This is a genomic window from Photobacterium sp., from assembly GCF_033720175.1.
Classification (GTDB): Bacteria; Pseudomonadota; Gammaproteobacteria; order Enterobacterales; family Vibrionaceae; genus Photobacterium.
In genome coordinates, this window is sequence record NZ_JAWWDA010000013.1 from 1 (window position 1) to 57,671 (window position 57,671).

General features: G+C 44.5%; 55 protein-coding genes and 2 pseudogenes (1 of these 57 running past the window's edge). 22 read left to right on the forward strand and 35 right to left on the reverse strand.

Annotated elements, in window-relative coordinates; genetic code table 11:
• Positions 1–518 precede the first annotated feature (518 nt).
• Positions 519–1,010, reverse strand: a complete 492-nt coding sequence (locus R3289_RS14370) for an N-acetyltransferase (protein ID WP_318926381.1) — start codon at positions 1,008–1,010, stop codon at positions 519–521.
• 327 nt (positions 1,011–1,337) lie between these two features.
• Here R3289_RS14370 and R3289_RS14375 point away from each other — a divergent pair, with 327 nt between their 5' ends.
• The gene (locus R3289_RS14375; protein WP_318926382.1) at positions 1,338–2,318 is read left to right on the forward strand and encodes an integron integrase; all 981 of its coding nucleotides are present in this window, start codon (positions 1,338–1,340) and stop codon (positions 2,316–2,318) included.
• 386 nt (positions 2,319–2,704) lie between these two features.
• On the opposite strand, the gene R3289_RS14380 is transcribed toward R3289_RS14375, so the two are convergent.
• The 11 genes from R3289_RS14380 to R3289_RS14430 all read right to left on the reverse strand — a co-directional run bounded on the left by R3289_RS14380 (position 2,705) and on the right by R3289_RS14430 (position 10,571).
• Positions 2,705–2,968 (reverse strand): DUF3622 domain-containing protein, encoded by a 264-nt coding sequence (locus R3289_RS14380; protein ID WP_318926383.1) that lies wholly within the window; start codon positions 2,966–2,968, stop codon positions 2,705–2,707.
• A 182-nt stretch (positions 2,969–3,150) separates the two neighbouring features.
• Positions 3,151–4,038 (reverse strand): ABC transporter substrate-binding protein, encoded by an 888-nt coding sequence (locus R3289_RS14385; protein WP_413466710.1) that lies wholly within the window; start codon positions 4,036–4,038, stop codon positions 3,151–3,153.
• A gap of 16 nt (positions 4,039–4,054) precedes the next feature.
• Positions 4,055–4,930, reverse strand: a complete 876-nt coding sequence (locus R3289_RS14390; protein ID WP_318926384.1) for a metal ABC transporter permease — start codon at positions 4,928–4,930, stop codon at positions 4,055–4,057.
• A complete protein-coding gene (locus R3289_RS14395) occupies positions 4,930–5,673 on the reverse strand; it encodes a metal ABC transporter ATP-binding protein (protein WP_318926514.1) in 744 nt (247 codons plus the stop codon). Before R3289_RS14395 ends, R3289_RS14390 begins: the two co-directional genes overlap by 1 nt.
• Positions 5,673–6,542: a metal ABC transporter solute-binding protein, Zn/Mn family gene (locus R3289_RS14400; protein WP_318926515.1), complete on the reverse strand. Its 870-nt coding sequence runs from the start codon at positions 6,540–6,542 to the stop codon at positions 5,673–5,675. Before R3289_RS14400 ends, R3289_RS14395 begins: the two co-directional genes overlap by 1 nt.
• Before the next feature lie 151 nt (positions 6,543–6,693).
• The gene (locus R3289_RS14405) at positions 6,694–7,275 is read right to left on the reverse strand and encodes a DUF6162 family protein (RefSeq protein ID WP_318926385.1); all 582 of its coding nucleotides are present in this window, start codon (positions 7,273–7,275) and stop codon (positions 6,694–6,696) included.
• Positions 7,272–7,589, reverse strand: a complete 318-nt coding sequence (locus R3289_RS14410; protein ID WP_318926386.1) for a hypothetical protein — start codon at positions 7,587–7,589, stop codon at positions 7,272–7,274. The genes R3289_RS14405 and R3289_RS14410 overlap by 4 nt, the downstream gene beginning before the upstream one ends.
• 86 nt (positions 7,590–7,675) lie before the next feature.
• Positions 7,676–8,512: a DUF4198 domain-containing protein gene (locus R3289_RS14415; RefSeq protein WP_318926387.1), complete on the reverse strand. Its 837-nt coding sequence runs from the start codon at positions 8,510–8,512 to the stop codon at positions 7,676–7,678.
• Between the two features lie 17 nt (positions 8,513–8,529).
• Complete coding sequence (locus R3289_RS14420) at positions 8,530–9,045, reverse strand: DUF2271 domain-containing protein (RefSeq protein ID WP_318926388.1); 516 nt, start codon at positions 9,043–9,045, stop codon at positions 8,530–8,532.
• Positions 9,046–9,081: 36 nt separating this feature from the next.
• Positions 9,082–9,747, reverse strand: a complete 666-nt coding sequence (locus tag R3289_RS14425; RefSeq protein ID WP_318926389.1) for a PepSY-associated TM helix domain-containing protein — start codon at positions 9,745–9,747, stop codon at positions 9,082–9,084.
• A 338-nt stretch (positions 9,748–10,085) separates the two neighbouring features.
• Positions 10,086–10,571, reverse strand: a complete 486-nt coding sequence (locus R3289_RS14430; RefSeq protein WP_318926390.1) for a VOC family protein — start codon at positions 10,569–10,571, stop codon at positions 10,086–10,088.
• 129 nt (positions 10,572–10,700) lie between these two features.
• On the opposite strand from R3289_RS14430, the pseudogene R3289_RS14435 reads away from it, so the two are divergent.
• A pseudogene (locus tag R3289_RS14435) lies at positions 10,701–10,853 on the forward strand (alkene reductase); the annotation flags it as partial.
• A gap of 190 nt (positions 10,854–11,043) precedes the next feature.
• Here the strand turns inward: R3289_RS14435 and R3289_RS14440 are convergent.
• On the reverse strand, positions 11,044–13,818 hold the full coding sequence (locus tag R3289_RS14440) for a glycoside hydrolase family 3 protein (protein WP_318926391.1): 2,775 nt from the start codon (positions 13,816–13,818) through the stop codon (positions 11,044–11,046).
• Between the two features lie 200 nt (positions 13,819–14,018).
• On the opposite strand from R3289_RS14440, the gene R3289_RS14445 reads away from it, so the two are divergent.
• The gene (locus R3289_RS14445; RefSeq protein WP_318926392.1) at positions 14,019–14,885 is read left to right on the forward strand and encodes a helix-turn-helix domain-containing protein; all 867 of its coding nucleotides are present in this window, start codon (positions 14,019–14,021) and stop codon (positions 14,883–14,885) included.
• A gap of 130 nt (positions 14,886–15,015) precedes the next feature.
• On the opposite strand, the gene R3289_RS14450 is transcribed toward R3289_RS14445, so the two are convergent.
• The gene (locus tag R3289_RS14450) at positions 15,016–15,207 is read right to left on the reverse strand and encodes a hypothetical protein (protein ID WP_318926393.1); all 192 of its coding nucleotides are present in this window, start codon (positions 15,205–15,207) and stop codon (positions 15,016–15,018) included.
• Positions 15,208–15,509: 302 nt separating this feature from the next.
• Between R3289_RS14450 and R3289_RS14455 the strand changes: the two genes are divergently transcribed.
• From R3289_RS14455 to R3289_RS14465, 3 genes are read left to right on the forward strand one after another with little or no spacing between them, the layout of a single operon-like run.
• On the forward strand, positions 15,510–15,956 hold the full coding sequence (locus tag R3289_RS14455; protein WP_318926394.1) for a hemerythrin domain-containing protein: 447 nt from the start codon (positions 15,510–15,512) through the stop codon (positions 15,954–15,956).
• Between the two features lie 20 nt (positions 15,957–15,976).
• The gene (locus R3289_RS14460) at positions 15,977–16,255 is read left to right on the forward strand and encodes a DUF2249 domain-containing protein (protein ID WP_318926395.1); all 279 of its coding nucleotides are present in this window, start codon (positions 15,977–15,979) and stop codon (positions 16,253–16,255) included.
• The gene (locus R3289_RS14465) at positions 16,236–17,522 is read left to right on the forward strand and encodes a hypothetical protein (protein ID WP_318926396.1); all 1,287 of its coding nucleotides are present in this window, start codon (positions 16,236–16,238) and stop codon (positions 17,520–17,522) included. Before R3289_RS14460 ends, R3289_RS14465 begins: the two co-directional genes overlap by 20 nt.
• Before the next feature lie 138 nt (positions 17,523–17,660).
• Here the strand turns inward: R3289_RS14465 and R3289_RS14470 are convergent, their stop codons facing one another.
• The 7 genes from R3289_RS14470 to R3289_RS14500 form a co-directional block, all read right to left on the reverse strand.
• On the reverse strand, positions 17,661–18,833 hold the full coding sequence (locus tag R3289_RS14470) for a hypothetical protein (RefSeq protein ID WP_318926397.1): 1,173 nt from the start codon (positions 18,831–18,833) through the stop codon (positions 17,661–17,663).
• Complete coding sequence (locus R3289_RS14475; protein WP_318926398.1) at positions 18,830–19,456, reverse strand: energy transducer TonB; 627 nt, start codon at positions 19,454–19,456, stop codon at positions 18,830–18,832. Before R3289_RS14475 ends, R3289_RS14470 begins: the two co-directional genes overlap by 4 nt.
• Entirely contained in the window at positions 19,456–19,860 is a 405-nt protein-coding gene (locus R3289_RS14480) for a biopolymer transporter ExbD (protein ID WP_318926516.1), read from the reverse strand. Before R3289_RS14480 ends, R3289_RS14475 begins: the two co-directional genes overlap by 1 nt.
• Positions 19,860–20,390: a MotA/TolQ/ExbB proton channel family protein gene (locus R3289_RS14485; RefSeq protein WP_318926399.1), complete on the reverse strand. Its 531-nt coding sequence runs from the start codon at positions 20,388–20,390 to the stop codon at positions 19,860–19,862. The genes R3289_RS14480 and R3289_RS14485 overlap by 1 nt, the downstream gene beginning before the upstream one ends.
• Positions 20,390–21,736, reverse strand: a complete 1,347-nt coding sequence (locus tag R3289_RS14490) for a MotA/TolQ/ExbB proton channel family protein (RefSeq protein ID WP_318926400.1) — start codon at positions 21,734–21,736, stop codon at positions 20,390–20,392. Before R3289_RS14490 ends, R3289_RS14485 begins: the two co-directional genes overlap by 1 nt.
• A 1-nt stretch (position 21,737) precedes the next feature.
• On the reverse strand, positions 21,738–22,583 hold the full coding sequence (locus tag R3289_RS14495; protein WP_318926401.1) for a DUF3450 domain-containing protein: 846 nt from the start codon (positions 22,581–22,583) through the stop codon (positions 21,738–21,740).
• 235 nt (positions 22,584–22,818) lie between these two features.
• Positions 22,819–24,900, reverse strand: a complete 2,082-nt coding sequence (locus tag R3289_RS14500) for a TonB-dependent siderophore receptor (RefSeq protein ID WP_318926402.1) — start codon at positions 24,898–24,900, stop codon at positions 22,819–22,821.
• A gap of 337 nt (positions 24,901–25,237) precedes the next feature.
• On the opposite strand from R3289_RS14500, the gene R3289_RS14505 reads away from it, so the two are divergent.
• Together R3289_RS14505 and R3289_RS14510 are read left to right on the forward strand one after the other, a co-directional pair.
• The gene (locus R3289_RS14505) at positions 25,238–26,842 is read left to right on the forward strand and encodes an ABC-F family ATPase (RefSeq protein ID WP_318926403.1); all 1,605 of its coding nucleotides are present in this window, start codon (positions 25,238–25,240) and stop codon (positions 26,840–26,842) included.
• Between the two features lie 269 nt (positions 26,843–27,111).
• On the forward strand, positions 27,112–27,543 hold the full coding sequence (locus tag R3289_RS14510; protein ID WP_318926404.1) for a hypothetical protein: 432 nt from the start codon (positions 27,112–27,114) through the stop codon (positions 27,541–27,543).
• 96 nt (positions 27,544–27,639) lie between these two features.
• Here the strand turns inward: R3289_RS14510 and R3289_RS14515 are convergent, their stop codons facing one another.
• On the reverse strand, positions 27,640–29,034 hold the full coding sequence (locus R3289_RS14515; protein ID WP_318926405.1) for a histidine kinase sensor domain-containing protein: 1,395 nt from the start codon (positions 29,032–29,034) through the stop codon (positions 27,640–27,642).
• 261 nt (positions 29,035–29,295) lie between these two features.
• Here R3289_RS14515 and R3289_RS14520 point away from each other — a divergent pair, with 261 nt between their 5' ends.
• A complete protein-coding gene (locus R3289_RS14520; RefSeq protein WP_318926406.1) occupies positions 29,296–29,925 on the forward strand; it encodes a hypothetical protein in 630 nt (209 codons plus the stop codon).
• Between the two features lie 71 nt (positions 29,926–29,996).
• On the opposite strand, the gene R3289_RS14525 is transcribed toward R3289_RS14520, so the two are convergent.
• On the reverse strand, positions 29,997–30,665 hold the full coding sequence (locus R3289_RS14525) for a response regulator transcription factor (protein ID WP_318926407.1): 669 nt from the start codon (positions 30,663–30,665) through the stop codon (positions 29,997–29,999).
• 226 nt (positions 30,666–30,891) lie between these two features.
• Between R3289_RS14525 and R3289_RS14530 the strand changes: the two genes are divergently transcribed.
• The 4 genes from R3289_RS14530 to R3289_RS14545 all read left to right on the forward strand — a co-directional run bounded on the left by R3289_RS14530 (position 30,892) and on the right by R3289_RS14545 (position 34,412).
• Positions 30,892–31,887, forward strand: coding sequence for a lipoyl protein ligase domain-containing protein (locus tag R3289_RS14530; RefSeq protein WP_318926408.1), 996 nt, complete (start codon positions 30,892–30,894; stop codon positions 31,885–31,887).
• 112 nt (positions 31,888–31,999) lie between these two features.
• Entirely contained in the window at positions 32,000–32,290 is a 291-nt protein-coding gene (locus R3289_RS14535; protein WP_318926409.1) for a hypothetical protein, read from the forward strand.
• Between the two features lie 500 nt (positions 32,291–32,790).
• Entirely contained in the window at positions 32,791–33,747 is a 957-nt protein-coding gene (locus tag R3289_RS14540) for a trypsin-like peptidase domain-containing protein (protein WP_318926410.1), read from the forward strand.
• Positions 33,748–33,881: 134 nt separating this feature from the next.
• Positions 33,882–34,412: a hypothetical protein gene (locus tag R3289_RS14545; RefSeq protein ID WP_318926411.1), complete on the forward strand. Its 531-nt coding sequence runs from the start codon at positions 33,882–33,884 to the stop codon at positions 34,410–34,412.
• Between the two features lie 444 nt (positions 34,413–34,856).
• On the opposite strand, the gene R3289_RS20565 is transcribed toward R3289_RS14545, so the two are convergent.
• Positions 34,857–35,018, reverse strand: coding sequence for a phage virion morphogenesis protein (locus tag R3289_RS20565; protein ID WP_413466708.1), 162 nt, complete (start codon positions 35,016–35,018; stop codon positions 34,857–34,859).
• A 422-nt stretch (positions 35,019–35,440) separates the two neighbouring features.
• Between R3289_RS20565 and proV the strand changes: the two genes are divergently transcribed.
• From proV to proX, 3 genes are read left to right on the forward strand one after another with little or no spacing between them, the layout of a single operon-like run.
• On the forward strand, positions 35,441–36,628 hold the full coding sequence (gene proV / locus R3289_RS14550; RefSeq protein WP_318926412.1) for a glycine betaine/L-proline ABC transporter ATP-binding protein ProV: 1,188 nt from the start codon (positions 35,441–35,443) through the stop codon (positions 36,626–36,628).
• A complete protein-coding gene (gene proW / locus R3289_RS14555; RefSeq protein WP_318926413.1) occupies positions 36,629–37,720 on the forward strand; it encodes a glycine betaine/L-proline ABC transporter permease ProW in 1,092 nt (363 codons plus the stop codon).
• Entirely contained in the window at positions 37,713–38,720 is a 1,008-nt protein-coding gene (proX, locus tag R3289_RS14560; protein ID WP_318926414.1) for a glycine betaine/L-proline ABC transporter substrate-binding protein ProX, read from the forward strand. Before proW ends, proX begins: the two co-directional genes overlap by 8 nt.
• A 53-nt stretch (positions 38,721–38,773) precedes the next feature.
• Here the strand turns inward: proX and R3289_RS14565 are convergent, their stop codons facing one another.
• On the reverse strand, positions 38,774–38,932 hold the full coding sequence (locus R3289_RS14565) for a hypothetical protein (protein WP_318926415.1): 159 nt from the start codon (positions 38,930–38,932) through the stop codon (positions 38,774–38,776).
• Between the two features lie 589 nt (positions 38,933–39,521).
• Between R3289_RS14565 and R3289_RS14570 the strand changes: the two genes are divergently transcribed.
• Positions 39,522–40,667 (forward strand): dipeptidase, encoded by a 1,146-nt coding sequence (locus tag R3289_RS14570; RefSeq protein ID WP_318926416.1) that lies wholly within the window; start codon positions 39,522–39,524, stop codon positions 40,665–40,667.
• Between the two features lie 195 nt (positions 40,668–40,862).
• On the opposite strand, the pseudogene R3289_RS14575 reads toward R3289_RS14570, so the two are convergent.
• The 3 genes and pseudogenes from R3289_RS14575 to R3289_RS14585 all read right to left on the reverse strand — a co-directional run bounded on the left by R3289_RS14575 (position 40,863) and on the right by R3289_RS14585 (position 43,754).
• Positions 40,863–41,435 (reverse strand): annotated as a pseudogene (locus R3289_RS14575) (transposase).
• A gap of 324 nt (positions 41,436–41,759) precedes the next feature.
• Positions 41,760–42,983, reverse strand: coding sequence for a serine protease (locus tag R3289_RS14580; RefSeq protein ID WP_318926417.1), 1,224 nt, complete (start codon positions 42,981–42,983; stop codon positions 41,760–41,762).
• A 288-nt stretch (positions 42,984–43,271) separates the two neighbouring features.
• Positions 43,272–43,754: a hypothetical protein gene (locus tag R3289_RS14585; protein WP_318926418.1), complete on the reverse strand. Its 483-nt coding sequence runs from the start codon at positions 43,752–43,754 to the stop codon at positions 43,272–43,274.
• A gap of 364 nt (positions 43,755–44,118) precedes the next feature.
• Between R3289_RS14585 and R3289_RS14590 the strand changes: the two genes are divergently transcribed.
• Positions 44,119–44,691, forward strand: a complete 573-nt coding sequence (locus R3289_RS14590) for a PhnA domain-containing protein (RefSeq protein ID WP_318926419.1) — start codon at positions 44,119–44,121, stop codon at positions 44,689–44,691.
• Between the two features lie 83 nt (positions 44,692–44,774).
• Here the strand turns inward: R3289_RS14590 and R3289_RS14595 are convergent, their stop codons facing one another.
• Positions 44,775–45,455, reverse strand: a complete 681-nt coding sequence (locus R3289_RS14595; RefSeq protein WP_318926420.1) for an N-acyl amino acid synthase FeeM domain-containing protein — start codon at positions 45,453–45,455, stop codon at positions 44,775–44,777.
• Between the two features lie 297 nt (positions 45,456–45,752).
• On the opposite strand from R3289_RS14595, the gene R3289_RS14600 reads away from it, so the two are divergent.
• From R3289_RS14600 to cyaB, 3 genes are all read left to right on the forward strand, one after another.
• Positions 45,753–47,318, forward strand: a complete 1,566-nt coding sequence (locus R3289_RS14600; RefSeq protein ID WP_318926421.1) for an FAD-binding oxidoreductase — start codon at positions 45,753–45,755, stop codon at positions 47,316–47,318.
• Positions 47,319–47,804: 486 nt separating this feature from the next.
• The gene (locus R3289_RS14605) at positions 47,805–48,113 is read left to right on the forward strand and encodes a hypothetical protein (protein WP_318926422.1); all 309 of its coding nucleotides are present in this window, start codon (positions 47,805–47,807) and stop codon (positions 48,111–48,113) included.
• Between the two features lie 185 nt (positions 48,114–48,298).
• Positions 48,299–48,841 carry a class IV adenylate cyclase gene (gene cyaB / locus R3289_RS14610; protein WP_318926423.1) on the forward strand — a complete coding sequence of 181 codons (543 nt, stop codon included), beginning with the start codon at positions 48,299–48,301 and terminating at the stop codon, positions 48,839–48,841.
• Positions 48,842–48,892: 51 nt separating this feature from the next.
• Here the strand turns inward: cyaB and ptsG are convergent, their stop codons facing one another.
• A complete protein-coding gene (gene ptsG / locus R3289_RS14615; protein ID WP_318926424.1) occupies positions 48,893–50,281 on the reverse strand; it encodes a PTS glucose transporter subunit IIBC in 1,389 nt (462 codons plus the stop codon).
• Positions 50,282–50,910: 629 nt separating this feature from the next.
• Positions 50,911–51,135 (reverse strand): ribosome alternative rescue factor ArfA, encoded by a 225-nt coding sequence (locus tag R3289_RS14620; protein WP_318926425.1) that lies wholly within the window; start codon positions 51,133–51,135, stop codon positions 50,911–50,913.
• A 687-nt stretch (positions 51,136–51,822) separates the two neighbouring features.
• Between R3289_RS14620 and R3289_RS14625 the strand changes: the two genes are divergently transcribed.
• Positions 51,823–52,500, forward strand: coding sequence for a MaoC family dehydratase (locus R3289_RS14625; protein ID WP_318926426.1), 678 nt, complete (start codon positions 51,823–51,825; stop codon positions 52,498–52,500).
• Positions 52,501–52,611: 111 nt separating this feature from the next.
• Here the strand turns inward: R3289_RS14625 and R3289_RS14630 are convergent, their stop codons facing one another.
• From R3289_RS14630 to R3289_RS14645, 4 genes are all read right to left on the reverse strand, one after another.
• The gene (locus tag R3289_RS14630; RefSeq protein ID WP_318926427.1) at positions 52,612–53,997 is read right to left on the reverse strand and encodes an NCS2 family permease; all 1,386 of its coding nucleotides are present in this window, start codon (positions 53,995–53,997) and stop codon (positions 52,612–52,614) included.
• Between the two features lie 145 nt (positions 53,998–54,142).
• Positions 54,143–55,459, reverse strand: a complete 1,317-nt coding sequence (gene guaD, locus R3289_RS14635; protein ID WP_318926428.1) for a guanine deaminase — start codon at positions 55,457–55,459, stop codon at positions 54,143–54,145.
• Between the two features lie 179 nt (positions 55,460–55,638).
• A complete protein-coding gene (locus R3289_RS14640) occupies positions 55,639–57,051 on the reverse strand; it encodes a nucleobase:cation symporter-2 family protein (protein ID WP_318926429.1) in 1,413 nt (470 codons plus the stop codon).
• Positions 57,052–57,337: 286 nt separating this feature from the next.
• Positions 57,338–57,671 carry the end of a molybdopterin-dependent oxidoreductase Mo/Fe-S-binding subunit gene (locus R3289_RS14645; protein WP_318926430.1) on the reverse strand. 2,543 nt of this gene lie beyond the right edge of the window, so 334 of the gene's 2,877 nt are visible here — the last part of the coding sequence; its start codon lies beyond the right edge, outside the window; it ends in the stop codon at positions 57,338–57,340.

Consider the following 57,671-nt stretch of genomic DNA (forward strand, 5'->3'; position numbering starts at 1 on the left):
GCACGAACTCCAAACCAAAAATGCCGAGTGTAAGGCATCACCTTGATGGCATTGTTAAGTGTGGGCTTCACAACACGCTGCCAACTCAATAACTTAGACCAAATTTCAGCGACATGCACCGAAGCCAAAGGCACCGGTTCGCAAAACTATCCTTTGCCGAACTTCAATGCCGCAATTTATACGGATTAAATTCTCCACCGTGAAAATTTCGATTGCGGCAAGCCGTTGAGACCAATTTGCTGACTTAATGGCGGTGATTGCGGTAAACCAAAAAGCCGAAAGATCACTGAACTTCTGGTATACGACACTGAAGTTTATTTTCATGCGCGAAAGCATCACCGCAATTTGCGAGAAAATATCCACAACCAACAATGTCAAAATTGCGGCTCACGGAACCGACAAAATACTACGCGCCCACATTTAACGCCCGCAATAAGGTGTGCCAACTCTGAACCAGCCAAGCACACTGAACTCCAAACCAAAAATGCCGAGTGTAACGGGTCACCTTGATTGCTTTGTTATGTGCTTGTGTATGAGAGCACATGATTTTCATGTAACTCACCCTCAAGGTCAAAATTTAATTCACCAACAAGTTTAAAGCCTAAGTTTCGATAAAAATCGATAGCTTTGTGATTGTTTACCCAAGTAGATAACCAAAATGAAGCACCATATTGAACTTTAATTTCATCAAGCAATTTTCTACCAACACCCTGTCCCTGAAAATGCTCAGACACATATAATTTTGTGACTTCATATCCATGATTTTCATTATTAAAGTTTGAGTCCAAATCAACAGCGATAAAGCCAACAAGATGATCTTCTCGTATGTAAACCCATATTTGCCATGCAGGGTTGTTTAAAAGTTGCTGGAAGTGATGCTCTGTAAACGTCGACAGAGCATAATGCGAAATCTTTGCACGCAGCCCGTGGGTTGCATATGTGTGCAGCCAAACCTGTAGTGACAAAGCTGCTAAATCAAGGCAATCACTTAGCCTTGCTTTCCTAATCATGTGAAACCTCCATTTTGCACATAACATTTTATTCAACGAACCAAGATCGTATATTCTGCTCGTTTATCTCATTACGCTCAATTCTGCCATTACACAATAAAAACCAATGGCATAACTAACGTTATTAACAATATAATAAAGAAAATATGCGATCTAAGATCATATATCCGTTCAAACTCATCACTTCCTATGAAATTGATTCATATGACATTTCCAACAATCTTTGAACTATGCAGAAATATACGAAACAAAAGTAAATCAAAATTGTAACCACACCTCCTGTTCACTATCCTCACTAAACACTGTATAGATTAACAGGTTTATAAAATGGATGTGCCACCACCGATAAACATCAATTCAAATAATTTTCTTCATCAGTTTCGGGCTTTCATCCGTTCTAGAGGGCTTGCCTATACAACAGAAAAAACATACATACACTGGGTAAAACGCTTTATCTATTACCAAGGTTATACTGCGCGCAATGAGATTAATGCTGAGCACATTCATCGATACCTTGATCACCTGGCTGTTGAAATGAATGTCTCGCCAAATACACAAAAGACAGCGCTCAATGCACTTGTTTTTCTATGCCGAGAGTTTCTGCATCAAAATACCGAACAGCTTAGCTTTAAACGAGCAACAAAGAAGACCAAATTACCAGTAGTCTTTAGCCATCAAGAAGCTAAAGCTGTTATTGCACATATACCGTTACCCTATCAGCTTGCAGCGCAACTAATGTACGGAAGCGGTCTGAGAATCAATGAATCGTTACGACTTCGCATTCAGGATATTGATTTGAAGACGAGTTCATTAACCGTTAGAAATGGTAAAGGAAATAAAGACCGACAGACATTACTTCCTAAAACACTACACGATGGACTTCATGAACAGATGAACCATGTTCGAAGTCTGCATAATCAAGATCTCCGCAACGGGTTTGGTGAAGTATATCTTCCATATGCTCTAAGCCGAAAATACGCGGGCAAGGCGAAACAAATCGGCTGGCAATACCTTTTCCCGGCCAGAGAGCTCAGCATTGATCCGCGATCTTCCCGAAAAATGCGCCACCATATTACAGATCGGACGCTACAATCATACGTTAAGAAAGCAATATTTAAAGCCGAAGTGGTTAAGCAGGCCGGCTGCCACACATTCCGGCATTCTTTTGCTACCAGGCTGTTAGAAAACGGAACCGACCTGAGAAATATTCAGGAATTGCTCGGGCATGCGGATATCAAAACTACTCAAATCTATACCCATGTTGCCGGATTGCATCATAGTGGAGTAATCAGTCCATTAGACAAATAATAGTAATTGACACGCTACCGCCAAAGATAGCTAAATCCCAGCAGCGCAACTAAACGCGATGCATCATAGCATCAACTCCATTGCACTGAATTATAGGGAAATTAATTTGTGAGTCATAGCAAAAATCTTGTAAAAACAGACTTCTACCACGAAAGCTGATTCACGCACTTGAATAGATGGATGGATTTTTATGGCAACAGTTGATTCTGGATGGGATCGCTGACTACAAGGGGAGATGTCAGATAAACGAACCATGCATAAACTGATATTTGCACCACACGACTTAAGTATATGGCCTCCAGTTTTTCCTAATAGCTAAGGCACATACAAAAAAACCTTAGGCTTATCCAGCCTAAGGTTTTCAGCAATAACAACAAATAGTTGATTTAGATCGATGTTAATTCTTCTGAATCAACAACTTCATCTACTGCTTTGCGCTGAAGCGACTTACGCTTATTGCGCTCTACTTGGCTTTGTACAAATTCAGCCAACGCCTTCTCTGCCCATTCAGTTGCTTCTGCTTCGGTAGCAAAGTCCGCTTGGCGCTTAGAGATAGTGGTTCGTCTTGCTGACACTTGTCGAATAATTTCCGCCGCCCAGCCAGTTCTTTTTTCTACTACGCGGTAATCAAATTTCTTGCCGTTTGCCATTTCTTTTCCTAAAGAGTATTCAAGGTATAGCATTTATTAATCAAATTGAGCTGTTATCGCTCTGAATAACGCTGTCCCTTTGTAAGGTCGACATTAAAACATATTTAGCCTGCTTTGTTGAGCTATTCATGTGAAGCAAGCCCTTCCGCCAACAGTCAGGTACTGTTGACAGTCATTCGGCATTACAATTTGAGAAGCCAGCGGTTAAGCGGTTTATCTTTATTGATCCCTTCTCGCCCCCACCGATCAACACTGTCAACGACTAGAACGCGCCTTGGATCAGGTACTATTAATTTCAGCTGCGCACTCATTTTTTTCGAGGTCAGCAACCACAGCGAGTCATCGCCATGGAGCAATTCAGATAAAGCCTGCTTGTCTTCTGCCGTCCATTCAAGCTCTGGATGGGTAAACCGCTCGACAACAAACAATTGATTACCTGATGCGAAATCTTCCAGCTCTTCAGAGAGCAGTACAACCGAATCTATCTCGGCGTCAATTAACACTTTCTGTTGCTGATTGATTAACTGACGGACAGCAAGCATCAGTTGCTGTTGATTCTGCTCAATTGTTTTAGCCTGTTCAGGCCAAACTTGTTGCAAGTCTCGACTCACAATTGCAATCATTCGAGTCAGGTTCGTCGGGTTTAGCCATGCATAAAGCGAGGTCGAACCATCTTCAAGGCGTAAAGCAGCAACGCCTTGAGCACGTGGCGAAATTGCCTGGGATGCATCAATTTCGATAATACGAACATTGCCCTGTCTGGCATGAGTGAACAGCGGGTCCTGTGGCCACACTGCAGCTAAAGTAATGGCCACTGTCGCATCTTTAGCCGCTTGTGCCGTCAGCTCTGCCCCTTTGGTGCTAAACCAATTGGGTAATCGCGACACGCCAAAACGTTTCGGCGGCAAATATTGAGTGGTAATTTCAGTCCCTTTGGTTAGCTCTGTGGCTAACATATAAGTCACAGGCGTAGCAGTTAGAATATCTTCTGCCTTTGCTGCCGAAGAAGTCATAGAACAACTCATGGTGGCTATTGCAAAAGCGGTATTTAAAAGTCGAACTTTAATCATGGTATTAAACACGTCGTTATCCTTTTCGGATTATGCGGTAACACGTTGCTGTCAGGAAGAAGCAAGCTGAAACAATGATGATTGCGGCGCCTGATGGCACGGGCAGCTTCATTTCCATCGGTAAGATGGTGCCGATCAGGCAACTGATCGTGGCAAGAAATGCCGACATAATGACAAAACTGCCCATGTTTTTCGTTAACAAACGAGCAGTCGCCCCCGGGATCAGCAATAACGCTCCCACTAGCACTGCACCAACAATTTTCACTGACGCAATGGTGACCAGCGTAATCATCATCACAAACAGGTAGTCGTAAAAATTGGTCGCATAGCCGCGCACACGGGCAATATCAGGACTGATACACGTCAGTAAAATACGGTTAAACGTAGGCACTAAAACAAGGACAATCAATGCACAGCTGACAGCCAGTATCAGCAAGTCGTAATCGGTTATCGTCAAGATCGAGCCGAACAACACATTTTCCAGCATGTGGATATTTATCTTACGTGCCACGTACATTAATAGCGCCGCGCCCACTGCCAATGCTAGCGCTAAAAATACGCCAACCAGCGTGTCGTAAGGAACGCTTGTGCGATTTCGGACAAAGTGCAGAAGTAAGGCAAAGATCATACAAAAACTGAATAAGCCGATGATCGGGTTATCGGGCGGCTCACCCAGCAAAACACCCAGCGCGATACCGGTTAATGCTGCGTGCCCTACCGCTTCTGAAAAAAATGCCAGTCGCTTAGCGATAACCAACGTCCCCAATCCGCCCAGTAACGGGCCCAGTATCAATGCCGCCACGACAGCATTTACCATGAAGGAATATGAAAAACTTTCACTCAACCAACCCGCATCAACGCCCGCTTGCGCCCAAAAACGAATTAAATCCATTACGCGACCTTCTTCATCGTTTTATTTACTGAAACAGACGCAGCACTATAGTGGTTAAACAGGCGCTCAATTTTTTCAGGAGCAAGCACCTCAGACACCGCGCCACTATCAATCAAATGACGGTTAACAACATGTACTTCTGCCTGTAAACGGCGAACGGCCGTCACATCGTGGTGAACCGCCAATATTGTTCTTTTTTCCTGAACCAGTTCATGGATTAACGATTCAATATACCGAACACCTTGTTCGTCCATCCCCGTCGTGGGCTCGTCCAGAACCAGAAAGTCCGGGGAATCAAGCAACGCCTGCGCAAACAACACTCGCTGTTGTTCACCACCAGATAATTGACCCATTCGGCGGTCGGCACGGTTAGCCATGCCAATCCGGTCTAGTTGACTTAAGGCATGATCGCGTTCTCTTTTTCGTTTACGCCAGAACAACGGATGACGGCTCTGGTTAAGTAAAATAAAATCCATCACAGTAAACGGCAGGCTGGATTCAAAAGTCGCTTTTTGCGGCACATAACCAATTGTTCCTTTCGCGTCAGGCCATTGGATTTCAATACCACCAGAGAATGGCGTCAAACCCAGAATTGAACGTAGTAGCGACGTTTTTCCGCCTCCGTTTGGCCCCATCACAACATGACACTTGCCCGCGGAGAGTTCATGATTAATAGCTTGCAGAATAACGTTATCGCCATATTTCAGGCCGACATTTTGTAAACGAATACCAGGGCCCACAATCAACGTCCTCCCTTCATTGCCGCAAATTTCATGGCTGCAACCAGAGTCGCCAAATTTTCTTTCATCTCTGTCTCAACCTTGTCCACTGCATACGATCCATGGGTCATATGCGAGAACCGGTATAACCGTATACCCGTCGCTTGTTCTATGGTTTCAACATAACGATTCGGCATGTTTAGCTCATAAAAAAGCACGTCAATACCGGCATTTCTGATCTTCTCAATCGTGCCCTGCAACTGGCTGGCACTCGGTTCAACACCATGAGCGGGTTCGATGACTGCGGCAACATCCACTCCGAATTCTTGCAAAATATAACCGTATGCATTGTGGGTAGTTGCAACGGTCATACCTGCAGTATTCAAGTCACCTAAGGTCAGCATGGCTTCGCGCTTCATTTTGCGAAACTTGGTCGCATAGGCACGGGCATTTTTACGGTATTCCCGCGCATTCTTGGGGTCAATTTTGGCCAGTTCACTGGCTATGGTGTACACCTTCTGAATGGTGGTCGACAACCCGACAAAGGTATGAGGGTTAACCGCGCCATCACCAACTGATTGCCCCATTGCCGGCAACAGCGGCACATCTTTATTGGCTTCTATCACGATAAGATCGGCGCGGTTCGCGGCTTTGATGACCTTCAGCGCAAAATCGTCATGACCAATGCCATTAATGACAATAATGTCCATTTTTCCCAGTCGACGCAGATCATTAGGCTGAGGTAAGTAGTTATGGGAATTAAAGCCTTCGTCCACTAACGGCAACACCTCAGCCTTGTCACCGACAACCGCTTTTACATAGCTGTAATAAGGCTGCAGGGTAATACCAATCGTTAATTTCTCTTTAGCCTGTACCTGTACGGCAGCAAGCATAAAGACAACGACCGATGCCGTTTTGATCAGGGCTTTAATCATAAGCTGTTTTTTAAATAACGTTACGCTTAATAAAAACTGTTCTAATAGTAATTTCATGATGAATACCATGTGTTGAAAATCTGAATCATTAATACAAAGGGTTGTTTTGCTAAAACACTTCGCTATCAGCAAACACAACTTGCTTCCAACCTGCCTCTATTAATACCCGTGGTTGGAATGGAACCTTTTCAGTTACGATGTCACCCGAAATGGCAGGCTGGAGCTTCTTATCCAGGAATAACCAGATCTCAGGATCCTGTTGCATCGAATTCAATACAACAGAGGCCGAACCGTTCTCTAACTGAGGTACTCCCTGATAAATCGCTGGCGCTATCTTTGACCAGAGATGCTTACCTTTTCGTTCCCAGCTTTTATCCTGAATAAAAGGAGCTAACCAAAGCGCTTCGAGCTCAGCAATATCAGCCCAACGCTCAGTGCCAGCTAATTCGATACTGTCCTGGCGTAAATTACGGATTTCTTCATGGGCCAGTCGAAGTTCGGCAATCATTGCTAACTCATCAGCAGCCAAGTCTTTGATAAAAACCTGATGCGTACTCAGCGATTGCTGTTTGGCTATTTGCTGATGATACGGCAGTAAAATCGCGGCTATAACCAGAATGAGACAAATAGAAAGTGCTACCCATTTCCCTTCTCGGCCACCATCATCGGTATGAACTGTTTGGCTGTTCATTTTTCTGAAATCTCAACCACATCGACTTCAACCGGACTTTCATGGCCAGCATCAAACACTAAATAAAAATCAGCCTCCGGTTTGGTAAATTCGCCAATTGAACGCTTATCGGTAGTCTCTTTGGCAATCAGATTATCATCGTAGTCATACATGTTAATGTCATAATCTACCGCTGCACTCCCGTCACTGTAGCCAGCTTCGCAAATCACTTTATCGGCGTCGAACCAGCAGCTCATCAAGGGGAAATGCGCACTTGCAGTGCCAGAAAAAAGTGCAGTAAGAGACAATAAAGCAAGGCTGGTGCTCTTTTTCATGAAAACCTCAACAGCTTAATAAGAATTAGATTTATAGCCTGCTGAAACAGGCTAGTTCAGTCGTTAGCAAGGTTAGCTAGCCGTTGTTACTGAAGTAACGCTTCAAAAGTAAAATGAACATTGACGCTTGCAATATCTGCCAATGGGTTGTTGGGTAACTCGCCTTTATAGTTCGCTTTCATCAGCCAGCGACCTGCCGTATCAGGTGTAAAGGTCACCACGCCATTCTCGTCACTCACGACATCAATCTGCTGCTGGTGATTGCGGTAAAGCGTACCCTCTCGAGTGATCTCGGCAGTCACACCCTGCTGAGGTTGACCGTTATAGTAAAATTGAAAGCTGACTTCATCGCCTTCGACAATATCGGATGGATGCGTAACCGGCAGCAGCTCGAGATATTTACCCTCAATTTCCATGGCTTTTCCGGTTGGCTTCCCCACAGTGACGTAGCTTTCTGCACGGGTGAAACCGAGCTGAGTTACAACATCACGAGACTTTTCAGGAAGTAGTACTTCACGCTCGGCCTTGCTGGCTTTCATCCACTTAACAGTGTCACGTCGGCCAGCCTTATATTGCGTGTAATAACTCGGTACATTGTTGATTTCGACTTTGTGCGTACCCTCTTCTTCAAAGTAGAAATCGAAGATAGAGCGACGCTTACCGCGGATCACAAAATTTGGCCGTTCTTTGCGACCGTCGGGCATCACAACCACTGCTGATTCACTGCCTGCAGGTTTATCAAACACAAATGTACCGTGTGACGCCGTCACGTCAAAAGTTAACCAATCGCCGCCTTCTTTCGATACCGTGAAGTGGGAAGGAAGTACCCAGCGTGGATGTGCATTTGCCGTAGCCGTTACTGCCAGACCCGCAACTACTGTACAAGCCATGGTCAGTGCTTTCACTTTACTTTTTTTAGTCATTGTAATTACTCGATTTCCTATTTGATTTTGTAGCTAATCGTGATAACGCCAGTTTCTTCTGTCGGCGCAACCTTATGCGTAAATGCGGTATCACTTAGGTGCATTTTTTGCCGTAAGTAATTTCGGCCACCATGCTCACGGACCACTTCAGCGTAGAAGGTATAGTCTCCCTGCTCTACCCGGTTACCGTTGTCGTCTAATCCGTCCCAGACAAAACGATACTCACCCGCAGGCCGTGTTGCTGACGTCACGGCGTCAACCAACTCACGGTCATACCGGCCGACTTTTCGCCACCAGCTACGTAAATCTTTAAGCCACTCATCTTTGCCGACCCACAACTCAAGGGTGCGTACCGATTTCCGGTTGCCATTTTCAACCCAGACCGCAACATAAGGACGGGCATACATGGTGGTTTCAATTTTTGGCAACTCAAATTCCACCTCTATATGTGCGCTTTCAGGAATTGCGGTAGCCTGAGCAAAAAGAGGCAAAGCCAATGCGGCAACCAAAAGGCTATGGGTGATAAATGTCATGGAAAATCCTTTGGGAACAAATGCGCCGTATACTTTTTAAGGAACAGCAACAAAGAAGATTAATAACGTGGTAAGAGAGCCAAATACCGTCCACTTAAGCGAGGTGTTAAATGTCTTTTTCTTTGGCACTAACAGGCACACTCCGGTCAGAACAAAAAACACCATCAGTAAGGCCGTAATATCGATAAACCATTTCCATACCTCACCGCTATTTCGCCCTTTATGTAAATCATTCAGTACTGCCACTGCGCCATAATGTGTTTTCTCGATGACCGCTACTGCACTTGTCATATCAATAAACACTGCAACGTTATAGCCCGGGCCTTTGTAGTCCATCGTGATCTCACCTTCGAGTAATTCACCGTCTTCAACTTCCGTGAATACCTGCAATGCCGATGGCTGGCCTGATAACCGCGCGTATTGCGTCAAGTGTTTAACCAGGGCGCTTTCATTCGGTACATATTTACCACCGTCTGAACTCAGCAGTTCAACCGGTAATGACAAGGTTAATTGTGAAATATCAGGCTGGCTTTTTACGAACAAAGCCGGGCGATTTAACGTGACCCCGGTAATCGCAAAAAACAGCACAACAAGCAGCAATGCCATTGAAATATAGATATGCAGGCGGCGAGCCCAAATCTGAACAGCCTTGCTTTTCAACAACGTCTTATTGTTTACCAGTGCCTTGTGCTTAGAAGCCATGAGGATAACAGCCCGAATTGAATGTGTTCTTCTGAATGCCACCAATGTAATTGATAATGGTTATCATTGGCATTTAATTTACATTGTTTACGTTAAGATGCGGCGAGTGTGGGCCAATGTTTGGCTAGGAAGGCATAAAGGCAGAATTTTTGGGTTATTAAGTGGGAAGCAGAGGCCAGTTTGAGTAACCACCAGCCTAAGTTTATAAGGTAGGGATAAGAAGCTAGCTTAGAAGGAAAATAGTGAATTTAGATCAATCGCTCAATTAAGAGAGATTTGCACTAACCAAAGAGCTGGCACTTATGGCCAGCCCTCATCATTGTTCTTTGTGTTATTAATTACTCATACTCAGACGCATAGGTCTCTTCATACGTATGCGAGTAAAGCTCAAATAGATTGCCGAATGGGTCTTCCAAGTACACCATTTTAGCTTGTTTGTTATCATCTTCTGGGTGGTAACGCATAATATCCATGCGTACTTTACCGCCAAATTTTTCAGTGCGTTCAATAACACCATGGAAGTCATCCGTTTGAAGGCAGAAGTGGAAAATACCGATTCGAGAGAAATCAACTTCGTGACGCTCTTGGCGATCTTTCATTTCAAATAGCTCAACACCAATACCATCAGTAGTGACCAGGTGTGCAATATTAAAGCCTTTAAAACCTTCGCCAAAAACGGCAATACACATTCTACCGATTGCTGTTTCGCGCTCTTCTTCAACTTTGGTATTGCCCATTACGACTTTAAGGCCAAGAGCATTGGTATAAAACTCAACAGCTTTATCCATGTCACCGACCATAATTCCGACATGATTCATTTTCATAATTTGCTCCAGATTCAGATAATTGATTCATTGTTCGTTTTGATGGGGTGAGTATATGGCTTCGGGTTGATTTCTTAAAATTATCATTATTTATGAAAATGATAATAATAATTTATAATGGTGCTATATTTTGATCGAATCGAACTGCATGCTGAGAATGGCTATCTGGTGAACCCGTTCATTAACTCTTAAGCCAGCAACCGTACCAATGAATACAGTGGCGCTATTGAGAATCGCCTGCGTTTCTTAACTGAAATCGTAGAAGCCATGACAGATCAGATTATGCATGGCGAGTTTTACCGTGCCCTGGCCAGCAGGGTACTCAGCAGTTTCTATTACCGACTCGCTCGCTGTTACCCATCGGCGTACTGCTCTTTATCGTAGGAAAATAGAATAACTCAGTTCTTCGTTTCAGATGAAAATTCAATCATCTAAACAACCAAGTCATTCCATTATCGTTACCAATACGGCATTACGCACGCGTGAAGATAATGTTCACAAGCTCAAGCCCAGGTTTTACAAAGTCAATATCCAATTTGTAATACCCTTTGTCCAACTTCACTTGTAAACCTTCAACCATCACAAGCTTACCATCTGTGCCATTGATAGGCAGCGACATACTAAACACATCGTTCAGACTCAGGCTGCAAGAAGATTGCGCAAGAGAGTCACGCTCGTATTTCATGGCACCGCGGCACTGATAAATACCCGTTTCCGCAACACCAATGGCAACCGAAGTGTTCATTTTCGTATTAAGCTCAATAGGGGTTTCAATCGGTTGAACCATCATCTCTGGTGCAACTTGCTCTGCAGGAAACGTCTTGATCGGCTCATACGCCTTAAGCGGACGATTCATCACTGGTGCCTCAAGAATGAAGCGACAAATGTTCATCGCTGAACGTTGTAACTCACCCAGGGTTAGCGTGCCATTTTTCAGCGCTTCTAATGTGTCGTCTCCCATTACGTTGCCTTTCGCCTCATCATTTCCGACAACCATATAGAGATCGTTTTGAGCGCGAACCATAAATGACGTAAACGTCTTCGCTTCTTTACCTGCCCTGATCGGGTCATTCATTTTGGCCCACCAGTCGGTCATTACAATGCCGGTATAACCCCACTCTTCGCGCAACAGCGTAGTATTGAGATCGTAGTTTGATGCCGCCCAGTGACCATTGATCGGATTATACGACGTCATGATGGTAGAAGCGCCCCCCTCTTTCACCGCAATTTCAAACGGCTTAGCGTGGATCTCTCGCAGCGCACGTTCAGAGATCACACTGTCGACATCGACACGTGCAGTTTCCTGATCATTCGCAACAAAGTGCTTAATGGTGCCGGACACCCCTGCCTTTTTCAGGCCACGGGTTTGCGCCGCTGCCATGATGCCCGTCATCAAAGGATCTTCAGAGACATACTCAAAATTTCGACCATTCAACGGATGACGATGAATATTAATCCCAGGCCCTAACAAGGTATCAATTTGATTGGCTATCAGCTCTTGGCCAACCAGATAGAACAATTGCTCATTAAGAGGCTGATTCCAGGTACAACCGAGCAAAGTCCCAATAGGCACCTGTGTCGCTTGATGCCCGCTGTCCATCCGAATCCCGGAAGGGCCATCAGCAGCAGCCGCTACCGGAATGCCGAGTTGGAACAAGCTGTCAGAGACGCCACCAAAGGCCGCCGCTGTTCCCGGCGTAACTTTCGGGCTGCACATACCTTCCCCTCGCACAATCGTTGCGAGATGCTCTGGAGTCATTTGCGCGACAAAATCTTCCAACGTCGCTTTGCCTTGTTTTACATCCGTAAGCTTAATGCCTTGGTCACCAGTAACTTCGAGCGATTGAGGCATGTTGGCCTGAATGCGCTCAGCAAGAGAAACTGTTCGCAATGGTACAGGTTCGTAACTTTCACCGTATAAGCCATCTTTGTTGCGCGTAAATGGCTTAAGACGATCAAACGGCTTAACTGGCGCGAGTGCCTCACTAAGCTCTTCAATGACAAGAAGCTGATCCAACTCAAGCTTAGCATCAACAAGCGTGGCACAGCGCACGCTCCCCCCCAAGTGGAACTGGTAACACCCTGCTTCCAACACATAACAACTACGATGCCCAGTGATACCGCTATCATCATAAGAAGCCAGGGTGGTTAAAGGCACAGAAACTCGAACCACTTCACTGGCACCCGGCTTTATCGTACCTGTTTTTGTAAAGCCAACGAGCACACGTGAAGGTTTACCAAGAAGTCCTTGCGGCGCTTCAACATATAATTGCACCACTTCTTTGCTGCTATAACTCTCACCAATATTTTGCACGTTAATATCAAAGTGCAGTACACGCTCAGTACCTTCCTTTTCAATAAAATACCCGACCAACCCGCGACTGAACGTCGTGTAGGATAGCCCGGCACCAAATTCGTACTGAACGGCACTAGGATTGAACGTCTCAAAGTATCGATAACCGACATAAATATCTTCGGCATATAAGTTGTAATCCGTACGGCCAAAGTTCGCGGAAGATGGGTAGTCTGCCAACCGATACGCGACTGAATCCGTCAGGCGGCCACTTGGAGAAAGATCACCAGAGAGAATATCGGCCAGTGCATGCCCCCCTTCCATACCCGCCGCCCAACTATAAAGCACGGCTTTAATCGACTCATGCCCGTCGATGGTGTTCACCCACGCCATATCCATGATATTTGTGACGTTCAGCACCACAATAACTTGATCAAAGTAACGGTTAACCTTCTTGATCATATCTTCTTCAAGCTCGGTTAATCGATAACTGCCCACGGCATCGGCATTGTCTTGATCTTCACCTGCGGTACGCCCGATAAAGATCACCGCTTTATCAGACGTTGATGCTGCACACTTCACAACATCGTTTGTCAGCGGCATTTCTTGTTGGAACCATGGCTCCGCCGCCCAACCGCCGCCGCCATCATCGAACGGATGATCGGCAATCCAATGTTCGTAGAGCGCCACTAACGTCTGGTTCAATTTAACCGCCTTGTTCGCGCGAAGTCCCTCGACAGCACAAACCGCGTAAGGCACATTAACCGCTCCACCAGAGCCCGTACCACTACGGTAGGTGTCAATCTGGCAACGGCCAAACAACGAAACGGTTTCGCTCGGTTTAAGCGGAAGAACTGAATCTTCATGCTTTAGCAATACAATGCCTTCTGCCGCAGCTTGACGGCTTACAGGAATAAGATTCTTTTGTGCTTGGCTGATTTGTTCTTTATTCATAGACAGCGACTCCCTCATCACCCTTTGTTCCTGGGTAACTTTACGGATTGAATATTGTTTAACGCAGATCCTTTGCTCGCTAATGTATATGTCTATCAACGACAAAGGCAAAATTGTGTTCATTAAACGCTGCGTAAATAGTAAGCTTGCGAGGTGCGTAATTCTACCAAAATGCCGACAGTAAAAAGGAAAATCGCGACATGAGCATCACTTATCAGCTAAAGGCACACCAGAAGCACCAACAACTTAATTTTGCTTATGTCGACGGGCATCATGACTGTGATTTTACCGCCCATCGTCATGACTTTTCGGAGTTGTTTTTGGTAGTCAGCGGAAGTGGAAATCACACCGTCTCCTCACGCGTATACCCGCTGAGCAAAGGCGATGTGTTTGTGATTAACGGTGATATTGAGCATGGCTTTCAAGATGTTAATAAACTGGAAGTCATCAACTTAATGTTTGATGCCGATACGCCTTTTTTCGAATTGCCCTCGCTGCGCCAGTTACCGGGGTATCAAGCCTTATTTAAGGTAGAGCCCATCGCCAGGCAAACCACAGAATACAAAGCGAAACTGACTCTGGACAAACAGCAACTGCCGGTCATTGAAATCCTGTTTAATAGCATTAAACGAGAGTATGAATCGGCATTGCCGGGATTTGAGGTGATGTTAACCAGTTTGCTGCAACAGTTGGTGATCACGCTTTCTCGCATGTATCAAGTGCAGACTCAAGAGCTTCCCCAGCCCACACTCGCAGTGAGCCGCGCTTTAGCCTTTATTGAAAAGAACTTTGCCTCTGTAGATATCAGCAACGAAGCCATTGCGAAAGCTGCATTTGTCAGCCAGCGTCAGATGGAACGCATATTTCGTCAGTTTTTGAATACGTCACCTAATCAGTATCTAAAAGGCATTCAACTTAATTACGCTACAACGTTGCTGATGGAAAACAGCGAATGCTCTGTTCAGCAAGTTGCAGAGCAATGTGGCTTTTCAGATAGCAATTACTTTTCCAAATGTTTTAAGCAGAAATTTAACGTCACCCCACGTGGCTATAGAAAGCTAATGTAGTGGCATAGTGAATAACTATACGTTACTTTTCTTATTATCTTCTGTAGGAGAAAAATCTGTACAAGAGGCAGAAGCAAGAAGCAGGGAGACGTAGTACCGCTCTCCCTGCCGTATTCTAGAAACCGCTAAATTACAACAAGCCCTCTACACGAGCCTGATGCAAGACGATGGGATCAACCGCGGCATAAGCCGCATCCCACAATGCTCCGATATACATCCTTTCTTTTCCTGTTGCTTGACGTTCAAGTTGATCAAGCTTGCGCAACTCCTCCAAGGTTAACGGCTGTGTAAATAATGCCTTAGCCTTTTCAAGTTTTTCCATGTGCCTATCTCCAACAATACCAAATTAAGCAGCGGGCTGTGCTGAACCAGGCCGCTGGTCAATTTGGTATCACGATGTCGATATCACCCATTACATTTACCACAATAATATTATGGGTATCAATTCTTCTGGCTGACACTTTCCTCTGGTACACAATTATCTAAGTCAATGCTGATATTGATCAAGCTTATATGTATTACCACTAAAGAGACATTTAACATGCACCTTTAGTGCGCTAGGATTCGTTATAGTAAGAAATGACCACCCTTAATAATATTTGATCATTAACGCGCGAGGTGCATATGGCTACCATCAAAAATTTTATGACTGAACATCACAGAAGTTGTGATCACCTGTTAGTTGAGGCTGAAGGGCCTTTATCTCAAGGAAATTGGGCTGAATTTAGCAACAAATGGAATCAATTCGAAGCTGAAACCTTGCATCATTTTGATCTGGAAGAAGAGATCCTATTTCCCGAATTTGAAGCTAAAACGGGCATGACCTCCGGGCCAACTATGGTCATGCGCCAGGAACATACCATGGTTAGAGCCCTTTTCAGTCAAATGCAGCAAGCCATTAGTGAGAATGCCACTGATCGTGCAATGGGTATTGTTGAAAGTACTATGCTACTTATCCAACAGCACAATATGAAAGAAGAACAAATGCTCTATCCGATGTCTGATGCGCATCTTACAAACGGTGAAGAGCTCGTTGCTCAGATGAAAGTCAAACCCGTTATCACAAAATAATAATGTAGACTGCAGACTTTATGACCGCTGTAATCACTCTGGATGTCAGTGAACTTGAACCACCTAAACCGATGCAGGAGATCTGTCAGATCCTCACAAACCTGGATCAGGGTCAGCTGCTGCACGTCAAGCACAGGCGCGAACCCGTTCCCCTGTTTTCTATCCTTGAACAGCAGCAGTTTGATTACCGCCATACCGAAGAGGGTGAAGGAAAGCACCATATCTGGATTTGGCACAAAGGTGACAAGCTAGCCCTTAACAGCTTAATGAGACATAGAGATGCGACTGACCGGACTTAACTTCGATGCCATCCCACGGCTGGACGTGCCGATCCGTTTTTACCTGACAGCCCCCCTATTTGCCGTTATTGCCTCAGGCTTGCTGATTTGGCAAGGCGAGCATATCTGGCTGGGCCGCTGGTTGCCAGCCTCTTTAGCGATAACGCATCTTGTCGCTATTGGAATGATGGCAATGATTATGATCGGATCGCTATTTCAAATCATGCCGGTTTTATGTGGCGCTCCCATAAAAATTCCCCCGGTGCCTTTAGTTCTCATGCAAACAGGTCTTGTGCTAGGCACCCTGGCACTGAGTGCGGGATTTTTTGGCTGGCCCACCTTTGGTGCCAGTTTCCTATTATTAACACTCAGCCTGGGTTACTTCATTATTTCGTTGCTGAGCGTATTGATCCGTCAAGCTGCAGGTCAGCAGACCCGAGTTCCTATTCTGCTGGCAGCTCTGGCACTTGCCTTCGTCTTGCTTGCGGGATTGCTGCTGCTAGCTGGGTATCTTTGGGGCTATCAGCCAATCACAGGCAAGAACCTCACCCATTTTCATGCGAGTACAGGTATATTTGGTTGGGTATTATTGCTGATCATGGCCGTGAGCTTTCAGGTCATTCCAATGTTTCATGTAACGCCTGAATTTCCTCGGTATTGCCGTATTACTCTGCCTTTAATGCTTGTTATTGGCCTTATTTCCATCGCCTTGGCGATCGTGTTTCAGTTTAGCCTCAACTTCAGTAGCGCACTGATCGCAGCAGTTGGCATCATGTATGCCGTAACGGGCTTAAACCGGCTTCGTAATCGAAAACGCAAGCTTCCTGACGTTGTTGTTAGTTATTGGCAGTGGGCTTATTCGAGCCTGATCTGTGGTTCTTTGTTGATGATTGCCTTGCCATTAATACCCATTCAGCTACAGGGAAGCGTTGAAGTTTTCATTGCCCTTCTCATCGGTATGGGCTTTGTACTTGGTGTGATCCAGGGGATGCTGCTGAAGATCGTACCATTTCTGATCAGCTTGCATCTTCAGCCTATTGCCATGAGCAAGCCTAACGCGATGATGCTATTACCAGACCACTACAGCCTGATCAGCAGACAACAAAGTAAGATACAGTTCCGGCTTTACCTGCTGAGCATGGCGAGTATTGCTATCTCACTCTGCTATCCGCCTGTCACAGCAAGCATCGGCCTGCTGATGATGCTAAATTGGCTGTGGATTGGTTACAACATTGCTTCGGCAAGCATAACCTATCGCCGAATTCATCGGGCAATGCTGGAAAGCTAAAAGGCAATGAATTCTCGCTGAACTATTCATCTTGAGGTAGCTTGAGTATAAATCCTTACTGACAAAAAGAGCGATGAACTGTTTAGTCCATCGCTCTTTGTCATTTTGAAGCGGAGTAACGCAGTATTCATTGGGTCATTACTGCATATGGCGAACCTGATCCAAGTATTTGATCCAGCTTTTTGACGCAGCAGAGGGGGTAATATTATTCGCAAGCTTGGCGTGGATAATCGCTTTTTCAAAATCGTCCAGCTTGTAATAGACCCGCACTTTAGCAAGCTCTACCTCTGCTTTCTTATCTGTACGGTTTACCTTATCCAGCTCGGCAAGTGCTTGATGGTAATGACCTTCCTGAAGCAGTAATTGGGCCAGCGGCCAGCGGTGTTTATTGTCTAATTTTGCCGCTAAGGTCCAGACAGAGATGGCCTTATCCCACTCTTTTGCCATCTGCCAATATCTTGCCTGTTCAGACAGTAAACCGGCATTGTTCTGGATACCCTCTAACTCATCAAACAAGATTGCTGCACGCTCGGGAATACCGGCTTGTGCATAGAGCTGAGCAAGGGTTTTCAGATCTTGCTGACTTAATATGACCCCCTGTCGCCTCGCCAGGGCCAGAGTCTCTAACGCATCGGAAGATCGCCCGTTACGTAATTGAATGCCCGCCAGTTGCTGCCACCAGGTCGTTTTATTCGGCTCTAACACGATAAGACGGTTCAGAGTTGAAATGGATGCTTTCCACTGTTTCAGCTGAAGTTGCGCCCCCAACCGGATCGTCAGTGGCTGAATCTCATCTTTCTTTTGATAAGATTCATAGCGGATTAACGCCGACAAAACCTGTTGCCACTCTTCTAGCTGATAATGGCTCTGCGCGATGCGCAGCCATAATTCATCGGCTTTCTGAGTCTCCGGGATCTGCTTTGATAGCGCGTAGTAATGCGGTAAGGCGGCATTAAACTGCTCATTCGATAATAGAATGTCGGCTAGCATACGTTGTGTCACCCATGCCTGCTCGTCATTCAGTAAACCACTTTTAACGGCATAAGACAGATTATCAATGGCTTTATCGGTATTGCCCTTCTGCCAATAGAAGATGCCGATCATACGCTTTACAAACGCTTTGTCATAAGCACGAGAAGGATCTAAATCAGCAAGCAACGCAATGGCGTCATTCAACTTTTCATCTTGTTGCAAATTATACGCACGCTGCACTTTTCCGGCAGTAAACTGAGAAAGTTCTTCAGCATATGTGCTCACAGGCCCGCACAGCATCAAGGCAAGTGCAATAACGACTTTCTTCATCTTCATCATTTGTTTAACTTAAATTCCAGACGGACTGTTTGGCCCACTTGCGCAATCGCTTTTCTATCGACAACTTTTGCCTGATACTTCCATTTGCGTAGCGCCCGAATGGCTTCTTTTTCAAATAGCCGCCGCGGTTTTGCATCAAGAACATTAATATCGGTTGGGCGCCCCTGGGGATCGATAGTGAAAGACAACACCACAAAACCTTCGGCACCTTTCTTAATCGCACGCGCGGGATAACGCGGTTCAATCCGATATAACGGCATTGCTTGCTGATTGGCACCAAAATCAGAGAATTGAGGCACATTAATCGCCAAACCAGAAATGGTCGTGTCCAAAGCAAGATTCGGCATGGCCGGCGCGGGAGTTGCCGTCACAGACTGCGAGCTGGTTGGCAGCGCTTCCGGTGGAGGTTCTGGTGTATCCGGCTTTTCCGGTAAAGCGCGCTGGCGCCGCTGAGCATCGCGCTCTTGCTCAACCATCACCATATCAAACGCCAGGATTTGAGATTGTTCAGGCGCACGTTGCTGGCCGTTGTCAACCATCCACGCCATGAATGTGAACAACCCCAATACCACAGCGGTCGATACCGGCAGTGCGACAAAAAGCCGAAAAGCGACAGAAAACATTAACGCTTCTCCGCCGCCAGGGCGATGTGTTGTACACCGGCACCTTTTGCAGCATCCATCACTTTCACCACAGTGCCATTATAAGCATGTTCGTCAGCCTGGATCACTAACGATGCTTCCGGCTGTTCCAGCAACAGGTGCTCAAGTACCGCTTGTACCCGCTCGGCATCCACCACTCGTTTATCAATATAGATATCGTTGGCTGATGTGATGGCAATAAAGATCCCCGCCTCTTTCTGACTCACAACATTGCTGGCCTGCGGCCGATTGACCTCGACCCCCGACTCACGAACAAACGAGCTTGTAACAATAAAGAATATCAACATGATGAAGACGATATCGAGCATCGATGTCATATCGATTTGTGCTTCTTCACGAGCAGAAGACGGACGGCTGAGTCTCATCATTGGCTCCTTAATAATTTTTCTAATTTCAGTTCACGCATTAGGCAAGCTTTAGAAAGGCGAGCGTGAACAAACATCCCGGCAAGTGCTGCTACCATTCCGGCCATTGTCGGCAGAGTCGCCAGCGAAATGCCAGAGGCCATTAAACGAGGCTGGCTGCTGCCCTGCGTGGCCATCACATCAAATACTGAAATCATGCCGGTGACTGTACCAAGCAGGCCAAGCATTGGACAAATGGCCACCAGCACTTTGATTAGGTTTACGTTTTGATGTAATGCGATGCGGGCTTCACTTAGCCAGCCATCGCGCATTGCATGGGCATACCATGATGTTTGATCATCACGGTTATGCCATTTCGCGAGCCAGACGCTTCTCTGCTTCGGATAGAGGAAGAACAGGTAGATGACCCGCTCAACGACCAGCAACCAACAAAGCATGACCACGGCAGCCAACCACCACAATATCTGGCCGCCCTGGTTCATGAATTGCGCTAATGAGAACCACCAGGCTTGTAAAAGACTGATTTCCATTATGCTGTTTTTCCTACTTTTTCAGCTTGCTCGGCAACAAGGCTGATCCCTTGTTTCTCCAGAATATTTCGGATGGTATCGGCTTGAGTGCTCAAAATATTATGTGCCAGCAGCAGTGGCATTGCCGCAATAAGGCCGAGTACCGTCGTGATCAGCGCCATTGAAATACCGCCCGCCATCACCTTAGGATCGCCATTGCCAAACTGGGTGATCACCTGAAAGGTCTCGATCATCCCCGTCACCGTGCCCAGAAGGCCTAACATCGGAGCCAGTGCCGCAAGCAATTTCAGCATCGATAAGCCCTGCTCAAGGCTTTGCTGTTCATCAACAATGGCCTCAAGCAAACGTAATTCTAATGCTTCAACGCTACGGTTTTGTTCTTTGTCATACACCGCAATAACGCGGCCTAACGGGTTATTGCCCGGCTGCTGTGGTTGCTTTAATTGCGCGTTAATCTGCTGGCGGGCAATAAACAGCTTGGCACCACGGAACAACGTAATAACGGCGCCAATCGCCAATAAGCCTAAGATGATCTTACCCACCACGCCACCGTGTTCCAGCCGCTCACTGAGCGATGGGGTATTGGCTAACTGCTCCAGCATCATACCGCGGGAAGGGTCGACAACCAGAGGCATCAGGCCGGCTTGACTCATACGAGCCAAATCAGCAGAAACCGGCCCATTTTCAGGTTGCTTTAGATAAGGCTTGGCAACATGACGAGCGCTATTCCATTTAACATATCCCTGTTCGCCAACCAAGGCGAAACTGCCGAGGCGATAGGCTTCAACGTCGGATGTATACCCTTCGCCATTGATATATGGCACCGAAACGGGGGCAAGTTCTGCACTGGCATAAATTTGCTCAACCATACCCTGCCATAAACCCGTTAACTGAGACATCGAAGGCAATACCCTGGCATCAACAATCTGGTTTACAACCGGCCCATATTTCACCCGGTCGACGCCTGTTACCGAAGCATCCATTTCCCCGTTCAGCTCTTTTGCAGACTGGCGAACAACACCAAACAGTTCCCCCAGACTTCCGGTTTCCAGGCGCAGCTGTTCTTCCAGTATGGAAAGCCGGTTTTCGTTTTCGCTGAAGGTCTTGCTCAGCAGCTCGGTTTCACGTTGAAGTTGATCACGCTGAGCAAGCAGTGCGTCACGTTGGGCACGAATTCCCTGCTCAGTTTGGCTAAATCCGGCTTCACGTTGTACGTTATGTGCACGCTGCGCCTTCTGCGCCTGCTGTGTTTTTGCCACCAAGGCTTGTGTAGAGTCAACCTCAGCAAAAACTGAAAGCGGCAAGCTAAACAGGCAAAGCGCTGTTACTAACGTTTTGAACTTCATACTAGTTGGTCTCCACGTTAGTCGATGCGGCTATGGTTTGTTGAGATGCAGCTTGTTGAGCTGCGGGGTGTTTCGCACTCTGTTTATCAGGCACGGTCCGCACCGAAACCGGTAGCGTGATTAAGCTTGGTGCTGCCTGTTTTTCTGCAATCGCATATGCTTTATCTATGTTTGAACTTTCACCGCTGTCTACAACCTGCCAGCCATTCTCGTTATCGTTCCATGCCCAGTAGCGTGTACCGTCTAAGCTACGGGCAACGAAGGAGATACGACCTAAATAAAGCAAATCAGCTTCAATGGATTCGTTAGTATCGAGTGCGACTGTCCCTTGATAGACGCCCAGCTTCGTGCCGTAATCCATTTCAATCTGGTAGGCTTCAAGAATACGACGATACTTTTCGGCATCGCTGATATCAGCTTGTGCCATCATAACGTCCAGCTTGGTCACTCGCGCCAAACGCTGTTCACGCTTAATCGGCTTGCCGTCCGCAATAATGTGCTTTAATCCACCAATCATTTTGTACATCAGGGGAACCACGCCCTGACGTGTTTCTTTAATATCCAGGATCTGACTGTCGATACTTGTCGCTTCTTCGTTTTGGTTCACAACCAGGCGCGACAAATGATCACGGTAAACCGTTAGATTTTTCACTTCCTCCTGAAGCTGTTCGATATCCGCTTTCATCGACAAAGCGACATCAGCACTCTTATCGATCTTGTTCTGACTCAGCATTGATGCGGCATTGGTCTTAGTTTCAATCGCCCGAGCGGCGTCAAGATCATTAGCATATGCTCCGGCAGTAACGCTGAGCATCAAGATAGCCAAACTAGGTTTTATTAAATTCATATTTGTAATCAATACTTTTGAAAAAGTTAAAATAAAAATTCACCCGATAAGTTAGGTCAGTATTAAAAATAAAAAATCCCGATTAAATCGGGGCGATACTGCCTTGATTCTAATTGAAAACGAGTGCCACATAAATGACACCGTTCTGAACAATGATCAGATTGTACAACTATCTGGTTACAGTAACGTAAGAAACAAAGTAAAAGGGGAAAGTGCTTCCCCTTTATCTATGGCGTTAGTAGCGTAACTGCAGTGTTGCCATGTAGTTACGGCCTTCGCCTATCACCGTTTTAGTCTGGCTGCCACCTGCAAGATAGTCTTCATCAAACAGGTTTTCTATATTGAAACGCACAATCATATCCAGATTCTGATCATATTTGATAGTATGAGCCACACCCGTATCGATGCGGGTATAAGCGTCTTTCTTATACGTGTTTTTCTCATCACCAAAACGATCGCCCACGTAGATAGCACCAAGGTTCAAATCGGTATTATTCGCAAACGAGTACCGCGTCCAGACACTCGCAGATAACTCAGGGACATCAGCCGGACGGTTACCATTAATGGATGCATCGAACTCATCTTTGATTTCAGCATTGAGGTAAGTCATCGAACCGCTTAACGAAAGCGCTTCTGATACGTAACCGGTCGCATTGAATTCAGCACCGCGGTGGATCTGCTTTCCGGCCTGGGTGGTCTCGGTTTCAAAATCAGACTGACCCTCCAGATCCTGAGAAATCACTTTGTTTTCTTGGGTGATTTCAAATATGGCGCCAGAGACAAACAGCTGGTTATCGAGTAATTCCCATTTCGACCCTAGCTCATAAAGCGTGCCCTTGACAGGATCAAGTGCCTTCCCGTTATTGATGTCATTGTCATTATCGATAGGATCTTTTGGCTCGAAGCTTTCTGAATACGTCAGGTAAATCGAACCATTTTCTGCCGGGTGATAAATCACACCCGCTTTTGGCAGAATATTATCGTAAGTATCAATATCATTTTCTTCGCGGTCAAAGCGCAAGCCTGCCAGGAATTGCCACTGGTCATTGACCGTGATCATATCTTGAACATAGATACCGTAAGAATCACGCTTCGTTGGGTCTTTAACCTTACCATTCGAATAATGCAGATCGCCAGGCTTCTCCAGAGGCTTGCCGACTTCGGCCTCCAGGCCTTTAATGCTCTGACTTTGGGACTTATAGTAGTAACCTAACCAGTTCGCACCGACAAGCAATTGGTGGCTGACACCTAACCCGTCAAAGTCACCGACAAGATCAACGTATGCAGTATCAAACTGCCAGTTATCCCAACGGTCGTAACCCCGATACTCGAATGTCCCCGTGGTTGGATTATAGGTATCCGGTTTTGAAAAACTCTCGGTATCTCGGCGCTCAAAGTCCTGATGGTTATAGCCCCCTTTCAGGCGCCATACATCGGATAAGTTTGCCGCCACATCAAAGCCGATGTTTTCAACATCGTTCTCAATCGTTGACCATTGTGCATCCCAGATATGATCACGACCTAATACCGGTTTGCCGTCGACGATGTAAGCACCTGAATCAACATTACCGTTGTCATTCGTTTTGTCATAGTGAAATGAAACGGTCACTGTGTCGTTGATATCATAATCGACGAACAGGCCCCCAATAAAGCGCTCGGTCGACGGCGTGCTGCCATCGGTATAGGTTCGCCATGAGTCGTAGCTTTGCTTGGCGACAATCGCACGTGCACGCAGGGTCTGCTCATCGTTCAGAGAACCACTGATATCGGCAACCGTACGTGATTCGTTATTAGAGCCAATATCCTGGCTCACATTCACCTGAGTATCGTAAGTCGGTTTCTTTGATACCATATTAACCAGACCGCCAGGCGCCGACTTTCCGTAAAGCAAACCAGCAGGACCTTTCAGTACTTCGACGCGCTCAAGCAACTCTATCGGCTGACGGTAATGAGACCAATGCTGCTTACCGTCACGTAAAAAACTGCTACCGCTGTCTAATGAAAATCCACGGAGAGAAAACGACTCACGGTTACGGCTGACGCCACCAGCAGAAATACTGGCATCATTCTTAAGCACTTCACCTAGCGTACTTGCCCGCTGTTCATCAATGATCTGCTCGTCAATAACCGTAACTTGTCCCGGGGTTTCAAGCTGGGTTGCTTCGATACGCATAGCGCTGGTATTGGTATCAACCTTATAGCCATAGTCGCGGCCTGTTACGACCATATGCTCATCAACCTCTGTTGTCTGAGCCTGAACTACTGGTACCGCTAAAATCGCAGCAATCAATAAAGTCAGCTGACTTTTATGAAACATATTCCGTTATCTCCAAAAATTTAATGCGTCACATATCTCTTGTGTCTTTATCAAAGAGAAAGTGAATACCCCATTGGTGCCGTTGCCGGCTACCACTGCAAACTCGGATCTTAATATAAATGATAACTATTGTCATTTGCATTTAATTTACATTCTTTGCAATTGGTTAAGGTAACTCCCCCTCCACGTCAATCACCTTCTGTGACTTACATCTCACATCTGTTATTTGTTCAATAAGTCTGTATAATTCGCCGGCTATTAATTCGTGCTTTCATTTCTGTTGATTTGGCATATCTGACTAAGCAATTAGCCCACCTTAATACCTAGGAATACTTCTTTGATCTCAACCGCTAACATCACCATGCAATTCGGCGCCGAGCCTTTATTTGAAAACATTTCTGCTAAGTTTGGTAACGGTAACCGTTACGGCTTAATCGGAGCCAATGGATGTGGTAAATCAACGTTCATGAAGATTCTTAGTGGCGCACTGGCTCCAAGCTCTGGCAATGTCTCGATCTCTCCTGGATTAAAACTTGGCGTACTAAGCCAGGACCAATTTGCCTTTGAGCAATACAATGTTATCGACGTTGTAATAATGGGTGACCGTAAACTTTGGGAAATCAAACAAGAACGTGACCGTATTTATTCATTGCCAGAAATGAGCGAAGAAGACGGCATGAAAGTCGCAGAACTTGAGAGTGAATTCGCAGAAATGAACGGCTATACCGCAGAAAGCCGTGCTGGCGACATTTTGCTTCAAGCTGGTATCGAAGAAGAATTCCATTTCGGCTCGATGCAACACGTTGCGCCAGGCTGGAAACTGCGAGTGCTACTGGCGCAAGCACTTTTCGCCAACCCTGATATCTTGTTGTTAGATGAACCAACCAACAACTTGGATATTCATACGATTAACTGGCTTGCTGAAGAACTTAATCAACGTAAGTGTACGATGATCATCATCTCGCATGACCGTCACTTCTTGAACTCGGTATGTACCCACATGGCGGATATCGATTACGGTGAGCTTCGTATTTACCCGGGTAACTACGAATACTTCCTTGAAGCGTCAGGCCTGATCCGCGAACAGTTACTGGCAAGCAATGCTAAAAAATCAGCTGAGATTAGCGAGTTGCAAGATTTCGTCAATCGATTTGGGGCAAACGCCTCTAAAGCTAAGCAAGCAAGTTCTCGTGCTAAGAAGATGGATAAAATTAAGCTAGACGAAGTTAAATCGACTAGCCGTATTAGCCCGTCGATTAATTTTGGTGAAGGCAAGAAGCTGCACCGCCAAGCACTTGAACTGCAGGATTTAGGTCATGCATTTGAAGATGAACTCCTGTTCGAAAAAGGTAACTTACTTCTCGAAGCTGGTACTCGCTTAGCGGTAATTGGCGAAAATGGTGTAGGTAAAACCACACTGCTACGCTGCCTGGTAAAGGAATTAGAGCAAAATAAAGGCATTGTAAAATGGTCTGAGAATGCTTCTATTGGTTACTGTCCACAAGATAGTACGGCTGACTTCGACAACGACTTAAGCATCTTCGATTGGATCTCACAGTGGCGCACAACGAAGCATGATGACTTGATGGTTCGTGGTATTTTAGGTCGCTTGCTGTTTACTGCCGATGATGCAAATAAACAAGCAAAGAACTGTTCTGGTGGCGAAAAAAACCGCTTATTGTTTGGTAAGTTAATGATGCAAGACATCAATGTTCTCGTTATGGATGAACCAACGAACCACATGGATATGGAAGCGATTGAAGCGCTTAATAACGCACTCAAAAGTTATCAAGGTACGCTTATTTTTGTGAGCCATGACCGCGAGTTTGTATCGTCTCTTGCAACTTCTATTATTGATGTGAAAGACAAGAAGCTCGTTAACTTCCAAGGCACTTATGACGAGTACCTTTCGCATCAACAAAAAGCGTTAGATGCCGCATAAGCATTTCAGACTGAAAACAAGCTGCCGAGGATTTCTTATTGCTCGGCAGTTGCAAACCATTTAGAAAGCCTTAGTCGGCTGAACCTGAGATCAACTCACTTCGCCATTGAGCCCCACATAGTCAAAGATTCGCCTTCTTAAAGGTCGAGTGCCCAGATCCGCGTCGCGCACCGGGCTGATGAGCAATATTTGTCATTTTGAGGCTTTTTGGTGATTTTCGAAGATAACAGTATAATGCCGACGATTTTATTGATTATGCGGTATTTAAAGTGACGCAACTGACCTTAGAAGCAATTCACCAGCAACTGACAGCATTAAGATTTAACCCGGATAACATCCGAATTGTCACTGTCAATGCAATGGATGAAGACATATTAGAAACTTGTACAACGAAAGAAGACGAGAGCTTTTACAATAGCTATATGAATGTCATTTATGGCAAAGGTGAAAGATACGTGCTGGGTTATCGTTGTGAAGATCCTTTGGTTGACCAAGCCATTATCAAGAAAGGGGATCAGTATTTCGACCCGACGATGCAAGCCAATAGCGATTTCAAACCGTACCAGTATGCTGTGTTAACGGAATTTAAAGTGTTCGACATGATGAAACATGCCAAGTCGAACAAAGACTTCCCGCCAGATGTCGACTATCTTTTCACTAAAGCAAAGCATTTCAAAAATATCATTAATACTGTTAAGTAAGTTTGTATGCTGCTACCGATCAAGTAAGCATTGATATTACCGGGTGATACAAAAGGCACGCAAAGATTTCAGGGCTTGCGCGTGCCTTTTAGTGAACTACCCGGCAACAGGAAACGATAACGTAATCCGTAACCCGCCCTGCTCTCGGTTTTCAGCCTTCACTTTACCTTTCATAACCGTCATCGACTCTTTTACAATCGCTAAACCCAGCCCATAACCACCAGACTGTTTATCTCGTGCAGCTTCGAGCCGGGTAAAGGGATCAAATATCCGCTTGATGTGCTGCTTCGCAATCCCTTGGCCATTATCCTCAACAGTCACCGTTACAAACTGACCGTCCTCTTTAATAGACGGTTTAACCGATAATGTGATTTCTGCCGTTTCTCCGGCATATTTAATTGCATTGCCCAGCAGATTCTTTACCACCCGCAGCACCAGGCGGCTGTCAGCGAGTACCATTGCAGTTGCATTCTCCAACTCGCAAGCAATAGATTGTTCCGGTTTTAATGACTGCAGACTTTCCTCAACCTGGATCTGGCATAAAGTTTCCAGCTGCACCGGCACTAAACTTGCTGAATAGCAGGTGTTTTCCAACCGGCTGAGTTCCAGAATTTCCGTAACGAGATCATTCATTTCATCAGATTCACGCTCTAATTTGTCCAGCAGCGGCTGGGTTTCTGCAGGAATACGTTTTCGTAGCAAGTGCAGCGCAAGACTATGGCGTGCCAGTGGCGTTCTCAACTCATGGGACACATCACGGATCAACCTATTTTGCTTTTCAGCCAACACCTGAATACGGTCAGTCATATGGTCGAAATCACAGGCAAGCGCATTAAATTCAGTGACACTGTCACCCACCTCGTCGGCAACCCTGACATTGAAATCCCCGTCAGCAAGACGGCGACTGGCCTTCTGAAGCTGATGCAACGGGCGCTGTAAATAACGGGCCAGAAGCAGCGAAAATACACTTAGGATCAAGGCGGCAATGATCACCTGAATAATACCAAAGTAATATGGAAAGTTTCGTGCCGGATGTAATTGATGGGGAAACTGGATCACCAGCTGATTACCACCATTCAATGGCAAGGCAATAACAGGCTGATTGACCCTATTTTCCAATACCGTATCGATCTTACGAATATAATTCAGCTTAAATTCAAAGTGCGGGTGCATTTCGCGACCGCTGACAGGCTTGTTTTTCCCATCTAACACAAACAGGTAGTAATGCTGACCTCTCTCCCAATCCGCCAATTCATCCAGATCCCCTTCGGCGATCAATACGTCGGCCTGATAAGCCAGATCTAACATCTGTTCCTGCACTTTCTCAGGTACATGCAGCATCGATTTAATCAAGGCGACTTCAGCAGCATTCTGTACGCCAAGGATCAACAATAAGCTCACCGCAAAATACGAAAAAAGGCGAAAAGCTAGACCGCCTCGATCACCAAGGAAAAAAACTGATGCAAAATAATTATAACTAATCGATTTCATTTTTTTATTTAGCCAACCCTTCGATCAACACCGCCAATACAAGCCTAGAAAACGGGTAACAACGTGATTTTCCATATCAAAAAAAACCTCATTTCGTGGTATCGTTCATATCTTGGCATTCAAATGATTAACATCCAGATAAGTAACGTGTTTAAATGCGCTTTGTAGAATATACTGTCCATCCTTTTGTGAAATAGATTAAGCCGTTAGCCTTTTTCACCAGGGAGATAAGGGCTCAGGCATGACAAGGAATGTTTACCGGTGAAATATATCTTCATTTGCTTTTTCAGTTTTGTCCTTTTAGGCTGCTCCTCGGGTCTTGACATTACATTGCCAGATAAATACACCGAAGATAATGATCAGCCAAAAGGCTATTTAGTCGGTATGATTGGTGCCACAAGAGCCTTGCCCGCTTCAGGTGAAGCGTTAACCACTACACTCATGATCCGACAGATTGGTGATAACGAAACCATCTCGTTAACTAACGATAATTCTCACTCCGACTTCAAAACACCGTCACTTTTAGGGCAACTTTTCATTCTGCCGCTTCCTGCCGGCGAATATGAGCTCTATCGCATCGTCATTGAAGGCTCTAACGGGAACCAAACCTTCTATACCAGCAGTACAGGTAATCTCGCCCTCAAATTTAGGATTACAGAAGACACAGCCAATTATATTGGTGAGTTTATTGCCATCAGTCGGGTCGTAAAAAGCCAGTTATGGAACTTAGAGTACCCAAGTGGTCGTGGCTACTTCAAACACGGGTATGATGCCAAGCGTGACTCAGCGTTATTTTATCAACTAAAGCCAGACTTAAAGGCTATTAACTTTCAGACTAAAGAGCTGGCCGTTATTAGAAACCGATTAATTTATAGCGACCAAAATCAATAATGTCGAATATACCCAAATCACCTTGAGGTACTCACTGAACGCTGCGTCTTAGAGGCATTGGGGTATCCAGCCTAGCCTACCCCGGCAGTCTCGCTAAAACTGTATCCTTTTCCCCGAATGGTCTTTATATGCTGCTTTGATAAACCAGACTGCACCATTTTTCGGCGGATATTACTGATATGCATATCCAGATTTCGGTCAAACGGGTTAAGGTCTTTTTTCAGAACTTCCTTTTGCAATTCCGCTTTTGCAACCACTATACCGTGATGTTTAATCAAAAAGTCCAGGAGTTCAGCCTCTGTCCCAGTCAAAGGCAAGCGTGAAATTTGCTGTGACAGTTCGGTCTGGTAACAATTAAGACTTTGCCGTTGTCGTTCTAACCCGACTCTTCGCCATATAGCCCTAATACGCCCTAATAATTCAGGTACCCGAAAGGGTTTTGCGACATATTGATCAGCACCCGCTTCGAGACCATCGAGCAAAGATGTTTCATCCCCCAATGCTGTTAACATCAGAATAGGCGTGGCAAAGCGCTGACAAATACGACGAGCGACTTGAATGCCATTAAGATTCGGTAGCATGACATCAAGCAAAACCAGATCAACGGCATGATCTTGCATGTAGGTCAATGCACTCTCGCCACAGTACACACAGTGGACATCGTAGCCCTCTTCACTTAAGACCTCATGTAATAGTTCGCAAAGCTGGATATCATCGTCAACGACAAGAATGTGGGACACAATTTTCACACCTTAATAAAAACAATTCTCATTCTAATTTAAGAGTACTGTAAAGTTCAAGGATAAGAATAAATCTTGTTCCTATTTGATTGACTCTTAACCTGAATTAATCGGTACACCGCACAGCAAACAATAAATCCCCCGTTTACGTATAAAAAACAAATATGCATTAAATTGCATTCATCGTTATAATCGTCAATCTCATAAGGTTTTATAGGCATGTCCGATGGAGTTACATCGATACCTCTCACAATCAACCAATCCGTGGTTTAACCAGGCGGTTGAAGACGTGCTGTTTAATTCCCTATCGCCTGGTCAATGCGTTTTGTTTGTCTGGCGTAACCGCTCATCAGTGAACATCGGCAAAGATCAAAATCCCTGGTTAGTATGCAATACCCGAAATGTTCACCGGAAGAGCCTGAGCATCGTTCGTCGCCATACTTATGGAGGGGCTATTTATCAAGATCCCGGCCATACCAATTTTTCACTCATGGGAAATGCGAACGACATCAATACCGCTGTGGTAAAAGGGATTCTCACGACCTTAATAGGCAAGCTTAAGATCAAGGCCGAATGCAATGACAACAACGAAATTATGATAGGAAAGAAAAAAATATCTAATACTGCGACGAGCATTGTTAATGGTAACTTCATGCAGCATTGCACTATCAGAGTACAAACTGACTTATCAGCGGTAGAAGAGTTTATGCTGCAGCATGAGGAAAATGACAATCAAACCTCTTCAATTACCACTAAATATGGCAACCTCTGCGAATCAAATCCTCGTATTCAACATGAGACCATCGAGAGAGCCTTGGCCAGCGCTTGCAGTGAGCACTTTACCGTCATGCCACAAGAAAGAAGACTTAATATCAATCCTTTACCTGATTTACCGGGGTTGGGAACAAAACTTCACCTTATTTCAAGCTGGGATTGGAATTATGGTCAGTCTCCTCCATTTCATCGCCAGCTGAATGGTCGTTTTAGGTGGGGAACAATCCAATTGGAACTCACTATAATTAAAGGCACAATTGCCTATATTCACTGCGATTGTACTAACCCACTCCGCATTCTGTTCAATACCTTTTCTGAAAGAATGATGGGTTACCCCTACCAGGCTAAATCGGTCATGCCCGTAATTAGCACCATGATGGTCGACTTCGGGGAAAGCCAGCATGAGTTGTTTCAATTCGCCCGTTGGCTGGAAAATGAGTTTACGTAACTCCCTTTTACATCTTTGATGCTAAAGCTTTTTTCAATAGTTGAAGTAAATCAAAATCGCGATTGTTACATACAGATTTCAGCTATAATCTATTGACTTTACCGGAGTCAGCATGATTTCTAGCCTTGAAGCATTTCCCACAGAGTTATGCACAGCTTCTGTGGATAACGATAATTTTCACAGTTACCCACAGGCCATTACAAGATCCCATTTATTACATGCAACTTCTGATTTCCTTGCTATTTCTGCAAAAGAAAACATCACTTTTAAACCAAAGCTGCAAAAAAGCACTCTCCCCGGCATCGACAATAGTTATGCACAATTACATTTCACTTTTAAATTTTCCGTTAATGTATCGCTCACATCCGCTTCAAAAATTTTGCCTTTGTCCTCGCCTTACTGATGGTGCTTTCAATGCAGCCTCTATCAGAGCCTGCTTTTAGTTCCACTATCTGCTGAACCAGGCCGTTATCTGACTGATTTAACTCAGCGGCCAATACGGCAAGGTTACCGGTAAGGTTGGCAGATAAGACTGCCTGAGCGATTTGAGTGCGTTTGATGTTTTCATAGCGCCATGATGGCGCTATTTAGTTAGGGGGCGTGGTGGAAGTGTTTCCTAAAAAATCGGGTATAACCTCAATGAAAGTCTCCTTTTTGTCCATTTGCCTAGATTTCAGGTTCAGATCTCATTTCGTTAGATTCATGCAGCTTTGGTGTGCAGAAGTAAAGTAAACTTTCATTACATTGATGCATGATAAGATAGGCATAAGTGCGTTGAATGTACGATATAAGGCTGAATGTGCGTTTTCCTATGCTAATTCAGCAAATTAACGTAATTGGTATTTTGCGAACTAAAATTATCTCTAATTTTTTTGATGTTTGCCTGAGAGGATGGATTTGGAAGTGAAAGTCAAATTATTCAATGTGAGTTTGTTAGCCGTTATTGTTTTTTCAGCGAGCAGTCAAGCAGCTAATATAACAGCTGAGAAACTATACAATCAGTATAAAAATAAATCCGATAATAAAGCTTTCTCTATTGGTATCAATGGAGTTGCTGGAACTGCATGGGGAGCATCTACAAAAGAAGAAGCTATGAATCTAGCTCAAGATACTTGTAAAAGTTCTGGTGGGTTAAATTGTAATGTAACCGAAGTCAATGGTCGGCCACTTTCCAATAATGATTCTCAGGTGAAAAATTTTAGGACTGTAAATAACTATAATATTGTTTCAAATGGTGTTAATTACAAACCTGATTTGAGTATTAGCTCCACAGGCTTCTTTATAAATAAGAATTATTTACTAACAACTAGTAATGCTGTTGAAAGTTGCTCAAAGGTTAATTATAAAAGAAATGGTCGGTTGATTGAAGCAACAGTAATTAGAACAGATAAAATTAATAATATATCGATTCTGAAATCAGCGATTCCTAATGATACCTATGCAATTATAAGTTCTAAGAAGAGAACGTCCCAAGGCGAACGCACTTATACATATGGGTTTGAATTTTCCGATATGGGAAATTCTAAGATACCATCTTATCAAGGTAAAATTACCGACGGGATAGTTAGTAGAGCATCAGGCAGCTATAACGATATTCGAATTATGACAATCACTAATGAAATAAGCAGAGGAGATATTGGTGCTCCAGTTATGTCAGAAAATGGTGATGTGATTGGTATCGTTACAAGTGATAAGAAAAATTCAATGAAATCATCCATACTAAGTATCTTTTTGAATGAACAAAACGTTTCTTATCATATGACCGATAAGAAGACTGCTGACAATAAGATCTCACCTTCAGATATTGCAGATAAAAGTCAAAAATTCTCTGTGCCATTGGTGTGTTTAAAGGAAGCATAATTTAACGTTCTAATTTGACTTAGTAACCCCGTCTAGTAATACGGGGTGAAAGGTTTTTTGAGTGCGTCATACCCTACAGCGCGGTACGGCTCTCCAAAGGTGCAACCTTGCTCATACCTGGTAAATGTGTTCAAATGCAACCTCTTGATATTATTTATTTTATATGGGTTGAAGTTGTGTGTTTTTTGAATAGGTTTAATATTACCCGCATAATGATTGTAGGTATGCTATCTGTGCTAGCTATAGGTTGCAGTGGTGATGATGATGGCGATAGTTCAAGTGAAAAAGATTCAGTTTTGATTGAAAAAAATGCGTATTACACTTATGAGTTTACGGTTGCCGCTAATCAGCAGACGAATGTAAAAGTGGCTCCTGCCTCTCCTGTTGCTAATGGTTCTGCTGGTCCTATTGACGATATTGTTTCAGAAGCGTTTATTATTGATAAGTCTAATTATTTAAGTTGGGTTGATCAAACTCAGCTTAATCAATTTTCAGATGTGATTATTGAACACACCTACTCTTTTCTTCCTCTTCGAGAAAGATACGAAACAGACTGGATTAATTTACCTAAGGGGACTTATTATTTGTTAATTGAAAACACTAATTATGGTTTTATGATGCCCGTTGGGACTTCCAATGTCATGTTTTCAATTCATCATAAGTAGATTTAATATTGAATTGTCAGGGTGAGTATGAGTCAGAACTAATCATAGGAACCATCGCCCAAAGTTTTGATTCATTTCTGGCGGTGATCTCCCTACTTTATATAGTCAAATTAGTGTTCATTCTTAAGAGAATCCATAATGGAAAAGACTCTAATCTGTCCGGTTTGTGGTTCATGCGAATACATGCAATCGCGTACTCTTGGAGTTAGGGTTTGCCTTTGTGGTTTAGTCATATTTGAGGCGGTAAGCAGAGCCGAAGCCCCGCTATCATTTTCATCTATTGATAAGACAACTATACCGTAATATCCACTACAATCTCGGCTCACAGGCAATTCAGACCCCGTTTAAACCCTTCCAAAAACGTTTAACACTTTTTCACCCACACGGTTGCACCAGAAACTGATTCAATCGCTTAGCTTGAGATACAGGGGCTTTAGTCTGCGGTCAGAAAATCAGCCATGATCTGATAAATTGCCTCGGTATCTGCATCTGAACACCCAACCACGGCCTTGTGGGAACGACGGTGTTTTGTGGCGACATATCGGCTTTGCCGCCGTAATGATGGATTGCGCCATATTCTAACGGGGTGCCGAACGCGAACGACATCGGCTGTGCCTGATAGTTCAGCTCGCGGCCTAAGTGCTATTTAGTCAGGTCGATATCACCGCGTGGTCGGCTGTCAGCGGCCAATATTTATGGTGCAGATCAGATGGTCTTATTAACCCTCTCAAATTACTTTGTACTCGAACTATATTTATATTTTCAATGTTAGGATGATGTTATGACACATCTGTCACACCTCTCTATTACACGCGCTATTTATCAAAAATAAAAAGCGTTTTCGGATATCAACACCCAACACAAAGCCATTTAAATCAAAGCCTTAACAGAGTTATAATTCAACATTCTATTTTCCCATCAAATATTCTCCCCAGTAAAAATACATGATTAACCTTGATTACAAAGCCAAAATTACTTAGAGTACTAACTGTTTGTTTGTATTTCGACACCTTAAAAGGACTGACAACATGGATCCCATACTTGAAGTTAAGGGCATGTACAAAGTGTTTGGGAATGACACTGACCGCGCATTTTCAATGATCAATGAAGGTGCCGACAAAGATGAAGTTTTCGAAAAAACCGGCTTAACCATTGGGGTTAATGACGTTTCTCTAAGTATCAATGAGGGCGAAATCTTTGTCATTATGGGGCTTTCTGGCTCTGGTAAGTCTACCTTGGTTCGTCTACTCAACCGACTCATTGAACCAACTCGTGGTAACGTATTGCTTAAAGGCAAAGACATTGCCCACATTTCAGAAGACGAACTTCGTCAGGTACGCCGCAACAACATTTCTATGGTGTTTCAGAACTTCGCCCTCATGCCACACATGACGGTGATTGAAAACGCTGCCTTTGGCTTAGAGCTCGCGGGAATTGAACTGGATAAGCGCCGTGAATGCGCATTAAGTGCATTAGAGCGTGTAGGTTTAGGCGCTTACCCGGAATCTTATCCAGATGAATTATCCGGTGGTATGAAGCAGCGTGTTGGCCTAGCCAGAGCCTTGGCTTGTGACCCTGACATCTTGCTCATGGATGAAGCTTTTTCTGCTTTAGACCCGTTGATTCGAACTGAAATGCAAGATGAGCTGATCCGTCTGCAAAATGACGACAAGCGTACGATTGTGTTTATTTCTCACGATCTGGATGAAGCGATGCGAATTGGTGACCGCATTGCTATTATGCAAAACGGCGAGGTGGTTCAAGTTGGCACACCAGATGACATTCTCAATAATCCGGCCAATGATTATGTGGAAGCCTTCTTCCGCGGTGTGAATGTTGCCAGTGTCCTGACGGCGAAAGACATTGCACGTAAAAAACCGGCCGCGGTGTTTAAAAAATCCGAGCATGATGGCCCCGCCTCTGCCCTAAAAACCTTAATCGATAATGATAGAGATTATGGCATCGTCGTAGATAAGACGAGTCATTATTCTGGCATCGTCTCTGTTGATTCTTTGCGTCAAGCGCACAAAGAGAACCGCACGTTAGTGAGTGCTCAGATCGAGAAAGGACTAACCCTCAAACCCGACCAGCCTATTAACGATATCTTGGGTGTGGTGGCGAGCATGCCTTATTCGGTGCCTGTAGTAGACGATAACGGTCACTACTTTGGCGTTGTGACGAAATCACGACTTCTTCAGACGTTAGACAAGGGATAAATGATGTCATCAGAAACGAATAACGATCCGTGGTCACAGCCTGCGAGTGAACCCGCGGATGATCCTTGGAGTAACACGAGCGATAATACATCACATGCCAATGACTGGCTAAACAGCGAAACCGTGGAAGCGACCTCGTTTGATATATTAAACCCATTCGAAGAGGCCGTTCTTCCTGTCGATAACTGGATTGAATCAGGATTGAATTGGTTAGTCGAACATGGACGCCCAGTATTTCAAGCCATTCGTGTTCCCATCGATTTTATTCTTAGCTCCTTTGAAACCGCCTTAGTTTCAACGCCTGCGCCATTCATGCTTATTTTATTATTTTTATTAGCATGGCAATTTTCCAATCTAAAGCTTGGGGTTGCGACGGCAGTATCCTTTACCTTTATCGGTTTAATCGGCGCTTGGTCTCAGGCCATGGTGACGCTCTCGCTGGTAATGACATCAGTGTTCTTTTGCCTTCTGATTGGTCTGCCTTTAGGTATTTGGCTCGCTCGTAGTAATACCGCCGCCAAGTTTGTGCGTCCCATTCTTGATGCTATGCAAACCACCCCGGCATTTGTGTACTTAGTGCCTATCGTAATGCTATTCGGTATCGGTAATGTACCAGGTGTGGTGGTGACGATTATTTTTGCCCTGCCGCCAGTGGTTCGCCTAACGATTCTTGGTATTCAACAAGTACCGGAAGAGTTGATAGAAGCGGGACATTCGTTTGGTGCGAGTAAGAAACAGATGCTTTATCGAATTCAGCTTCCATTGGCACTGCCTACCATCATGGCGGGTGTCAATCAAACTCTGATGCTATCACTTTCTATGGTGGTGATTGCCTCCATGATTGCGGTTGGCGGTCTAGGTCAGATGGTACTGCGCGGTATTGGTCGTTTGGATATGGGACTCGCTGCAGTCGGTGGACTAGGAATCGTGACTCTGGCCATCTTACTCGACCGGATAACCCAAGTTTTAGGAGTGAATGCCGGTAATACTAAGCTGCGTTGGTATCACTCGGGCCCTGTTGCTATTTTGCTACAAGTGTTTACTCAGAAAAGTAAAGAAAAATTAAATTTGAGGAGAAGTGGAAATGAATAATTCATGGAAGAAAACGCTAACTGCAAGCATGCTTTCAGCTTTGGCTATATCAACCAATGTTTGGGCTGAAAAACTTCCTGGTGATGGTGTGACCGTGCAGCCTATTCAATCAACCGTTGCTGAAGAGACATTTCAAACACTAATTGTAAACCGTGCGCTTGAAGCGCTAGGCTATGAGGTTAAGGAAACCAAAGAAGTCGATTACAACGTTGGCTATACGTCGATTGCGAAAGGCGACGCTACTTTTCTGGCGGTAGGCTGGTTTCCGCTTCACGCGGACAAATATAACCAAGCAGGCGGCGATGATAAATTTTATCGCAAAGGTCAGTATGTTAGTGGCGCAGCACAAGGTTACCTTATTGATAAAAAAACGGCGGACCAATACGGCATTACCAATATTGGCCAACTAAACGATCCGAAGATAGCGAGGTTGTTTGATGCCGATGGCGATGGAAAAGCGGATTTAACTGGCTGTAATCCCGGATGGGGTTGTGAGTTGGTGGTTGAAGAGCAACTGTCTGCTTATAAACTGCGTGATACGGTAAGCCATAATCAGGGTAACTACGCTGCTATTATCGCCGATACGATTTCACGTTATAAGAACGGCGAATCGATTCTTTATTTTACCTGGACACCGTATTGGGTAAGTGGCGTACTGGTGCCAAATGAAGATGTTGTGTGGCTTGAAGTTCCTTTCTCTGCTTTACCTGGCGAGCGAAAGGGTGTAGATACAACGCTGTCTAACGGTAAAAACTATGGCTTTGAAATGAACGCGATGAATATTATCGCCAATAAAGAATTTACCGAGCAAAACCCTGCTGCAGCGAAATTGTTCGAAATTATGAAACTGAACATCAATGATGTCAGTGCGCAAAATATGATGATGAGTAACGGCAAGAACAGCACGGCGGACATTGAATCGCATGTAAATGGCTGGATTAAAGCCAACCAAGGCCTGTTTGATTCTTGGGTCGCAGAAGCGAAAAAAGTGACGATGTAATCACAACGCATGCCATGCCGCTAATCCGTAATTCTGTTTAACGACGAATTGCTTTAAGCGATTGGCGTCATAGATTTACGCTCTACATCCAACGAACAAGAAGCCAGTAACCACGTGTTACTGGCTTTTTTATTGGATTCGATTTTCATCAAATCAGCCATGGCGTACATTGTCATCAGCAATTTCAGAAATGCTGTTAATCCGTAGTTCAAGCCTGACCTTTCAGTTTTAAAAATCTCCGGCTGTTGTTCCTTTTCTGCCCCCGGGAATTAATTTCGCTCTCCCTATTTAGCTATGTGATTGATCTTCTGGTCAAGACAAGGCTTGCTGGCGGGGGTAAAAATGGTGTCATCATCAGATCCATGCTAACCGATGGCGTAATTTGTTAACAACCACCTCCCCCACCGTAAGTTACAAGAAGTCGTCAGGGTCGATCTTTTAGTACAACGCTCTTAGATCTCTCAGGAAGAAACAAGTATAGGGATCTATTTCAAGATGTGACGGAAGCGAGTTAGCATGGCCCGAGTACAATACTGGCCACAGCTTCGGAGATCTCTTAAAATAAAAAGACGCTGGTGATAACTTTCAGGTTATGAAAATCCATACAGTTATGTACTAACTCATACGGGAGCCGACAGTTCAGTCTTTCAGACTCAACGAATTTGGAATCTCAGACAATCTATTCAACTAAATATTTTGAAACAGTCGATAGCGTATAGTCAGGGCACCATTGGCACCTCATTATGGCGCATAACCTACGCAAGCTTCCACTCTGCGAATGAATAGCAAGAGTACATACATATGAACCGCCTTCTATTGAGCATTGGCTTCATCAGCCTGATAACACTTGTTGTGATTGCACTCTTTATACTTCGCTTTATTGTTTTAAAGGATGTAGACAGCAAAAACAACGTGGTGCTAGATGTCAGTCACTATTCTGTGTCTGCTGAAACCTGGGACTTCCATCAACAAGTTTTCGTTGCCGACTTGCATGCGGACCCGCTTCTTTGGGGAAGAGACCTTAGGATAAGAAACAGATTTGGGCATATTGATATACCCCGCTTGATTGAGGGCGGTCTAGATCTTCAAGTGTTTGGGGTTGTTACTCAGGTTCCCAAGGTTCGCAATTACAACTCTACTAGCAATGAGTCTGATATATTGCCACTTCTGTTTATCAGCTCATGGCGCTCTCCGGTTACCTGGTTTAGCCCGAAGCAGCGTGCTTTAGCTCAGGCAGAGGAACTTCAAGCGCTGGCAAAACAATCGGAACTGACGCTGGTGCTGAAGCAACAAGATCTGAATACGGATGGTGTAAAAGGTCTGCTTTCACTGGAAGGAATGCACGCACTGCAGGGCGGCAGCGATGCCCTGAAAGAGTTTTATCTAGCAGGATACAGGATGATGGGGTTAACTCACTTTTTCGATAATCAAATTGCCGGCTCAGCCCATGGTGTGAGAAAAGGAGGCCTGACAGAATTAGGTCGTGCTCTGATACCACAGATGGAGTCTCTTGGTATTACCATTGATCTGGCTCATGCATCTCCCGCCGCATTCAGAGAAACACTCGAACTTGCAACAAAGCCGGTTGTTGTATCCCACGGGGGTGTGCAGGGTACCTGCCCGGGGAATCGTAATCTCACCGATGAACAAATTGGTGCCGTTGCCAAGAACGCTGGCGTTATTGGTATAGGTTACTGGAAAAGCGCGGTTTGTGATCCCAGCGTAAAAGGGATTGTTAAGGCAATCCTCTATACCATCAAGGTAGCAGGAATTGATCACGTGGGGCTTGGTTCTGATTTTGATGGTTATGTCATAACGCCATTTGATACAACCGGTGTCCCCTTGCTTACCGAGGCACTACTTGCGCAAGGGCTATCACGGGAGGACGTCAGTAAAGTGTTGGGTGGAAACGTTTTTAGGGTTCTGAAATCAAACCTGCCCGAATAAACGGCTTATCACCTCAGGACTTCACCTCTTAAGTGATAATACACATAGCATCATGAAATACTGATCTTATTTCTGAATATCTTTCATAATCACATAAAGCAAAGTGAGCATTAACCTTGTCAAGGTTAGCTGTCGTGGTGATGCGACAAAGCTGCGAGTATCAGTTCTTTCATACCTTTATCTACCTATACCCAATTAACTTGAAGATGCAGGTTTGAGAGTCTGGAAATTATCATTAATTCGAGACGTCAATGACGTCTGCGATCTCAATAAGAGTCACAGTGAAAAATGTCTCGATTGCATCTCTGAATTCCCGTTTATTTTTGAAGTAAACATTATTCCTCGATCTTTCGTTCATCACCTTCCAAAGCCGTTCTATTGGATTAAGATTGGGGCTGTAAGGTGGAAGATAATGAAGCTCAATATTCAAGACAAATGCAGCATCTCTGACCAAGTCACTTCGATGATATCCTGCACCACCTAAGATGATGTGAAGTTTGTGTTCTAATAAAGCCATGGTTTGAATGACTGTTAAATAGCCTGACGCCCCCCCGTTTTCAGGGGTTAGTTTGCCGATAACTCGTAGTCTTTAAGATGACGAAGCACTGTCGTTTCATGGATACGCAAAGCTTGTGAAATCATTGCGGAACTCCAACCTTCGAATGCAAGAAGTACCGCTTTTATGCGGTCACGTACTCGGCCATTACGAGTTTTATCATGCTGGATTTCGAGTTCTTGTTTTTGGCTATCGGCTAGAGAAATTTTCATGGTCCATTGCATGATCCTGATCCACTGGAAAATCAAGCATCTTTAATGATCACGGGGATAAACGTAACATAGTCATGATGCATAAGAGCTGGGGCACATTGATGATTATGGAATACCGGGGCATAACTCATTGGTGTCAAACCCTGCCAACGTCGATCCCAAAGAATGCTTTCAGTATTTGAATTAGTTATTGGTGATTAATACGGTAGGGGAATAAAGGGATTCTTAGCAAAAAGCCAACAATAAAAAGGAGGCGCTCAAACCACCTCCTTTTTCAATTCCCGCTATAGCCAAGCACAGAGCTCCGCGAGAATTCTTTAACTTTTAGTTAAGGTTGCCATTTGGGTCAATCGTGGTTCTATCTCGGCTTCTGCATCGCGATACGGTTGGAAACAGTAACATCAACAACCAATACCACGATATGGCTCCACCGCTGCCCTCAATAAGATCGCAGTTCGCGGCTGTAACCCCGCCAGATCCTGAATAACAATTTTTCTTAATAATATCTGGCCCCTCAACCGTGTTTGCTGGCACCGTCCCCATGTACGACTGGATCCAGTTGTAATAAGTGCCAACACGGGTATAAAAGCTCGGGCGATTTAGAGACCCACAAACAGGGGAGCCACCGGGTCCGCCGCTTACAATACCATGCTGAACCCATTCACCATTATTATTCTGTGCTCTCAGCGGGCCACCACTGTCCCCTTTACAAGAATCAGCACCAACAGAACCTCCGGGGATTAACACCTCAGGTGGTAACGTACAAACTTTGGTTATATTGGCAGGGCTATCGATAATTAATGGGGCATCATTGCCGGTTTCTAACCGCTTATAACATTCATCAATCGGTACAAATGATAATTCAGCTTGTTTTAAAATTGTTGATTGGGAAGTACCGGCGGGATCCGTCGCTCCCCATCCCGAGACTATCACATTCTTTGGCCGTAACTCTGCACGCCATTGAGGTTTTAATGTCGCGTCTATTTGATCAGCTCCTGCCCTATTAGCCAGTACGATGGGTGTAATCGTATCATCAAAAACACGACTAACTCTTAGCAGGGCCAGATCATTATTAAGCGCTGTATGAACCAGTTCAGACACTGTAGTTCCGTCGGCTTCTTCATAAGTAATCTGTCTGGGGAACGGCGTGTAATCAGGGTGAACAATAACATGTGATACCGAATAATAATGCTCTATCTCGGTTTGTGTTAAATCTGTCACACCGGAAACAATCGTTATGCGATTAGGCTGTAGTACATAATAACTACTTCCATCGGTAGCGTCTTTGCCACCAATGACTACGCAATGCGCAGCCGTTAATACCCAATGATTATCGATAACGGTACCACCACAAAATGGTACTTCATTAACTTGATTAGCCCGTAGCGTCACCATCCAACTTTGTTCGCCGGATGCCACTTCACTACCGCCAACCACATATGGCGTCACATCATTTGCATTACTATTAACTGCCCCAGCTAAACAATAAACACTCAATACCGCTTTGCTTATACTCTGGCTTATATGTACAGCATTTTTCCAATCCATTGTGTACTATTCCTATCACTTGTTTAAGCTCGCAATACACCCAAAGGAATATAAGCACAGAACAAATTATAGAAAGGAGGTAGATACACTAAAATGCGATTGAGCTCATTAAAATACATTTTGGTCTTAATCAATACAAATAATACAGTTAAATCACTCACATTTATCGATTCCTGACCTTTTGCATATTCCAGGTAATTTAGGTATCGACAATAAGAACGATCTGTATTGATAAAAAACCACACACTTAAGATATGGCTTTTTATCCAAAACGTAATTATTGCAAAATTAGTTTAATGCTGAGCAATTGACATCTTTATAATCTATTTGCACAAATAATCCACCCAACTCTGCTGCAAGTGTTGGATAGAAATCTAAATCAGCCGCAGTTTTTATGTCACCAAGGTCAATTTTATATACTGCCAGCCCTAACTCTTTAACCTCACTTGGTACACAGCTATTTGGGTTATCTTTTTCAAAACAGAGCCCATCGGTTATAACGATTTCGCCACAAGAAGTTCCAGCTATATCAACCCCGACATTATCAAGATCCGCTTCAGTTCCATCAGGAAAACCTTCAGGGATTAGAGCCTGCAATGCCGGTGATAAATCACTAACTTTATAATTTCCAGCAGGCACGGTACCAGACCCATCCACTGTCACGTCTGACACCGCAAACACGTTCGTCTTGCCTTGAAGAATATCTTTCACATCGTCTTCATCACAGCCAACCAAAGCCAGCAACACAAACAAAGCAACTGCTTTTTTCATAAATCCCTTCTTATAATTTATTAATTTTATCAATAATACTAACGATAATTTGACAAAAAATCAGCACAGCAACAGCTAAAATATCCTATTGGGATTTTTATGCTTAAAATTCAATCAATGCTGATATTTCAGTGAAAAACATCAAACACGAAAAGAAACAATACCCTTTAATATCAACGCTTTAATTAAACTCTCACATCAAGCCGCGAAGTGATAATTTGTTATCAAACAGAAGCTAGATACTAAATGCCCTTAATTTTACGGTTTAGAATACTCTAAATAACCGTGACCTAAGGCCTGCTTTCTTTATTTATGAAGAAATGCTGGCATAATATCCCCACATCAATTCTACGGAAACACCCTTATGACTATCGAGAATATCGTTAAACAGCGCGCTGACGCTAAATGTGAACTTTGTTCATCTGAAGACAACCTGAGCGTCTATGAAGTACCTGCTTCACCTGACACAACTGCTGGCAGCTGTGTCATGGTTTGTGGCACTTGCCGTAGTCAAATTGAAGATGCTGATACTATGGATCAGAATCACTGGCGCTGCCTGAACGATAGCATGTGGAGCCAAGTTCCTGCGGTTCAAGTTATGGCTTACCGTATGCTAAAGCGCCTTTCTGCTGAAGCGTGGGCACAAGATCTATTTGATATGCTGTACTTGGAAGAAGATGTGATTGAGTGGGCTGAAAAAGGCATTGCAGCGGAAGAACTCGATTCTGTACAAACACTGGATGTAAACGGTGTTGCATTGCAAGCTGGTGACAACGTTACTATTATCAAAGATCTTCCCGTAAAAGGTTCTAGCCTGGTGGTTAAGCAAGGTACTGCGGTTCGTGGTATCAGACTAACCAATAACCCACTACACATTACAGGTAAGGCTGCGGGCACCAATATGGTCATTATTGCTGCTTACTGTAAAAAGATGTAATCGCTTTTTATATCTCGACAATAACAAAAAGGCGCTAATTAGTGCCTTTTTTGTATCCGAGACCTAACTTCGTTTTAGTAACATTACGCTATCTGTTGCTGTGACATTGGCAATAATTGATTTAGCAGCTCTTCATCAAGGGTTGGGATCAGCCTTCTGACGGTGGCCTCATCAAGATGATTTTTTTCAATAAAAGTATCGAGGCAACAGGTTTTTGCCATCAACGTCAGATCGATAGCAGCATTTGGCCGGGGTGCAAAACCACACTGACTCGTCATCCCTAAACGTTCATAAAATCGTTTGTGTTTTTTACCCGCAGCGCACACTAGGGCTGTTTTACCTAACTTTTCCAAGGCAAAGTATGCACAGGAAAACAATGCTAAGGGAGCAAGTGCTTCTACCCCGCGTTTTTCAGGTATCACCGCTAATCGGCCCATTTCAATAATGGTGTCATATTGTTTTTCAAGTTCGGCAAACTCAGGCTCAAAACCCGCCTTACAAGGAATATCTACCCAGCAATGTTGGCGATGTAAAATACTCGCGCGTATCGTTGCCACTGGCTCGTCATTCTCTTTCAGTAAAAAGGTTATGTTATTGGGTTTTCCATCAAAAAAATCACTGAACAACTCCTGGTCATTCTGCTCGATATAACCCACGGAGGTGTAAGCCTGATAACGAATATTATAAGCAATTAGTTTATCTTCTTCCGTCAGGCAAATGTGATTCGACAAGCGCTGATATTGCAGTGGTGTTTCATTATTCACGAATTATTCCATCCTTGAGTTAGACGGCTTCTTAGCTGATTAACAATAAAACACAGAGCTTTGAAACCAATTGAACACTCTCGCAGCTTATCTTTTTTTCTTGTCTTTATTAAGCCAGTTCAGTCTGCTCTGCCACTTACAAACGATTTATGCAGCCTGGCTCGCAAACCCGCCGGTGACTTTCGCATTATTGCTCGTTTTCAGGCAAAACAAAGTGAGTTAATTCTTTGTTTATTAAATAACAAATCGAATTTCAGCCTAATCACGCGAACAGCCCAACGATAAGGATGGTTGACCATGCAACGTTCTCTTTCCGATATACTTTCTGAAATATTCTTCGATCATCAACTCGGCATTGATACCGAAACTCTTGAGGAATACAGCCTCGCCCTGAATGGCAGCAAATCACTCCCAGGCGCGATTGTCTGGCCAGAAAATGAAGAGCAACTCATCCAGTTGATACGCGCAGCCAATCGGTTTCACTTTGAAATTCATCCTGTCGCACAGGGGAAGAATTGGGGCTACGGAACGGCGCAGGGTTCAAAATCCGGTCAGGTGATTGCGAATTTAAGCCGCATGAACAGCGTACTGGAAATCAATGATCAGCAAGCTTACGTTCGTGTTCAACCTGGCATCTCACAGTCTCAGCTCTACCGGGCATTACAAGCTCAGTCTTCGTTACTGCAGTTAGATATTACCGCTGCGGGATTACATACCAGTGTGGTCGGAAATATTCTTGAACGCGGATTTGGCCACACTGATTACACCAACCGCTTTGGCAATGTACTGGCAATGCGAGTGTTACTGCCGACAGGTGAGGTCATCAATACCGGCATGGGAATGTATTTGACCAGCAAAGCGGAACACCTCTACCCTTATGGCATTGGTCCGATATTAAGTGGTTTATTCACTCAATCAAACCTTGGTATTGTACTGGAAATGACCATTGCCCTGCAGCCCAAACCTGAATATCAGGCGACGGTTTTGGTCATGTGCAAAGATGATCATGCCGCACCAGATATGGTTGCAACAATTGCAAAGCTCAAACTGGATGGTGTTGTAACCAGTGGCGTACACACGGCCAGTATGACTCGTGCAATCGGTGAACAAGCCGCTAAAACGGCAGGAGCCTGGGTGTTAACCACTTCCCTCGCGGGTCCTAAATCAATTGTTAAGGCCCGCTTTAAACACTTCAAACGTACTATTCTTGCCAATGTACCTAATTCTAAGGTTTTGATGTTTGACGATTTTCGCTGGGATCTGCTGAGCAAACTCAATCGGTATTTAAAGTCACCGATGATTGCAAGCTTGAAGTTAGTCATTGATTTGAAAAAAGGTGTTCCGTCAGATGAAGCAATGAAAACCTTACTCGATACCCGTGAAGCAAGATCCTGCATGAAAACGTCTGAGTTCCCGGCCTGTTTTCGTTGGATATGTGCAGTAAGCAGCTTTTTACCACAAGATATCAAGCAGATGCTGGATATCTGCCGGCATGTTTTTAAAAAATACGGCTATGAAGAACGCTATACTATGACCAATGTCAGTGAACGTGCGGTGGTATTAATTGCCAACATTCGTTATGACAATACTGGCGATCAACTTAAGAAAGCCGCAGCCTTTTACCAGGAGCTAGATCATGAACTGATCACAGCAGGCTTCTGCCCGTACCGCAGCGGACCCGGTATGTTTGATTCTATTCAGCCACACCTTAAAGCGCCTCACCTTGCACTATTGAAGAAGCTGAAACAGACTATGGATCCGAATAATATCTTATCGCCCAATAAGTATTGGCTGGATGGTCAATCAACTGAAAATCGAAGCGAGTTTGTTAAAAAACAAGCTCAAGCTGAAGAGGTACATTAGCGAGAGTACTGTCCTGTACGACTTTCAGACTTCCCAAAATATAGAGGCTGCTTATGCAGCCGCTGTTCGTGATCTCGCTGATTGAAACCGATGTATCGACCGCCGGCCCAAAACGATCAACCGCACAAAAAAAGCACGTCGATTGGAAAATAGTCTTACTTATCAGGCATAAATTATATTTTGGATAATACTTATTAAGATAAGCATTCTTCTATCATTAATACTGTGTTTGGGTGATAGGAATATAGAGTAAGAACATCATGCTGGACGCAATGCGACAAATTCTGGAAAAGGAGAAAGCTCATAGAAACAATCGATTACCTAAAAGATAGATACGGTGCAGAACAAGCGCGATTTGATCAGTTAGAAAATAAATGTTCTAAGTTACTAAGTTTTTTAACTATAGTCATCGCCGCTCTTGGAACTGTTGCGGTCATAAAAAATGAAAGTATCTTTGAACCATCAATACCTGTTGAATGGATAAAGTTGGTTGCTTTTTTGATTGCCCTCTTTGCTGCAGTGTGTGCCTGGGGCCATTCTTTGCTGGCTCTAAAAATGGCGGATTACCCCGTACTGCAAAAAAATGGAGATGCTGCAAAATACCTCGACATGACCGATATAATAAGTCGAGATCAACATATTATTAATGCTTACCTTGATACTACAGAAAAAATATCAGAAGTAGTCAAAGAGAAGTCAAAATACCTTGAACTGGCTTACGAGGAGTTAACAATGTGTGCTTGGTTTCTTGGTCTCGTTGCAACAATCGCCATTGGCATAGAAATACTGAATTAACGAAGCAATAGCGATCTCTCGCTCTCTACTGCTTACAAGCCGCTCAACCTTCACTCAGTTAGACTGTAACCCAAGTTAGCTCAATATCATTGCCATCTTTTGATGTTTTTTATCAATACGAAATACATGGTTACCAATCCGAAGTATCATTGCGGGTTATATTAACGTTTTTAAAAGGTAAGGCCATGAGTCAGCATTTCGAGGGTAAATTTGAAGTGGAACTTAAGTATCGCTTGAATTCCAGGGAACGTTTCTTATTTAAGCTTCATCAGATGAGTCCAGAAGTCATGCTGGAAAATAATATAGAGCACGATTGCTATTTTGATTCACCTAAGCATCTTTTATCCAACGAGAGTAAGAGTATTTGCATTAGAGAAATGCAACCGTCTGGAATTATGCTCTGGATAGTGAAAGGGCCTGAGAAAGCTCGCTGTGAGGCGGTCAACATAACTGACGCTGTTAAAGCTAAAAGTATGCTGAGGACGATGGGATTCGAGCCAGTTTTAGAGATGAGAAAGAAGCGCAGCATCTATTTTCTCGGCAACTATCATGTAACGGTCGATCATCTTGAAAATATTGGTGACTTCGCCGAACTTGCAATCATGACTGATGATGCATCTATGTTAGAAGAATATAAGCAGCAGTTACTCGCTCTTGCACAGAACTTAGGGTTAACAGACAACCAGCTTGAACAAAAATCATATCGAGAACTTTATATGATGCAATAAAAAAAGCCCGAACCAAAGTTCGGGCTTAGCGTTGTCTTAATCAGACTTTTATTATGCTAGTACTTCCATTTGACCTTTAATGATCTCGGAGTGAGTACCGAATACAGCCTGGAAGTTATCGCCTTTAACGAACACACCAGCAGCACCTAGTGCTTTCAGACGGTCAGTATCAACCTTAGCGCTGTTGTGAACAGTAACACGTAGACGTGTGATACAAGCTTCTAAATCTTTAATGTTCGCTTTACCACCGAATGCATCAGTAATGTCTTTAGCCAGACCGTCAGATGACGTGCTTACTGCAGCTTTTGCTTTTTCTTCGTCTTCACGGCCAAGAGTCTTAAGGTTAAGAGCCTTGATTAGCGTAACAAATACTAAGAAGTAGATAACTGCGTAGATAACACCGATGACTGGTAGTAACCAACCGTTTGTTGATTGACCGAATAGTAAAGTGAAATCAAACAGACCGTGGCTGAAAGTAGTACCGTGCTTAATACCCAGCAAAATCATCACTACGAATGCAGAACCTGCAAGTAATGCGTGAGCAACGTAAAGTACAGGAGCAACGAACAGGAATGCAAACTCGATTGGTTCAGTAATACCTGTTAGGAACGAAGTCAGTGCTGCAGAACCCAGGATTGAAGCAACTTTCAGTTTATTCTCAGGTTTAGCTGTTACGTACATTGCAAGACATGCTGCAGGCAGGCCGAACATCTTAAACATGTAACCACCAGCCAGGTTACCAGCTGTTCCATCACCTGCTAGGTAGCGAGGGATCTCACCGCGAACAACTTCACCAGCAGCCGTTGTGAACTCACCAACTTCGTAGAAGAAAGGTGCATTCCAGATGTGGTGCAGACCGAATGGAATTAGCGAACGCTCAACAACACCGTAGATACCGAATGCCACTTCTGGAGACTGGTAAGCAGCCCACTCAGAGAATGTCGCAATACCGGCACCGATTGGTTGCCATACGACAGCCAGTATAGCCGCAACAATACACGCCGCTAATGAGGTTACGATAGGAACGAAGCGTTTACCACCGAAGAAGCCTAAGTAAGTAGGTAACTGAATAGAGTGATATTTATTAAACAGTTGTGCAGCTACCAAGCCCATAATGACACCGCCGAATACACCAGTATCAGTACCCTCAGCAACAACACCTAGTACGCGAGTCATGGTTAGATAACCAAGACAAGCAGCCAGTGCAGCAACACCGTCATTTTTGGTAAAGCCTAGTGCAACACCGATAGCAAATAGCAGTGCCATGTTGGCAAACACACCCAGACCGGCCTCGGTCATGACTTGCGCTACAATATCAGGCAAGAATTTTGCAACTTCTGAATTACCACCAATCCCGAGGAGAATACCAGCCGCTGGCATACATGCTACAGGAAGCATGAGGCTACGCCCCATTTTTTGCATCGTGCTAAAAAAGTTCATTTGAACCCCCATTCATTATGAACATAAATTTTTAAGCCCTAGTAGTTTCAGGGCTTCATTTAAAAGCGTTTATTAATTTCGTTATAAACTTTTTGTTTCAACGGGGAGTATCATACGATATCAATTTTGATATTTACGAGGAGGTCATCACACTGAATGTAACATAACGTAACGTAACGTAACGCGCTGGTAATTGCGTGTAAGGTTAACTTAACTTGCCTTACTGAACCGCACTTTTCCGTTGCTTTTCATGATAATAAAACCACGGGAAAATACTTAAGGTAGAGCAGTTAGCAACCTGCGCGATATGATCTTGTTTATCAAAATATTGTACGAGTTTGTCTGCCAGTTGGTTTTAAATTATTGTGACAGTGGCTTATCAGCCAATACTTTAAAATAGACGGCTTGTTTGTCAAAGAAATTTTGAATAACAAATTTGACGGTGCAATGGTTAAGTCGATTAACGAAATCGGCCACCTTATGGGAATGAAAACAATTGGATAGATTTTGCGCAGGGATATAGTATTGGCAAGCCGGAGCCTATTGAAAACAGGCTCAAAAAAACACCATCTCAGCAATCGATTGAAACTATTTCTTTAAGATGAAAACCCTAGTCAATGCCAACTTGATTAAGCCGCTATTGAATAGGACTCTCGTCCTGAATATTTATCCTTGCGCTGGAAACTACCCTTGCCTTTCTTAGCTTTAACAACACGGACCGTAAATAACTTACTGGTCACAACAGCTTTTAACGCGTTGTCTCGAACCGTGCCACGTCCAAACTCGGTGGTTTGAGCGGTGACATCAAGCTCTATAGCTTGCACAACACGGCTTTGCTTGCATTTCTTAGCCATGGTTACTCCTCATCATTTATGGTTAAACATTCATCATCTGATGAACGCAACAGATAATACCTTATACAGATTATTTTTGTAAAATCAACGGATGATCGCATAAAAAACAGAATGGACCAGCCGCCAGGAATCTCCCTCTGAACTCCCTGTATTTTTACCGTTGAATTTGTCTGCAACGACACCCTGGTATAATCACTACCTGTGAAGGATAGTTTGAAATTCCAACACTAAGTTGGTGGTAATTTAGGCAGATATTATGTGATATCACTGTGAAAATTCATCTCCAAATACCGCTAAAAGGTATTCCTTCTCGACAAATATCATTCCTATCCTAAAATTGACTACGTAAGCTATACTTCGCTGATATTTTTTTGTGTGTGCTTTAATGAAATACACACGTTTAGTCATACTGGCACAGCAGTGGCTTATAGAAGTCATATAGAGTAGAGGTGAAATATTCGCCCCCTAAATGCTAGTAAATCTCATAACCGTAATTTCAGCCGTGAAAATAGAGAATTTGCACTAATTTTTGAATTTTTTATCTCTCTGATTTAAATGAAATTTAACTCATCCGATGAGATAAAAAATGCGACATGGCACACATTTTAATTTTTATTAGCCTTGATAATCGTTACAATATGACACCTCAAAAGAACTTGAGACAGCATTTTAATAAGGTCATGTTCAATGAAAGTAGTCGATTTCCTTAAGCAAAAGCGTGAAACGCTGGCGCAGCATCCATTTGAATTTAAAGACTGGCTATCTCCTTCTATTCGCGATTACTGGATTGAGTTCCTAAGCATGGCTAACAACAGTCAATTAGCCACTTGGGTAAAAGAACACAAAATAGCGTCTAATGATGAAGTCATTCCAGAGCCTGCACCGATCCAACTTCACCCTGAAGCAGCCAAAATTGTCGATCTATTGACCGCGACTCTGGGTGAGGAAATCCATGTCGGCAACTGGTTAACGGTTGATCAGTCTCGTATAAACCGCTTTGCCGATGTTACGGAAGACCATCAGTGGATCCACACTGATCCTGAACGTTCTGCAACCGAGTCTCCGTTTAAAACCACGATTGCACACGGCTTCTTAACACTGTCTCTGTTATCTGTGCTTACTGACAGTGTTGATCCGGACAACAACAAGTTCCCGACCGCTAAAATGACGGTGAACTACGGTCTGAACCAAGTCCGCTTTCCGTATCCTGTAAAAGAAGGCAACCGGGTGCGAGCACGTACCAAGATCCAGTCTGTGACACCGATTAAACGTGGGTTGGAAATTGTTCAGGAAATTTCAGTGGAGATCGAAGGCTGCCGTCGTCCTGGCTGTGTCGCTGAATCAGTCATTCGTTTGTATTTCTAACGATATCATCCAAGATCAGTCATCCATTTATCTTTGCCACAAAAAAGAGCACAGATTTTACGTTTATAGTAAAAAGTGTGCCCTTTTTCTCAAGCCTTCATCCGTTATGGATTAAATTGCCCATCCTCCGGCGTAAAATACGACGAGAACCGCTGCAATGAGTACCGTACCGATATTAAGACGCTTCCATTCACCCGAAATAACACGACCGATAACCAGACAACTAAAGCCAAGCATAATCCCCGTTACAATATTACAAGTCAGTACAATAAATACCGCACACACCATACCAGACATCGCATCGACAGAATCATTCATATCCAGTTTAGTGACATTACTGAGCATCAATAAACCAACATACATCAATGCAGGAGCTGTCGCGTAAGCCGGGACCAGATAACTGACTGGTGACAAGAAAATCATCACTAAGAATAAACCACCGACGACGGTGGCAGTCAGACCAGTCTTACCACCAGCTGCGGTACCTGCCGCTGACTCAATATAAACGGCGGCGGGTGCACCACCAACAAAGCCGGCAAAGATACTACTGACGGAGTCGGCTGTCAGGGCCTTGCCACCGTTAATAATTTGTCCGTCTTTATCAAGCAGGTTTGCCTGTCCGGCAACAGCACGAATGGTGCCTGTGGCATCAAATATTGCGGTCATCACCAGTGCCAGCACACTCGGAATAATAATCGGGTTTAACGCCCCCATAATATCCATGGTGCCAAGTAACGACTCACCTTCTGCACCAAATGATGGCATGGCGAATAATCCCTGGTACGTGACATTCGGATCAAAGATCAAACCAAAAACAGAAATCGCAACAATCACCAGCAAGATACCGCCAGGTACCCGACGACGCTCTAAACCAAAAATAGCCGCCAGACCAAACAGTGACATCAAAACAGGTAACGACGTAAATTCACCCAGTGCCACCGGTAAGCCGTCAAACGGGTTCTTAATGACCAGTCCAACACTGTTTGCTGCAATCAATAACAAAAACAATCCGATACCAATCCCGGTACCGTGAGCAATACCAAATGGCAGGTTGGTCAAAATCCACTGGCGAACACCGGTTACCGTGATAGCTGTAAAGACCACCCCCATCAGGAATACGGCACCCAAGGCGACAGGAATGCTTATCCCCTGCCCGAGCACTAAACTAAATGCCGTAAACGCAGTCAATGAAATTGCACAGCCGATCGCCATTGGTAATTTAGCCCACAGCCCCATTAACAACGAGCCAAATGCCGCAATTAAACAGGTTGCGATGAATACCGCCCCCTGATTAAACCCGGCGGCACCTAACATGCTCGGCACAACAATCACCGAGTAGACCATTGCAAGAAATGTGGTCAAGCCTGCGACCATTTCCTGACGAACAGAGCTTCCTCGCTCTGTGATATAAAAGTATGAATCTAATTTACTTCCACTTACCGTACCCGCTGTCCCTTCACTGGGTTGTGCGGGTTGTAACGTGCTGTTATCAGACATGATGATAGTTCCTTTGTCATTTGGAGCAAGAAGCCGTGTACGGCGCAATCTTCGCCCACTGCGGCTTACTTACTCATCACTGTTTAATCACAAATATTCTGTTGAGCTTCCTCTCAACAATGCTTATTTTTAACGTAATGAATGTTTAACCGCGCTCATAGACCAAGCGTCCATCAACATAGGTACGGTAGATGCTTCGATCATCGCCCAGTGTCATTAATACAAATAATTCTTCGGCCAGACCTTTGCAGCTGTCGAAACGAAGCTGCTGAAGCGGTGTGGAACAAGGATCAATAACCACAAAATCCGCCTCTTTGCCGATATCAAAGTTACCAATCAGGTGATCAAGCGATAAAGATTTAGCCCCGCCGAGCGTTGCTAAATAAAAAGCTTCGAAGGCTGACAAACGGTGCTGTTGCAACTGCATCACTTTGTAAGCTTCGTTGAGGGTTTGCAGCATATTGAACGTGGTACCGGCACCAATATCGGTTCCCATTCCCACTTTTACCTTACGTTGCCAGGCTTCTTGCAATTTGAATAAACCGCTGCCGAGATACAGGTTAGAGGTCGGGCAGAATGCAACCGCTGAATCAGTATCATGCAGACAATCCCACTCTTTATCTTCGAGGTGAATACTGTGGGCAAAGACACTCTTAGAGCCCGTTAACCCGTGATGGTGATAGACGTCTAAATAACCATCCTGCTCAGGGAAGAGCTCTTTGACCCATTCGATTTCATTTTTGTTTTCACATAAATGGGTATGCAGATAGGTATCCGGATATTCTTGCTTCAATTTACCGGCCATAGCTAACTGCTCAGGCGAAGACGTCGGCGCGAATCGCGGTGTTATCGCATACAACAAACGCCCACGTTTATGCCATTTTTCAATCAGCTCTTTGGTCTGGTTATAACTGGTTTCTGGAGTATCAAGCAGGTAATCAGGCGCATTGCGGTCCATCATCACCTTACCGGCAATAATACGCATGTTAATGTTTTCTGCGGCTTCAAATAACGCATCGACAGATTCCGGGTGTACCGTTCCGAAGACTAAGGCCGTTGTTGTGCCGTTACGCAGCAGCTGCTTCAAAAAGAACGCAGACATTTCGCGCGAGTAATCTTTATCCTTGTAGCGAGCCTCTGTCGGGAAGGTGTAATTATTGAGCCACTCCAGTAGTTGCTCGCCGTAAGCACCCACCATTTCGGCTTGCGGGTAATGAATATGCGTATCGATAAAGCCAGGCATCAGGATCTTGCCGGGGTAACTGCGGATACGAACCGAATCCGGCACCATATCTTTGCCATCTTGCCAGTTGCCGACCCACTCGATACGGCCATTGGCTATCAGCATTAATCCGTCTTCGATATACCGGACGTTTTTTTCAATATCTTCCGGATTATCGACGACTCTCGCAATATCTAAAATTGACGCACGAATTGCTTTAACTGATTGAGAGTGTTCCATATAGACCTCTAATTATGATTCCCTAACGTCTTACAGGTAGTCACTTTGTTGTAGGGCTGCGTGACTTCGTTACCCTGACGCGTAGTTTCCAAAACTTGGTACTGTCTGAATAGTTAAATACTAATCCCTTAAGCGACGGCATCTATTGCCTGAAATCAGTAATGACGACTATTCAGTATTCAACTTTTCCCCAACTCAGTCTGTTGCTCCAGTGCTAGCTGCTCTTCAAGCGCCCGGTTGCAGGCTTCGCATTCCTTGATCTGCTCGACTAACGCTTCACGCTTCTCTTCGGCACTTTCCGCTTCATCCTCACGATTAATACCAATAAAGAAGTTCATACCCAATGCCACCAGCGAACCGGTTGTGATCCCTGAGCCTAAAATAACACGCATGGAATCAGGTAAATTAGTCAGAATTTCAGGACGCACGGTCACGGCCATACCGGATGCGACACCGACGGCGATGATCAGCATGTTACGCTTGGTGAAATTGATACGAGAAAGGATCCCAATACCGGCAGAGATGATCATGGCGAACATCACCAAACCTGCTCCACCAAGAACCGGAGACGGAATAGTGACAACAACGCCACCGAGTTTAGGGAACAAACCAGCAAGTAACATAATGCCACCGGTAACAGCCACCACATGACGACTTGCCACACCAGTAATCGACACAATGCCAACGTTCTGGCTGAATGATGAAAATGGCGTTGCACCAAATAGCGATGCCAGTGCACTCCCCAGACCATCACACAAGATGCCTTTCGATAATTTTTTCCCGGTCAGCTTAGTATGGGTCGCGTCACTCAAGGCAAGAAAATCCCCGGTTGATTCCATAATGGTGACCAGATAGGCAATCGACATACCGATAATGCCACTGATGGTAAAGCTCACACCAAAGGGCAATAATTCGGGCAGGGCAAAAAACTGTGCATTACGCACTGGCGAAAAATCGACAATACCCATGAAGATAGCAACCACATACCCTACCGCCATACCGATAACGATCGCCGCGGCTGAGATAATCCCCTTGCCAACCTGAGACAGCACAATGACCACCACCAGTACCAGCAAACCTAACATCAGGTTACTGACCTGTCCGTACCCTTCCTGTCCGACAAAACCGCCTGCAAACCAATCAACAGAGACTGGCAGGATTGTCAGACCAATCAGGACCACTACTGTGCCGGAGACAACAGGAGGGAACAATTTACGGATTTGCGGCATAAACCGGCTGCCGATGATCATGACCAGCGAGCCGACCAGTGATGCCCCGAAGATCCCGGAGACCCCGGCATCCAGCCCGATGGAGATAGAAATCGCAACAAAAGTAAAACTGGTGCCCATGACCACTGGCAGACGAATACCTACCGGACCAACCCCCTTACACTGAATAATGGTAACAACACCAGATACCATTAAGGCTGCATTAACTAAAATCACCATTTGCTCCGTCGGCAACCCAATCGCACTTCCGACCACTAATGGCACCGCGATAATGGCCCCCATTGCGGCCAACATATGTTGGAGCGCTAACAGAATTGATGCACCGACAGGCGGTTTGTCTTCAACGTTATAGAATAATTTCATTTCAATACCATCCGTTTCTGATACTTCCTTGGACGTAGCCTGTTAAGCCATAATCCGTGAAAAGATTGGACGAGTATGGAATCGATAACCCGGCTAGAACTTCCCCAAAGGGCCTCTCACTCAGCCATACGGCCCAGTGTGCCTTCACCCCTAAACACTATGACCAACCAACAGGTGAACTCACCCGTTAATCCGTCGATTTACCAGCCAAATTATGACAGCTCACTCGCTAAATAAAGAAACGGTCGCTTTTCCATCCCCAGAAAAGCAACCGTTTCAACATTACTTAGAGCTTATTAAGACCTTTCAGCACCTTCTCTGGGGTGAAGTTCCATTCTCGGATCCACACCCCGCAGGCGTCATGGATCGCAGTGGCAATTGCCGGAGCGGCACCGTTAACGCCTATTTCAGAGATTGATTTGGCGCCAAACGGACCGACAGGATCGTCACTTGGTACCAGTGCCGCCCGGAAATCACGAGGAATATCGCCGATCATCGGTGCACCATAACTCTTCAGATCCGTGTTCAGCGGCACCCCGTTTTCGTCGTACATCAGCTCTTCGCACATACTGTGGCCGATGGCACGCATGCTAGCACCGTAAATCTGGCCCAGAGCCAAA

Bases quoted from the DNA above. Each gene is read 5' to 3' on its own strand.
- R3289_RS14370 (WP_318926381.1), bottom strand. From the start codon at position 1,010: ATGATTAGGAAAGCAAGGCTAAGTGATTGCCTTGATTTAGCAGCTTTG.
- R3289_RS14375 (WP_318926382.1), top strand. From the start codon at position 1,338: ATGGATGTGCCACCACCGATAAACATCAATTCAAATAATTTTCTTCAT.
- R3289_RS14380 (WP_318926383.1), bottom strand. From the start codon at position 2,968: ATGGCAAACGGCAAGAAATTTGATTACCGCGTAGTAGAAAAAAGAACT.
- R3289_RS14385 (WP_413466710.1), bottom strand. From the start codon at position 4,038: ATGATTAAAGTTCGACTTTTAAATACCGCTTTTGCAATAGCCACCATG.
- R3289_RS14390 (WP_318926384.1), bottom strand. From the start codon at position 4,930: ATGGATTTAATTCGTTTTTGGGCGCAAGCGGGCGTTGATGCGGGTTGG.
- R3289_RS14400 (WP_318926515.1), bottom strand. From the start codon at position 6,542: ATGCTTGCTGCCGTACAGGTACAGGCTAAAGAGAAATTAACGATTGGT.
- R3289_RS14405 (WP_318926385.1), bottom strand. From the start codon at position 7,275: ATGAACAGCCAAACAGTTCATACCGATGATGGTGGCCGAGAAGGGAAA.
- R3289_RS14410 (WP_318926386.1), bottom strand. From the start codon at position 7,589: ATGAAAAAGAGCACCAGCCTTGCTTTATTGTCTCTTACTGCACTTTTT.
- R3289_RS14415 (WP_318926387.1), bottom strand. From the start codon at position 8,512: ATGACTAAAAAAAGTAAAGTGAAAGCACTGACCATGGCTTGTACAGTA.
- R3289_RS14420 (WP_318926388.1), bottom strand. From the start codon at position 9,045: ATGACATTTATCACCCATAGCCTTTTGGTTGCCGCATTGGCTTTGCCT.
- R3289_RS14425 (WP_318926389.1), bottom strand. From the start codon at position 9,747: ATGGCTTCTAAGCACAAGGCACTGGTAAACAATAAGACGTTGTTGAAA.
- R3289_RS14430 (WP_318926390.1), bottom strand. From the start codon at position 10,571: ATGAAAATGAATCATGTCGGAATTATGGTCGGTGACATGGATAAAGCT.
- R3289_RS14440 (WP_318926391.1), bottom strand. From the start codon at position 13,818: ATGAATAAAGAACAAATCAGCCAAGCACAAAAGAATCTTATTCCTGTA.
- R3289_RS14445 (WP_318926392.1), top strand. From the start codon at position 14,019: ATGAGCATCACTTATCAGCTAAAGGCACACCAGAAGCACCAACAACTT.
- R3289_RS14450 (WP_318926393.1), bottom strand. From the start codon at position 15,207: ATGGAAAAACTTGAAAAGGCTAAGGCATTATTTACACAGCCGTTAACC.
- R3289_RS14455 (WP_318926394.1), top strand. From the start codon at position 15,510: ATGGCTACCATCAAAAATTTTATGACTGAACATCACAGAAGTTGTGAT.
- R3289_RS14460 (WP_318926395.1), top strand. From the start codon at position 15,977: ATGACCGCTGTAATCACTCTGGATGTCAGTGAACTTGAACCACCTAAA.
- R3289_RS14465 (WP_318926396.1), top strand. From the start codon at position 16,236: ATGCGACTGACCGGACTTAACTTCGATGCCATCCCACGGCTGGACGTG.
- R3289_RS14470 (WP_318926397.1), bottom strand. From the start codon at position 18,833: ATGATGAAGATGAAGAAAGTCGTTATTGCACTTGCCTTGATGCTGTGC.
- R3289_RS14475 (WP_318926398.1), bottom strand. From the start codon at position 19,456: ATGTTTTCTGTCGCTTTTCGGCTTTTTGTCGCACTGCCGGTATCGACC.
- R3289_RS14480 (WP_318926516.1), bottom strand. From the start codon at position 19,860: ATGAGACTCAGCCGTCCGTCTTCTGCTCGTGAAGAAGCACAAATCGAT.
- R3289_RS14485 (WP_318926399.1), bottom strand. From the start codon at position 20,390: ATGGAAATCAGTCTTTTACAAGCCTGGTGGTTCTCATTAGCGCAATTC.
- R3289_RS14490 (WP_318926400.1), bottom strand. From the start codon at position 21,736: ATGAAGTTCAAAACGTTAGTAACAGCGCTTTGCCTGTTTAGCTTGCCG.
- R3289_RS14495 (WP_318926401.1), bottom strand. From the start codon at position 22,583: ATGAATTTAATAAAACCTAGTTTGGCTATCTTGATGCTCAGCGTTACT.
- R3289_RS14500 (WP_318926402.1), bottom strand. From the start codon at position 24,900: ATGTTTCATAAAAGTCAGCTGACTTTATTGATTGCTGCGATTTTAGCG.
- R3289_RS14515 (WP_318926405.1), bottom strand. From the start codon at position 29,034: ATGAAATCGATTAGTTATAATTATTTTGCATCAGTTTTTTTCCTTGGT.
- R3289_RS14530 (WP_318926408.1), top strand. From the start codon at position 30,892: ATGGAGTTACATCGATACCTCTCACAATCAACCAATCCGTGGTTTAAC.
- R3289_RS14535 (WP_318926409.1), top strand. From the start codon at position 32,000: ATGATTTCTAGCCTTGAAGCATTTCCCACAGAGTTATGCACAGCTTCT.
- R3289_RS14545 (WP_318926411.1), top strand. From the start codon at position 33,882: ATGCAACCTCTTGATATTATTTATTTTATATGGGTTGAAGTTGTGTGT.
- R3289_RS20565 (WP_413466708.1), bottom strand. From the start codon at position 35,018: ATGTCGTTCGCGTTCGGCACCCCGTTAGAATATGGCGCAATCCATCAT.
- proV (WP_318926412.1), top strand. From the start codon at position 35,441: ATGGATCCCATACTTGAAGTTAAGGGCATGTACAAAGTGTTTGGGAAT.
- proW (WP_318926413.1), top strand. From the start codon at position 36,629: ATGATGTCATCAGAAACGAATAACGATCCGTGGTCACAGCCTGCGAGT.
- proX (WP_318926414.1), top strand. From the start codon at position 37,713: ATGAATAATTCATGGAAGAAAACGCTAACTGCAAGCATGCTTTCAGCT.
- R3289_RS14570 (WP_318926416.1), top strand. From the start codon at position 39,522: ATGAACCGCCTTCTATTGAGCATTGGCTTCATCAGCCTGATAACACTT.
- R3289_RS14580 (WP_318926417.1), bottom strand. From the start codon at position 42,983: ATGGATTGGAAAAATGCTGTACATATAAGCCAGAGTATAAGCAAAGCG.
- R3289_RS14585 (WP_318926418.1), bottom strand. From the start codon at position 43,754: ATGAAAAAAGCAGTTGCTTTGTTTGTGTTGCTGGCTTTGGTTGGCTGT.
- R3289_RS14590 (WP_318926419.1), top strand. From the start codon at position 44,119: ATGACTATCGAGAATATCGTTAAACAGCGCGCTGACGCTAAATGTGAA.
- R3289_RS14600 (WP_318926421.1), top strand. From the start codon at position 45,753: ATGCAACGTTCTCTTTCCGATATACTTTCTGAAATATTCTTCGATCAT.
- cyaB (WP_318926423.1), top strand. From the start codon at position 48,299: ATGAGTCAGCATTTCGAGGGTAAATTTGAAGTGGAACTTAAGTATCGC.
- ptsG (WP_318926424.1), bottom strand. From the start codon at position 50,281: ATGAACTTTTTTAGCACGATGCAAAAAATGGGGCGTAGCCTCATGCTT.
- R3289_RS14620 (WP_318926425.1), bottom strand. From the start codon at position 51,135: ATGGCTAAGAAATGCAAGCAAAGCCGTGTTGTGCAAGCTATAGAGCTT.
- R3289_RS14625 (WP_318926426.1), top strand. From the start codon at position 51,823: ATGAAAGTAGTCGATTTCCTTAAGCAAAAGCGTGAAACGCTGGCGCAG.
- R3289_RS14630 (WP_318926427.1), bottom strand. From the start codon at position 53,997: ATGTCTGATAACAGCACGTTACAACCCGCACAACCCAGTGAAGGGACA.
- guaD (WP_318926428.1), bottom strand. From the start codon at position 55,459: ATGGAACACTCTCAATCAGTTAAAGCAATTCGTGCGTCAATTTTAGAT.
- R3289_RS14640 (WP_318926429.1), bottom strand. From the start codon at position 57,051: ATGAAATTATTCTATAACGTTGAAGACAAACCGCCTGTCGGTGCATCA.